Origin of the sequence: Nonomuraea deserti, assembly GCF_004348685.1 — a bacterium.
Lineage (GTDB): Bacteria > Actinomycetota > Actinomycetes > Streptosporangiales > Streptosporangiaceae > Nonomuraea > Nonomuraea deserti.
This window is the reverse complement of record NZ_SMKO01000006.1, coordinates 57,146-112,768: the sequence shown is the minus strand read 5'-3', so window position 1 is coordinate 112,768 and position 55,623 is coordinate 57,146. Positions and strand designations below refer to the sequence as shown.

The following is a 55,623-nucleotide window of genomic DNA, read 5'->3' as shown; positions in this document are numbered from 1 at the left end:
GCTCCATGCTCATCGTCTCCGCGAGCGCGCCGTCGTGGGCCAGCACCCGCTCGGCCAGCTCGCGCGGAACGTCGTGCAGGTAGAGCTCGTAGTCGTCGTCGATGTCTGACGAGGCTCGGCCGCTGCGCTCCCACCAGTCGTCCGGCGCCTCGCCGGGGCTCGGGATCATGGCGGTCACCAGCACGAGCGCCGCGGCTCCCGCACGCGCGCAGACGAGCGGGCCCACGAAGCCGCCCCACGAATGAGCCACCACCACGAGGGGCCGGCGCTCGCCGACCGCCTCGACGACGGCATCCGCGTAGTCCCAGAGCCCCGCCCGCGGATCGGACACGGGCAGGTTCACCGCGATCGTGTCATGCCCGCGGCCGCGGAGCTCGGCTTCGAGCAGGTGCCAGTCGAAGGCGCTGCCGCCGCCGCCATGGATGAGCGCGAAGGTTGTCATGACAGTGGTGACCGGCGGCGGCGCGGAAACTCATCGTCCGGGCCCGCCCTGTCACCGTTCGGCGAAGGTCTATAACGGTGTGTATTTTCCCCGGATGTCCTGGTGAGCCGCCAGGAACTCCTCGGAGCCTTCGATCGGCGGTCGGTGGCTCAGTCGAGGACCGCGATGGCTTCGATCTCGACCAGATGGTCGGGTACGTCCAGCGCCGCGACCCCCAGCAGGGTGGCCGGTGGGACCGGGGTGACCCCCAGCTTCGCGGCCGCCCGCGAGATGCCCTCCAGGAGCGAGGGCATCTTGCCGGAAGTCCAGTCGACGACGTGGACGGTCAGTTTCGCCACGTCGTCGAAGGAACCGCCGACCTCGGCCAGGGCGGTGGCGATGTTGAGGTAGCACTGCTCGACCTGCGCGGTCAGGTCGCCCGCGCCGACCGTGGTCCCCTCGGCGTCCCAGGCGACCTGCCCGGCGATGAAGACCAGCCGCGATCCCGACGCGACGGACACCTGCCGGTAGACCTCGATCTCGGGCAGTCCGCTGGGGTTCACCAGGGTGATGGCCATTTCGTACGCCCCCTTGTCCGGGTGCCCGTGGGCCCGCATCCGCCGGACCGGGACCCCCGTGCTCTCTTGCAGTTACCCGGGAACCATAGGAGAGTGTCGGCTGACGTGGAAGAACGCACTTTTCAGTGACTGGGGAACCTGATGGTGACCAAGCAGTTCAACGGCTCGTCCGGCGACGACGTGGACCTGAGGCGCGCCGACTCCCTGGCACGGGAGATCTTCTCGGATGTCGCCAACAAGTGGGCGTTGCTGATCATCGAGGCTCTCGGTGAGCGCACCCTGCGCTTCAGCGAGCTGCGGAACGAGGTCGAGGGCATCAGCCACAAGATGCTCACCCAGAATCTGCGCATGCTGGAGCGCAACGGCCTGGCCGAGCGAAAGGCGCACCCCACAGTGCCGCCGCGGGTCGAGTACACCCTCACCGAGCCGGGCCGAGCCCTGCGCGGAACGGTCGACCTGATCTGCGGCTGGACCCACCGGTACCTCGGTCACATCGAGGGCGCCCGCCGCCGCTTCGACACCTGACGGCGCGGCTCCTCCTTCGCGTGGGAGACGCGGGACGGCGGGGTCAGGGCTGGTCGTAGTGGCCTGCGGCGATGTCCTCCAGGAGGGTGGGGCCGGTGGGCCGCCAGCCGAGCAGGTCGCACGTGATCGTGCTCGTGGCGGGGATGTCGGCGGACAGGAACCGGCCGACGAACAGGATCTCGTCGGCGAGCCGCTCCGCCGGGACAGACGTCGCCGGCACGCCGAGGCGGTCGGCGAGTGCTTCGGCGATCCGCCGGACGGGCACGCCTTCCTCGGCGGCGGCGTGCAGGATCGTGCCCGCGGGGGCGTTCTCGAGCCCGAGCCGGACCAGGCGGGCGGCGTCGGACCGGTGGACGGCGGGCCAGCGGTTGCGTCCCTCGCCGGGGTAGGCGGAGGCTCCGCGTCGCCGGGCGGCCCGCGCGACGATGGAGATGAAGCCGTGGTCCTCCTCGCCGTGGACGGTTGGGGCGAAGCGGACGGGGACGACGCGTACGCCACGGTCGGCGTAGGTCAGGGCGAGGTTCTCGGCGCCGCCGCGCGGTGAGTCGGGACCGACCGCCGGATTCGGATCCCGCTCTGTCGCCGGACGGCCGAGGCCGGGCATGGCGAGGCCGCTCGCGAGCACGAACGGGCGATCGGACCCGGCGAGCGTGTCGCTGATGGCCCGCACCGAGGCCCGTTCGGCGCCGTTGGAGACCTCGGGGCGGGTCCAGTCGTGCTTGTTCGCGAGGTGGACCACGCCGTCGGCCGCGTCCGCGCCCTCGCGGATCTGGTCGAGGTCGTCGAGGTCGCCGCGGCGGACGTCCGCCCCGAGGTCCTTGACGACGGAGGCCGAGGCGTCGGAGCGGGCCAGGCCGGTCACGGCGTGACCGGCGGCGATGAGCTCGGCGACGACGGCGCGGCCGATGAACCCGGACGCGCCGGTGACGAAGACGTGCATGGTGTGCTCGCTTTCCAGTGATGTCAGACGCTGACATCGCTGAGCCTAGCGCTGATGTCAGCCTCTGTCATCACCTTCGTTGCGGCTACGATCCGGACATGGCACGTTGGGCACCTGGGGCGTCAGAGCGTCTGCAACGGGCGGCGATGGAGCTGTTCGCCGAAGACGGCTTCGAGGCGACGACCGTGGCCGGGATCGCCGTGCGGGCCGGGGTGACCGAGCGCACGTTCTTCCGTCATTTCGCGGACAAGCGCGAGGTGCTGTTCGCCGGGGAGAGCGTGCTGGAGAAGGTCTTCGTCGACGCGATCGCCGGCGCCCCGGCGGGGGCGCCGCCCGCCGGCCCGCTCGTCGCGGCGCTCGATGCCGGGGGCCGGGCCCTGCAGGACGAGCGGGGCCGGGACTACGCCCGCACCAGGAACGAGATCATCATGGCGAACGAGCAGCTGCGCGAGCGCGAGCTGCTCAAGCTGGCGAAGCTCTCCCACGCCGTGACCGCCGCGCTCGTCGCGCGCGGCGTCGCCGACGTGACCGCCTGCCTGGCCGGTGAGCTGGTCGTTCTGGTGTTCAAGACGGGCTTCACCCGGTGGATCGCCCCCGGCGAGACCCGCGATCTGGTCGAGCTGCAGCGCGAAGGGTTCGCCGCGATCGGCGACCTGGCCCGTGCCGAAACCTGAGCGCGCGCAGGCCGCCCATCCTTCGTCGTCGGCGATGCCGCGGCATTCGAGCGTGCCGGTCCCGGCCGGTCCTCACCTGGCGGTGCCGCCGGAGGGAGGGCGGCGCGTGGGTTCCGGCGGCTGCTATGGTGTAGGGCACTTGTGACCGGACGAGGAGACCAGACGTGGCAGGTGACGACGACATCTCCGGGTGATACCGGAGAGTGACGGGCCCCGGCAGGCGCTATGACCGCCGCCGATGTGGCCCCGGTCGTCGTTCCCGAATCCCTGTCCCCTTCTGCCGGGCGGCTTCGGCGCGCCCCGCGTTCTCCTACGAGGTCCTCTCGCATGTCCGACGCGTTCATCATCGTCTCCGACCTGTCCTTCTCCTGGCCCGACGACACCCCGGTCTTCACCGGCCTGTCCTTCACCGTGGCCGCCGGCCGTACGGGCCTGGTCGCCCCGAACGGCGCGGGCAAGAGCACGCTGCTCAAGCTGATCGCCGGCGAACACCGGCCCCAAGGCGGCGGCGTGTCCGTCGAGGGCGTGCTCGGTTACCTGCCGCAGACGCTGACCATCTCGGGGCCCCGCTCAGGGCCCGAGCCGGGCGATCCGACCGTGGCCGAGGTGCTTGGCATCGCCCCTGTCATCGCCGCGCTGGACGCCATCGAGTCGGGCGACGCGAGCGAGGAGCACTTCGCCACCATCGGCAACGACTGGGACATCGAGGAGCGCACCCGGGCCCAGCTCGACCGGCTCGGCCTCGGCGGCCTCGCGTTCGACCGGTCCCTGCGCACCTTGAGCGGCGGCCAGGTGGTGTCGCTCGGCCTGGCCGCGCAGTTCCTCAAGCGGCCGGACGTCCTGCTGCTGGACGAGCCCACGAACAACCTCGACCTCGATGCGCGGCGCAGGCTCTACGACGTGCTGGGGGAGTGGAACGGCTGTCTGCTCGTGGTCAGCCACGACCGGGCCCTGCTCGACCGCATGGACCGCATCGCCGAGCTGGACCGGGGCGAGGTGCGCTTCCACGGCGGGAACTTCACGGCGTACGAGGAGGCGGTGCGCACGCAGCAGGAGGCCGCCGAGCGGAGCGTGCGAAGCGCCGAGCAGGAGCTGAAGCGCGAGAAGCGGGAGCTGCAGCAGGCCCGCGAGCGGGCCGACCGCCGGGCGGGCAACGCCGCCCGCAACCTCAAGAACGCCGGCCTGCCGAGGATCTTCGCCGGGAACATGAAGCGCGGCGCCCAGGAGTCGGCCGGGCGGGCAGGCCAGACACACCTCGCCCGCGTCAGCGACGCGAGGGCCCGGCTCGAAGAGGCGGGCCGTGCCGTCCGTGACGACCAGCGGATCGCGCTGCAGCTACCCGGGACCAACGTGCCCGCGGGGCGCACGGTCTTCCTCGGCGAACGCCTGCAGGCGCGCGGCTTGTTCACCGAGCCCGGCGTCGACCTGGAGATCCGCGGGCCCGAGCGCATCGCGCTGATCGGCCCCAACGGCGCGGGCAAGTCCACCTTGCTCCGCATGATCAGCGGTGAGCTGGAGCCGGACGACGGCACCATCCGGCGGGCCGACGGCCGGGTCGCCTACCTGTCGCAGCGACTCGACCTGCTCGACGTCGAGCGCACCGTGGCCGAGAACCTGTCCGCGTTCGCCTCCGGCATGCAGGAGGCGGAACGGATGAACCTGCTCGCCCGTTTCCTGTTCCGGGGCTCGCGCGCCCACCTGCCGGTCGGGGTGCTCTCGGGCGGCGAACGCCTGCGCGCCACGCTGGCCTGCGTGTTGTGCGCGGATGCCGCTCCCCAGCTCCTGCTGCTGGACGAGCCCACGAACAACCTCGATCTGGTCAGCGTCGGCCAGTTGGAGAGCGCGCTCGGCGCGTACGAAGGGGCCTTCGTGGTGGTCAGCCACGACGAGCGGTTCCTCGCGGAGATCAAGGTGGGCCGCTGGCTGGAGCTGTCCGGCGGGCGGCTGGTGGAGCGCGGCGGGCCCGCCGGCGGGTGATTCGTTCGTGCGGGGGGCGCCCCCCATGCGTTGAGCAGGACTTCTGGACTTGCTGGTCCATTTTCCGCTCACTACCTTGTCATCGTCCCGGGATGCGGTGCCGGATGGCGTGCCGCATGGCGACGAGAGACGAGGGTTTCCCATGCATGCCATGCGTATCAGCGAGTACGGCGGTCCCGAGGTCATGATCCGGACCGAGTTGCCCGATCCCGCGCCCCGGCCGGGAGAGGTGCTCGTCCGGCTCGGCGTCGCCGGGGTGAACTACATGGACGTCGGCGTCCGGACAGGGCCCGCTCCCGGCTGGACCATTCCCGCGATCGTGGGGGTCGAGGGCATGGGGTACGTCACCGCCCTCGGCGACGGCGTGGAGGGCTTCACCGCCGGTGACCGGGTCGCCTGGTACTACCACCGGGGCAGCTACGCGGAGCAACTCGCCATCCCGGCGGAGTCGCTGGTGCGCGTCCCGGAGAACGTGGATGACGAGACGGCGGCGGCGGTGATGATGCAGGGTCTCACCGCGAACCATCTCACCACCGAGACCCACCGGATCAGGCCGGGTGACACGGCGGTGGTGCACGCCGCCGCCGGGGGAGTGGGGCTCCTCCTGACCCAGCTGATCAGAGCGAGGGGCGGCATCGTCATCGGCCTGGTCTCGCGGGAGGAGAAGGTGCCGGTCGCGAAGGAGGCCGGGGCCGACCACGTCATCGTCTCCAGCGGCGGCGGCTTCGAGGAACGGGTGCGGGACCTGACCGGTGGCGAGGGCGCGCACGTGGTGTACGACGGCGGCGGAGCGCCGACGTTCCGATCGTCGTTGTCGGCCCTGCGCCGGCACGGTGTGCACGCCTTCTACGGCCCGTTCATGGGCGTCCCCTCGCTCACTCCGACGGAACTGCCCAACAGCGTCCTGCTGTCCCATCCGCTCGTCCGCGATCACGTGCCCACCCGGACGGCGCTGCTCACGCGTACGGCCGAGGTGTTCGACTTCGTCGGCGAAGGACTGCTCAGGCCGATCATCGGAGGGCGTCACGCCCTCGCGGACGCGGCGCGGGCCCACGCGGACCTCGAATCCCGTCGCACGGTCGGGAAGCTGCTGCTCCTGCCATGAACCGATGACCTCGCCGTGCGCCGGAGGGTCAATCGGCCAGGGGGGCCGCCGCCCGCAACCGGGTGAGCCACCAGTCGAGCGCGGTACGCAGATGGAGGGACTCCCCGGTGGACAACATGATCGACACACCGCCCTGGATGGCGGCGAGCAGCGCGGCGGCGCTGTCGTCGACGTCGACGGACGGGGGGAGCAGGCCGTTGCGCTGCAACGCCCCGATCCCGCCGGCCAGGCTCTGCTGCCAGCGTCTCAGCAACTCGCCGACGATCGCCCGTGAGCCCGGCGTGTTACGTCCGACCTGCAGGAACAGCGTATACAGCGGGCACTGGTCGCCCTGTGACTCGTAGCGCTCCACGAGGGCGTCCCGCCAGCGGTACCAGGCGTCCCAGGTGTCGAGACCGGCCAGGTGCGGCTGCTGGTCCTTCAGCACCTGATCCGCCTCGTACTGCGCCACCGCGAGCAACAGGGCGTCCTTGCCTTCGGGGAAGTAGTGGAAGAGCTGGCTCTTGCTCGTGCCGGTCCGCGACCGTACGTCGTCCAGGGTGACGTCGGTGACGCCCTTCTCCCGGACGACCTCGGCGGCGCCCTCGATGATGCGCGCCCGGGTGGCCTGCCCCTTCGGCGTCAGCACACGTTGCATGGCATCGCTCCCCGCCCGCTGGATCCGGCTCCACTGTAGTGCGCCGGCTGCCCGGTCAGGGCGGGTCCGTCCCATGCTGGTCAGAGCGTCCGGCGCCGGTGGGGGAGGTTCAATGGTGGAGGTTCATCCATCGACGGGGTTGGACGCGGTGGGAACCTCCATGGTGCGGGCGGTGTGCCGGCTGGTTGTCTGTGGCCATGCGAGTCATCGTGCCCGCCGCTGACGGGCGAGCGGTCAAGGTCAGCGCCGGTCAGCGCGTACGCGTCACCGACCTCGAAGGCGGTCAGGTGGGTGACCTGTTCGCGTTCGCCGCCGATGACGTGACGGAGCATCTCAGCGCGTCTCACACGCGGGCCGTCACCAGCCGCCTGTTCCCGGCGGTGGGCGAGCAGTTCGTGACCGATCGGCGCAGGCCGATCCTCACCCTGGTGGACGACACCTCCCCGGGCTGGCACGACATGCTCATCGCGGCCTGCGACCCGGCGCGGTACCGGGCCCTGGGTGTGTCCGGATTCCATGCCTCGTGCGCGGACAACCTGCGCCAGAGCCTGGCCTCGCTGGGCCTGGCGAGTTCGTGCACTCCGCAGCCGGTCAACCTGTTCATGAGGATCCCGGTGTCGGGCGACGGCCGGCTGAGCTGGTTGAGCGCGATCAGCCGCCCGGGTGACGCGATCACGTTCGAGGCGGCCGTGGACTGCGTCTTCGTCGTCTCGGCCTGCCCTCAGGACCTGGTGGAGATCAACGGCCACGGGCCGACGCCGTTGGCGATCGATCTCCTCAGCGGCCACGAACACGAGCCAAGGAGCGAGTGAAAATGAAGGATGTCCAGCACCCTGCCCTGCTTCCCGAGACGATCGGCGAGCTGAGCCTCGCCAACCGGCTGGCGGTCGCGCCCATGACCAGGGTGTCGGCCGCCGCCGACGGCACGCCGACGGAGGAGATGGCCGACTACTACGCGGCGTTCGCCCGCGGCGGGTTCGCCCTCATCGTGACCGAGGGGACCTACACCGACACCCTGCACAGCCAGGGATACCTCAACCAGCCCGGCATGGTCAGCGACGACCACGAGGCCGGCTGGCGGGAGATCACGGGAAGGGTGCGCGCCGCCGGCGCGGCCTCCGTGCTCCAGCTGATGCACGCGGGCGCGCTGTCGCAGGGCAACCGTTACCGTGACGACACGGTGGCGCCGTCGGCGGTGCCGCCGCGCGGCGAGAAGATGCCCGAATACGGCGGTCACGGGCCCTGGGCCACGCCCCGCGCGATGGGCCAGGACGACATCGACCTGGCGGTGCAGGGATTCGTGGCCTCAGCCGTCCGCGCGGAGCGGGCCGGCTTCGACGGTGTCGAGGTGCACGGCGCCAACGGCTACCTGATCGACCAGTTCCTGACCGACTACACCAACACACGTGACGACCGGTACGGTGGCAGCGTCTCCCGCCGGGTACGACTGGCAGCGGAGATCGTCTCCGCCATCCGGGCGGAAGTCGGCCCGCGCTTCTGCGTGGGCATCCGGTTGTCCCAGGGCAAGGTCAACGATCACACCCACCGATGGGCGGGCGGAACCAGGGACGCGGAGATCATCTTCGCGGCGCTCGCCGAGGCGGGCGCGAGCTACCTGCACATCGCCAGCGAAGGACGCGACTGGGTGGAGACGGCGACCCTGGACGGTGGAATGACGATCACGGGCCTGGCCAGGAAGGTGACCGGGCTGCCGGTGCTGGCGAACGGCGGCATGCACGACACCGACCAGGCGGCCACGGTGCTGGCGGACGGCCACGCCGACGTGCTGGCCCTGGGCCGGGGCGCGCTCGCCAACCCCGACTTCCCGCGGCGCCTGGCCCAGGGGCTGCCCACGGCGGACTTCGACCACCTCATGCTCCAGCCGATGGCGACGCTGAACAACGCCCGGCTGTGGCGACCGGCGGCCGGGGCGACCGCTTGAGCACCCCCTCGGAGTCCGGCGGCCGGGGCGACCGCTTGAGCGCGGCCTCGGGCGGGGCTCACGGTGGGCCCCGCGGCGGCGAGGAAGGCGGCTGGCGTGACGGATCCGCCGCGGTCGTCACGCTGACCTTCGACGTGGACGCCGAAACGCCCGTGCTGGCGCAGGGCCGCCGCTACGCCGGCCACGCGAGCACGATGTCCCATCAGGCGTACGGGCCCGATGTCGGCCTGCCGCGCATCCTGGATCTCCTCGACGACCTGGCCGTGCCGGCCACGTTCTTCGTGCCCGGCTGGGTGGCCGAGCACCGCCCGTGGCTGGCGCCGTCGATCGCGGGGCGGGGCCATGAGGTGGCACACCACTCCTACAGCCATCGCCCGTCCACGTCGATGACGGCCGAGGAGGAGCGCGCCGACTTCGAGCGGGCGCTGGCCGTCTTCGACCGCCAGGGCATCGAGATCCGAGGGCATCGAGCCGCCCTGTGGGAGGCGTCCTGGCAGACCGGCGACCTGGTCGCGGAGCACGGGCTGCGCTACGACTCCTCCCTCATGGGGGACGACAGGCCGTACAAGGTGGAGACGCCGGCGGGCGAGATCGTCGAGCTGCCCGTCCACTGGTCGCTCGACGACTGGGAGCAGTACGCGTTCCTGCCGGCTCCACACGTCGGCTCGGTCATCGAGTCCCCGGCGAAGGTGCTGGAGCTGTGGCAGGCCGAGCTGGACGGGATGCGGCACTATGGCGGCCTGTTCAACCTGTGCGTGCATCCGTTCCTGTCGGGGCGGCCCGGGCGGGCCCTGGCGCTGCGGCGGTTCCTGGAGTACGCGCGGAGCTGCGCCGACGTGTCGTTCGCCCGCTGCCGCGACGTCGCCGAGTCGGCCGCCGCGGACGCCGGGCTGGCCGTGCGCCGGCCCCGGCCGCCCGAGGTCTCCCCGGACGTCTACCCGGACTGAGCTCAGTCCGTCGCGTCGATGGTCAGCGCCAGGAACAGGTCGACCCGGTCCTCGGTGCGTCCCACGTCCCTGCCGGTGAGCTCGGTGATCTTGGCCAGGCGGTTGCGGAGGGTGTTCACGTGGACGTGCAGTGCCGTGGCCGTCGCCGCCCACTGCCCGTCGTGGTCGAGGAACGTCCGCAGCGTCAGCTCCAGGTCGCCGCCCCGCCGCGCGTCGTGATCCTTCAGCGGCCCGAGGAGCCCGGCGGAGAACTGGCGGGACGTCTCCGCGTCGAGCAGCCCGAGGAGCAGCCGGTGCGTGCCGAGTTCAGCGAAGGCCCGCACGCGGGGTCCGGTGCGGGTGCGCAGGAGCACGCGGCAGGCCTCCCTGGACTGCAGGAGCGCGGGCCGCAGCTCGGTCGCGTGCGAGGCGATGCCGCCCAGCCCCGCGACCGTGCGCAGGCCGGGGAAGCGCCGCTCGACGCCACGCACCAGACGCTGCGCGAACGGCGGCAGCCCGTGTTCCGGATGGCGCCACGGCAGTACGGCGACGACGTCCTGCGTGCCGCCGGCGACCACCACCGGCACCCCTTCGGCGGCGAAGAACTCGCCGATCACCTCGGCGAGCCCGTGCATCGTCGCGGTTTCGTGCTGCGCGAACGCCACGGCGCACACGGCCAGCGGGCCACCCGGGTCCACGCCGAAGGCGCGCAGCCTGCCGGGGACCTCGGCCGCCCGGCTGCCGCCTGACAGGATCATCTCCAGGAGCTCGCTGGCGAAGCGCATCTCGATCGCCTGGACGGCCTGCTGCTTGGCGACCTCCAGGCTCAGGAACCTGGCCGCCTGTTCGAGCCCCTCCCGCTCGGCCGAGGTGAGGCGGCGCAGGGGGCGCAGGCAGATGAGGGCGGCGTCGATGTCGCCGACGGCGCCCACAGGGAAGAGCGCCGCACGCCCCGCGTCGCCCAGGTCCACCTCCAGGGCCGGCGGATGCTTGGTCAGCCCCGTGGCGACGGCGTGCAGCTGGTCCGCGTCAAGGTCGGCGCCGACCGCCCCGAGCGAACGGGCCATCCTGTCGACCACCGCGAGGGGCAGGTCGTAGTCACGCCGCAGAACGTCGAGCACGCCGGAGGCGCCGGCTCCCCGGGAGATGGCCGTGGCCAGCGCGTCGCCCCGGCGTACCATGCCGACCAGCGCCTGCTTGCGCTCGTCGGCCAGTATGTCGGCGACGGCCTGGGAGACCGCCGTGAACGGCACCTCGATGGAGATCTGCAGCAGCGGAAGTTCCTCTTCCCGGCAGGCCTCGACCAGGTCCGGCGGCGTGGCGGGCAGCTCGGCACGCAGTCCGAAGACGATGCCGCTGCCCTTGGCCTCCTTGACGCTCCTGACGAACCGCGCGGAAGACACCTGGTCGAGCCACAGACCGTTCGTCAGGACGAGCTCCCGCTCCCGCACGTAGGGGGACGGGTCGGGCAGCTCGGTGTTGTGCACCCAGGCGACCGGCTCGTCCATCGCGCCCGGCGTGCCCGTGACCAGCACGGTGAGGTGGAGGGACGAACGATCCACCAAGGTACGAAGGGTGAACACGATGTGACTATATCCATGGGACCAGGGCATTCATGGAGTTCCCTCCACCGCCTGGGGTGGGTCACCCCGCTGCGGAGGCACGCTCCCGGCGTGCGAGCCGCGGTGATCGCAGCCGTGCCGCGGCCACGGCGAGCAGCGCGACGGCCGCCAGGGCGAAGACGGTGTTCCCCGCCAGGTCGACCGCCGGTTCCACGGGTATGGCGGGAGGTTGTGGAAAGCCGTGCCAGGCGTAGGTGAGCACGCCGCCGGCCGCCAGCGCGAACGTCTGGACGGGCCCCCACCCGGGCCGCCGGGACCAGCGGGTCACCAGAGCGCAGACCGCGGCGTACACGGTGAGGTTGGCGGCCACGACGGGCCACGCGCCGAGCGTGTCGAGAGCCATGGCCGCCAGCCAGAACACCGCCCCGGCAGCCAGGGAGAAACCGAGCACCGGCCACGGCCCGGGAGCCCGCCCAGGAGCCCGGCTGACCCGGCCGCGGCGGCGCAGCGCGAGGAGGACCAGCAGCCCGGCCAGGACGACGACCCCCGCGGCCTGGGCGATGGAGGGCTGGTACGCGGCCGGGTCGAACAGGGCGGTGGCCACCGCCCCGAACACGAACAGGAGCCCGGCGGTCACCAGCCCGGGAAGGCGGAGCCACGGCTCCGTCGCCCTGGCCGGTACGAGGGCCTCCATGATCGCGATGGGGACGCAGATGCTGCCCACGGCGTGCACGCCGCCCAGCACGAAGCTCGCCCACCAGGCGCTCGCCTCCACGCCGGGGATCCACGCGTACGAGGTGAGGTCCATCCCGGCGTAGCCGGGGTTGAAGAGGGAACGGGTGACCAGGCCCTCCTCCACGAGACCGTAGGCGACGGCGAGCAGGACGATGCCCGGCCAGCCGGCGCCCCGGCGCCTGGCCAGCTCACGGACGAGCAGCGCCCCGCCCCCGTAGAGCGGGGCCAGCGTGATCAGCGCGACCAGCATGGTGACGGGCAGGTTGCCCAGCAGGAACTCGCCGATCAGCGGCGACAGCAAGAAGAGCCCGAGCGCGGGCGCGATACGTCTTCCCATGCCCCCAGCCTCGCCAGGCCAGGGGTGTGGCCGGTAGTGACGTTCGTCAGAGCCGGCCCGTGGACTCGGCGGCTGGTGACGTTCGTCAGAGCCGGCCCGTGGACTCGGCGGCTGGTGACGTTCGTCAGAGCCAGCCCTTGGACTCGGCGGCGCGCGCCGCCTCGGCCCGGTTGCGGGCGCCGAGCTTGCCGATGGCCGACGACAGGTAGTTGCGCACGGTGCCGTCGGACAGGTAGAGGCGGCGGGCGATGTCGGCGACGGTGCCGCCCTCGTTGGCGGCGCGCAGCACGTCGCGTTCGCGGCTGGTGAGCGGGTTCGTGCCGGCGGAGAGGCTGGCGGCGGAGAGCTTGCGGTCGAACACCCTCTCGCCGGCGTGCACCCGCCGGACGGCGTCGGCCAGTTCCCCGGCCCTGGCGTCCTTGACCACGTAGCCGGCGACGCCGGCGTCCATGGCCCGCCGCAGGTATCCGGGGCGGCCGAAGGTGGTCAGGATGATCACGCGTACGCCGGTGAGCTCGGCCGCCGCGGTGAGACCGTCGCGGCCCGGCATCTCGATGTCGAGCAGCACGACGTCCGGATGCAGCCGGGCGACGGCGCCCGCGACCTCGTCGCCCCGGCCGACCTGGCCGACGACCTCGATGTCGGGCTCCAGGCCGAGCAGCGCCGCCAGCGCCTCGCGTACGAGGTGCTGATCGTCGGCCAGCAGGATGCGGATCATGTCACGTCCGCCACGGGCACGCGGGCGGTCAGCAGGAAGCCGCCGCCCTCGGCTGCCGCGCCGTGCAAAGTGCCGCCCGCCACGTGGATGCGCTCGGCGAGGCCGCGCAGCCCGTTGCCGCCGGCGCCCGCGGCTCCGGCGGGTCCGCGGCCGTCGTCGAGCACCTCCGCGTACGCCTGCCCGCCCTCGACGCCGAGGCGGATGCGGCAACGGCGGGCGCCGCTGTGCCGGACGACGTTCGTCGTGGCCTCCCGGACCACCCAGGCCAGAACGGGCTCGACCTCGGTCGGGAGCGGGTCCGCCGCCACCTCCAGCCGGACGCCCGCGGTGTCGAGCGCGCGGCGTGCGCCGTCGAGCTCCCCGGGCAGCGACAGCTCCCGGTAACCCGCGATCGCCTCGCGCACTTCCGACAACGCCTGCCGGGAGAGCTCTTCGACTTCCTGCATCTCGGCTCTGGCCCGTTCCGGGTCGGCGATGGCGAGCCTGCCCGCGAGCTGGCTCTTCACCGTCATCACGGCCAGGCTGTGCCCGAGCAGGTCGTGCATGTCGCGGGCGAAGCGCAGGCGTTCGTTGTCCACGGCCAGCCGCTCGACCTCGACGTTCGCCTCGCTCAGCGCCCTGTTCGCGGCGTTCAGCTGGAGGAATGCGCGCATGGCGGCGGCGAACACGACGGTCTGCAGCGGCATCCACCAGAACTCGGCCAGCGACCTGCCGAGCAGAGGAAGGGCGAGCATGGTGGCCCCGACGACCGCCCCGGCCACCACCGGCAGGGCCCGTGCGGGCAGTGCCGTGGCCGCCGCGGTGATGAGGAAGTACGACGTAGCGAACACCCACATCTCGCCGAGAAGGGGCACCATCGCGGCCGCGACCAGGTAGAGCAGGACCAGGGCGTAGGGGGTGGCGTTGCGGTGCGGGCTCTCCAGCGCGGTCCACACGACCCGCAGGTAGAGGACCACGAAGCAGGCCACCCCTGCGCACATCAGCCCGGTCATGACGCCCGAAGGGGCGGACGCCAGGAACGCGGGCACCGGCCACACCAGGACGACGAGATAGACGGAGGTCCACAGGCGGGCCTTCATGCGGTCCACCCTAGCCAGCCGCCTTTCCCGCCGAACCCTGACGAATGTCACATGTCAGCGCGACGGCGTGGCGTCCGGTGCTCGGGACCGGGTGGCCGGCCCGGAGCGGCCTCCTGACCTCACGTCAGTGCCTGCCGAACGACTGCCAGGTGCCCGCGAGGCCCTGCTGCCCGACCCCGGGTGCGGTCCAGTCGCAGGCGCCGCCGGGGAAGATCCCGCAGCCGGTCGAGCTGGGTCTCCGTCAGAGGCGTCCCGTACTCGGCGGGGTCGATCGGCCGCAGCCGGCACTTGACGATGTCGCCCGCCATCGAGCTGCCCGCGACGAGCCGCGGCGAGGTCCACACCGGGTACAGCGTGTTGCAGGGAGTCGTGCCGTTGCCCGCGACCTGGCGTTCCGTGATCTTCCGGGGTTCGGGGTCACGGCTCCAGCAGGCGTCCGTGAGCTCGCCCGGTTTTGTTCCGCACCACCCTGTCGGTGGGGCGGCCGGGCCGGCGGTCGGCGGCGATCGCGGTGAGCCACCGGTCCATCTGCGTCAGCGCGTCCAGGATGACGGGGCTGTCCAGCGAGAACCCGCCGTACCGGTTGTCCTCGACGAGCATGACCTGGTTGCCGTACGTGCCGTTCACCTTCAGCAGCCGCTCCCGGGTCGAGAACGACTGGAAGCGCATGTGGATGTCCCCACCCGGCGCATCGTCGGTGTAGGCGCGGTAATCGATCATCGGCATGCACGCCAGGCCGGCGCCCGCCTTGAGCAGCCGCCCGCTCCGGGACGCCGCGCGCGTCGCGGACAGGTCGGCCCGCGTCCGCTCCGGCACATGGTTCGCGTCGGCGTCGAAGCCGCCGATCCTCTCGTTGAGGTCGAGGAACTGCTCGACCGTGATCGCCTTGTCCCGAAGGGCGCCCAGCCCGTACTGGATGCCGGTGTTGTCCAGTGGCCGCCGGGCGAACCCGGTCTGCGGATCGCGGCCGTAGACGTTCACGGTGTGGTCGTACACGTCGCACCGGGCGCCGGTCGGGTTGGTCTCCGGGTGGTAGCGCAGCGACGCGGGAAGCCGGTCGGGGCAGAAGATCCGCGGGTCGATCCAGCCGCCGCCCCGGGTGAGGTTCGCGATGCTCTCCCACCGCCCGAAGCCGGAGACCGCCTGCTGCTGCTCGCGGCTGAAGGCGTCGGGCGCGACCTCGCGGGAGTAGTGGTCGAGCAGGCGCGCGTCGGTGATCGTGTTGATCGTGCCGAAGCCGACCTCGGGGAAGCTGCACCCCGAGACGATGCCGTCGAGCAACGTCATAAACGATCTACACGCCAGAGACCACCCGGCCGCGTGCCGACGGGGCGGCCGGTTCAGTGCCGTGGGTCGATGTGGATCTTCGGGCCGGGGCCGGCGCCGGGGGGACGGCGGCCGGCGAGGACTTCGGCGGTCCCGGCGAGGCCCACCGTGGCGGCCACGAGCGGGCGGGCGTCCACCGAGCCGCGGGCAAAGGCGGCGATGGCCCCCTCCAGCCCGGCTGAACCGCCCAGGATGCCGACGGCGGTGACGTCCTTGAGCACCAGCTCGCGGGTGTCGATCGTGGACGGGGCGCCGGCCAGCCCGATGTAGACCACCCGCCGCGCGGGTTCGACGAGCTGCGCCGCGAGGCCGGGCGATCCGGCCGCGTTGGAGGCGTCGACGACGGCGTCCCAGCGCAGTGACGGGAGCGACGGGCGGGTCCAGACGTGGTCGAAGCCGAGCTGCCGGGCCGGCCGCAGGGCGTCCTGGTCGCGGCCCATCAGGTGCACGTCGATGCCCTCCGCGCGCGCGAACAACGCCACGAGCAGGCCGATCGTGCCCGTGCCCAGGACCAGCAGCCGCTCGCCGGGGCCGAGCACGGCGGCGCGGAGGGCCCGGAGCGCGTTGCCTCCTGGCTCGACGAGCGCGCCGAGCGCGGGATCCACGGTGTCCGGCAGGTGATGCAGGGCCGTGACGGGGACCGCGAGCTGTTCGGCCAGCGCGCCCGGGCGGCCCCGGCTGATGCCGATCTCGGCCGAGTCGGCGCAGACGTGGTGGCGGCCGTCGCGGCAGCGCTCGCAGCGCCCGCAACCGAGCATGGTGTCGCCCGTGACCCGACGGCCGAGCCAGTCGCCGTCCACGCCCTGCCCGGCCGCGCTGACGCGCCCGCACCATTCGTGGCCGGGACGTAACGGGTACCAGGAACGGCCGGTGCGCAGGTAGCTCATCCCGCCGGTGAACAGCTCGACGTCCGTCCCGCACACGCCGACCCGCTCGACGTCGACGATCACTTCCCCGGGTGCCGCGGCCGGCGGCTCGACCTCGCGAACCCCGGCCTTGCCCGGGCCGGTCAGGACCAGCGCGCGCACTGGCCCGGCCTCGCATCCCGCCGGCGCCGGCCGCCGTTCCGCGTACGCACCATGTCCTCCAACCCGCTTCCGCCGGGCCGGCCCGGCCGGCGCCGCGGGCTCCCGATCGGAGCCTGGGGGTTTTCGCCCGTCCGTCGACCCGGCCACGTCCCGGAGATTAGACCATCGTTGCAAAGGGTGGAAAGTTAGCCTTCATAGGAGGCTCCCCCAGCGGTGACGCGCGGAGGGAGCGCCTCTCGACCCAGCCGGCAACCGGAAGGAGTGGCCGTCCTCATGGCGACGAGCCGCAGCGGTCAGTGGTACGGCGGCGCCGATCGCAATGCCTACATCCATCGGGCCTGGATGCGACGCGGGCTGCCGTCCCACGCCTTCGACGGCCGGCCGCACATTGCGATCGCCAACACCGCCTCGGACCTCACCCCCTGCAACATGCACCTGGACGAGGTCGCCGAGCACGTCAAACGCGGTGTGTGGGAGGCGGGCGGCGTCCCCCTGAACCTGCCGGTGGTCTCGCTGGGGGAGACCCAGGTCCGCCCCACGGCCATGCTGTGGCGCAACATGGCCGCGATGGCGATCGAGGAGATGCTGCGGGCCAACCCGATCGACGCCGTGGTGCTGCTCGGCGGCTGCGACAAGACCATCCCGGCGCTGCTGATGGCCGCCGCGTCCGCGGACCTGCCCGCCGTCGTCGTGCCCGGCGGGCCGATGCTGACCGGCCACTTCCGCGGCGTGCCGCTGGGCTGCGGCACCGACGTGTGGAAGCTCAGCGAGGAGGTACGGGCGGGCACGCTGGGCGCGGCCGAGTTCCAGCGGTCGGAGTCCTCCATGATCCGCAGCAAGGGCCACTGCAACACGATGGGCACGGCCTCCACCATGGGGCTGCTCGCCGAAGTTCTCGGCATGACCCTGCCCGGCCTGGCCGGCACCCCCGCCCCCGACAGCCGCCTGCTCGAAGGCGCCCACGAGACGGGCCGCCTCATCGTCGAGATGACCGCCGCAGAACGCCGTCCCTCGACCGTCATGACGCGCGGCTCGTTCCTCAACGCCATCGTCGCCCTGGCCGCGCTCGGCGGCTCGACCAACGCCGTCGTGCACCTGCTGGCCATCGCCGGACGCCTCGGCGTCGAGCTCACCCAGGACGACTTCGACCGCACAGGGGCGGGTGTGCCGCTCCTCGTCGATCTGCAACCGGCGGGCCGCCACCTGATGGACGACCTGCACCGCGCCGGCGGCCTGCACGCCGTCCTGGCCGAGGTCCGCGACCTGCTCGATCCGCAGGCGAGCACGGTCACCGGCCGCCCGCTGGTCGACCACCTCGACGACGCCCGCATCCACGACCACGACGTGATCCGCCCCCGCCACCGGCCGCTCCAGGCGGAGGCCGGGATCGCCGTCCTGTACGGCAACCTCGCCCCCGACGGCGCCGTGGTCAAACCCGCCGCCGCCTCCCCGGAACTGCTGCGCCATCGCGGCCCGGCGGTCGTGTTCGACTCCGTCGAGGACCTGCACGCCCGTCTCGACGACCCCGACCTTGACGTGACCGCGGACTCGGTGCTGGTCTTACGAGGCTGCGGCCCCAAGGGTTACCCCGGCATGCCGGAGGTGTCGAACATGCCGCTCCCTGCCAAGCTGCTCGCCAAGGGAGTGCGCGACATGGTGCGCATCTGCGACGGCCGGATGAGCGGCACCGCGTACGGCACCGTCGTGCTGCACGTCGCGCCGGAGGCCGCCGCCGGTGGGCCGCTGGCCCGGGTCCGCACCGGGGACATGATCGTCCTCGACGTCCCGAGCCGGCGGCTCGACGTCGACGTCCCCGACGCCGAGCTGGCCGCGCGCGAGCCCGCCCCCGCCGCCGTCAGCGCCTTCGCCCGCCCGTCGCGCGGCTGGCAGCGCCTCTACGTCGAGACCGTTCAGCAGGCCAACACCGGCGCCGACCTGGACTTCCTCGTCGGTTCCAGCGGCGATCGCGTTGCACGCGAATCGCACTGAGAACAGCCCGCCGGTCGGCCGCGCACCCGATGCCCGGGCTTTCACGCCGCCTCAGGAGCGAGCGCCTGGTGCCAGCGGGCGGTGTCGGTGTACTGGTGCAGCCAGGAGATGCGGCCGTCGGTGACCTGCCACAGATGGACGAACTCGGCTTCATGAGCGCGGCCGGTGGCGCGGGCGGTGCCCCGGTAGTGCCCGGTGACGACGATGATCCCCTCGGTGGTCTCGTGCCAGGTCTCGTCGTAGGGCGCGGTGTCGTAGTCGGCGAAGACCGCGCCCCAGACGTGAGCGAGAGCCTCCTTCGGCCCGTGGAACGCGCCCCCGGCGCCACAGGGCATGCCCGGCGCGGTCCGGGCCCGGAAGTCCGGATGGAGCAGTGTCAAGATCGCGGCGCCGTCGGCGGCCTGGGCGGCGGCATAGAACCGCTGGACCACAGCGGAAGTCGTGGACATGCCATCCCTTTTCTAGTCAACATATTCTAGAATCTGTCAACTAATATCAGGAGGCGCGTCCCATGGGAAGACGGGCCAAGTTCAGCCAGGATCAGATCCTGGATGCGGCCTTGGCCATCGTGGCCGGGAGCGGACCGGGCGCCGCCACGATGGCGGCCATCGCCGCTCGACTCGACGGTCCGACCGGCTCGCTCTACCACCGTTTCGGCTCCCGGGATCTGCTGATCGCCACCTTGTGGCTGCGTACCGTCCGACGATTCCAGGACGGGTTCGTCTCTGCCCTGGCGGCCGGAGACGCCGAGGCGGCCGCGCTGCACGTCCCACGCTGGTGCCGTGCGCATCCCGCCGAGGCGGCGCTGCTCCTCCTGCACCGTCGCGAGGACCTGGCCGCGCGATGGCCTGCCGAGCTCGGTCACGCCCTGGACCGGTGCGACGCCCGGGTGGCGGCCGCGCTGAACGATTTCGCCGCGCGCTCCGGCGTCGACCGTGAACGGCTGGTCTTCGCCGTGGTCGACGTCCCCTATGGCGCGGTCCGGCGCCACCTGCTGGGCCGGCGATCGCCGCCGTCGTCCGTCGACGAGCTCATCGTGTCCGCCTGCCGCGCCGTGCTCGCGTAGGGCCATGGGAGCCAGGACCGGGGCGGCAGACCCGCTTCACGCGCAGGGGCGTCGCCTTGATGACCGGTCGTCGGTCGGCCGATGTACGACCACAAGCTCCCGGTGCATGTCTACGCACCGGCGATCGTCTACGACATGGACCAGGTCCGTACGGCGCAGCACCAGGTCGCGCGCGACCGGCTGGCAGCCTTCGCCGGGAGCCGTCCCCAGGTGAAGATCATTGAGGACGTCCCCTCCACGCATCCCGTGGACGCGCTCACCGACGCGTCCGAACGAGCGGACCTGCTGGTGGTGGGCTCGCACGGACGCGGCACCCTGGGCTCGATGCTGCTCGGCTCGGTCAGCCGGGGCGTCCTGCACCACGCCCGATGCCCGGTGGCGGTGGTCCGTGCCTGACATCCGGCCGCCGGCCGGTGGGCGCGGCGCCCACCCTGTGGCCCGCGATGGGCGACGTGCCGTCCAGGTGCGAAACTGAGCGGTATGTCGGAGAGCGAGCATCATCCGCTGCTGCCCCAGATGCGGCTCGATGAGCTGCTGGCCGAGCTGCAGACGAGGCTGAACGCCGTGCCGGCCACGCGCGATCGGGTACATGCCCTGCTCGAGGCAGTCGTGTCCGTGGGCAGCGACCTGGACCTGGAGACCGTGCTGCGGCGGATCGTGGAGACGGCGACCACGTTGGTCGACGCCGGCTACGGGGCGTTGGGAGTGGTCGGGGAGAAGCGCACGCTCATCCAGTTCATCCCGGTGGGACTGAGCGAGGAGGAGATCGCGAGGATCGAGCACCGGCCGCACGGTCTCGGCCTGCTCGGCTTGCTGATCAGGGACGCGCGGCCGCTGCGGCTGCGCCGCATCTCCGACCACCCGGAGTCGTACGGCTTCCCGCCGGGCCATCCGCCGATGGGCACGAGGCGAGCGTCGCCCTGTGCACCGGGTCCCGCTGCGGGCGGCCGGGCAAGGACCAACGGCCCTGACGGTCCGGGACCTCGGCCTCCTGCGCAGGGTGCCGGCACCGCGCGAGGCTGGAGGAAAGCGGAGGAGGTGCGTGATGGCCAGGCACATCGTGGTCGGCGTGGACGGGTCCGTACCGGCGAGGGCGGCCGTGGAATGGGCCGCCGCCGACGCCCAGAGCAGAGGGCTGGGCCTGCGGATCGTGCACGTGTGCGAGCAATGGCGTTACGGGGACGAGGGGACGAGGCACTGTGCCGGGACGCTGGCCGCGGCCGCCGACCGGGCACGGGGCCTGACGCGAGAGGTCGAGGTGACCACGGAACTGCTGCCCGGCAACGTGATCGACGCCTTGATCGGTGAGTCGGCGTCCGCGGACAGCGTGGTGCTGGGCAGCAGGGGGCTCGGGGGGTTCGCGGGGCTCGTGCTCGGCTCGGTCGGCCTGGGGGTCGCCGGGCACGCCACCGGACCGGTCGTGATCGTCCGCGGGCCGTCCGTCGTGAGGTACGGGCGGGTGGTCGTCGGGGACGACGGCTCCGACGGCTCCGAGGCCGCCCTGAAGTACGCCGTCGACCAGGCCCGCGTCCGCGGCCTGCCGTTGCACGTGGTGTTCGCCTGGCAGATGCCGATCGCCCCGCCGTTGGCGGCCGGATACGGCATGCTCATCGAGAGCGCGCGCGAGCAGGATATCCGCAGGGCGGCCGAGCGCGTGGCGCCCTGGCAGGAGAAGAACCCGGATGTCCGGATCGTCGGCGAGCAGGTCGTCGGCCATCCGGCCGACGTCCTGATCCGGTCGGGCGGGACGGCGGACCTGGTGGTGGTGGGCTCGCGCGGCCTGGGCGGCTTCGCCTCCGCGGTGCTCGGCTCGGTCAGCCACGCGGTGCTGCACCACGTGACCTGCCCGGTCGCCGTGGTACGCCCCCGGAACGCGCGGTCCCTGCCGGCAGCCCGGCGAGCCTGACAGGGAGTTACGAAAGGCTGCTTAGTGTCGATCCCAGGCGCCTCCACCATGCCGGAGGTCTTCGTCATGGACCCGACCCAGCTGCCCGGTTGTACGCGCGGTCGGCACGGCCAGAGGTGTAAGACGACATGAGCGCGACGATCACGGCTCTCGGCGGCGCGTTGGCATCGATCGACCAGGAATATCTGTTCGAGGCGCGGCAGATGCAGGCGCTGTCGCTCGCCGTGCACATCCCGCTGGTGTGCTTCGGGATCGCCTTTCCCGCGATGGTCCTGTTCTGCGAGTGGCGTTACCTGCGGACGGGGGACATGCTCTTCCGCACGCTCGCCAGGCGCTGGTCGAAGGTGATGCTGGCGCTGTTCGCCATCGGCGTCGTGACCGGGACGATCCTCAGCTTCGAGCTGGGGCTGCTGTGGCCGGGTTTCATGGCCGATTTCGGCGACGTGTTCGGGCTGGGGTTCACGCTGGAGGGCTTCTCGTTCTTCACCGAGGCGATCTTCATCGCGATCTACGTGTACGGGTGGGACCGGTTGCGGCCACTCCCGCACTTCCTGGCGGGCATCCCCGTGGCGATCGCGGGGGTCTTGGGGTCACTGTTCGTGATCTCCGTCAACGGCTGGATGAACCACCCGGCCGGGTTCAGGATGCAGGACGGCCGCGCCGTCGATGCGCACCCGTGGTCGGCGTTGTTCGCCAACGGCTTTTTCTGGCACGAGTTCGTCCACATGTATTTCGCCGGCTTCATCGTCGCGGGCTTTCTCGTCGCCGCCCCGTACGCGTGGGGCTTCCTGCGCGGCCGCCGGGACCGATACCGCCGCACGGCCCTGACGGTCGCGCTGTCGGCCGCGGCGGTCGCCGCGCCGCTGCAGGTGATCATCGGTGACTGGGCCGCGCGCGAGGTCGCGCAGCACCAGCCGGTGAAGCTGGCCGCGCTGGAAGGGCTGGGGCAGACCACCCGCGGCGCGCCCGAGCACCTGCTGGGCTGGTACGACGGCCAGGAGGTCGTCTACGGCTTCGCGATCCCGCGCCTGCTGTCGCTGCTGGCCTTCCACGACCCGGACGCGACGGTTCAGGGCCTCAACACGGTGCCGGTCGAGGACCAGCCGCCGGTCAACGTCGTACGCCTGGCCTTCCAGAGCATGGTCGGCATCGGGACGCTGCTCGCGCTGCTCAGCAGCATCTACCTCTATGTCCGGTTGCGTCACAAACGGCTGCCCCGCTCGCCCTGGTTCTTCCGCGCGGTCGTCCTGGCCGGCCCGCTGTCGGTCGTCGCGCTCATCTGCGGGTGGATCACCACCGAGGTCGGGCGCCAGCCCTGGATCGTGTACGGGATCATGCGAACCAGCCAGGCTGTCACCGGCGCGTCCGGGGTACCCATCGGCTACGGCACCCTGATCGTGGTCTACCTGGGACTCGCCGGGGGCATCGCATGGCTGCTGCACCGCTTCAGCCGCGTGCCGATCGAGGGCCACGATGACTGAGATCCCCATGGTGTTCATCCTCGCCGGTCTGGCCGCCTACACCGTGCTGGCCGGCGCGGACTTCGGCGCGGGGCTCTGGACGCTGCTGGCCGGCCGGGGAGAAGCCGGTCACCAGGCGATCCGGCACCACGCGCGCCACGCGATGGGACCCGTGTGGGAGGCCAACCACGTCTGGCTGATCTTCGTGCTGGTCGTGTGCTGGACGGCATATCCCGTGGCCTTCGGCTCGATCACGTCCACGCTGGCGGTGCCGCTGTTCGCCGCCGCGGTCGGGATCATCCTCCGGGGCGCCTCCTACGCGCTGCGCGGTCAGCTGGAGGGCGCCGCCGGCGAGCGGCCGATCGAGTACCTGTTCGCCCTCTCCTCGATCCTGACGCCGTTCGCGCTGGGCACGGTCGCGGGCGCGATCGCCTCCGGGCGCGTCCCGGTGGGCAACGCCGCGGGGAACCTCGTCACCAGCTGGCTGAACCCCACCTCGCTGCTCATCGGCGGGTTCGCGGTCGCCGCCGGCGGATATCTCGCCGCCGTCTACCTCGCCGCCGACGCGCGCCGGTTCGGTTCCAGACGCCTGGAGCGCGACTTCCGCGCCCGCGCCCTCGCGTCGGGCGGATGCGCGGGCGCGTTCGCGCTGGCCGGCCTCATCGTCGTCAGCTACGACGCCCCGCCGCTGTTCGCCGGCCTGACCAGAGACGGCGGCGCCGTGATGGTCGCCGTCTCCGGCGTGGCCGGGATCGCGACCCTGCTGCTCGTCTGGCGCGAGCGCTTCGGCCCCGCCCGCGCCTCGGCAGCGGTCGCCGTCGCGGCGATCGTCGCGGGCTGGGCCATGGCCCAGAGGCCGCGCTTCCTGCCCGGCCTCACGGTCGAGCAGGCCGCCGCCGGCCGATCGACGCTGCTCGCCGTCGTCGTCGCCGTCGCCGGCGGCGCGATCGTGCTGGTTCCCTCGCTCGTCCTGCTGTTCCGGCTCTTCCTCCGGGGCGATCTGGACCCCGGCGCCCTCACCGACACGGGGCCTCCCTCACCGCCTTCCGCCGCCCGCCGCGCCGGACGCCGCCGGCTCATGGCCTTCGCCGGCTCCACACTGGTCATCGGCGGGGGCGTGACCGTCCTCGCCGATCCGGGCTGGTTCCTCGGCCTCGGCGTCATCTGCCTGGTCGCCTGCGCGATCGCGACCTTCGCCCTCGTGACGGCGGAGCCGGACCAGCAGACCTGACGGCCGTAGCGGGTCCCGCGACCGCGCGGTGGCGCGCGTACGGTCAGGTCGCCGGCTACGGGGAGCTCGGCGTGACGTCGTAGGGCACGGGCCGGTTCTCGCGCGCCCACAGCTCCTCCGCGTCGCTGCTCGTGGGGGCGGGCGCAGCCCGTCGATCATCCACAGGTCCCGTGGCGTCTCGTCGACGTGGAACTCGCAGTGCAGCCCGCGGTCGAGCGTGTGCCGGGCGAGCAGCCGGCCCAGCGCCTCGCCCATGCGCGCGCGCAGGCCGGGATCCTCGGCGTGGCGGGCGATGTGCTCGATCACGACCCGTACGGTGTCATCCGCCGGCCGCCCTCCGATGAGGAACGACGCCCGCGGGACCTCGTGGAAGAGCGTGACGACGTAGAACCTCGGCAGCCCGACCCGGGCGTAGAACTCCGTGGCGTCCTCGGCGAACGTGCGTTTCTGCTGCTCGGAATAGGCGCCGGTGGGGTGGTAGACGTGCCAGAGCGGCATGGTTCTCTCCTTAGACCGGTGTCAACGCCCGATGGCCACGGTGAGCCCTTCGACCGGGCCGGACAGTGCCGCCTTCATCCGCCGCGTGTCGCACCATGTCGGTGTCGGCGGAGCCGAGATGTACGCCGACGACCTGCGTGCCCTGCGGTGCCAGCTCGACGCGCAGCGAGTTGGTGATCGACCACAGCGCGGCCTTGGAGGCGCCGTAGGCCGCCGCGCCGGCGCCCCACGACAGGATGGAGTGCATGTCGATCAGCGCGCCGCCGCCGTTCGCCGCCAGGATCGGGGCGAAGCCGCGCGCCACCCGCAGGGCGCTGAACACGTTGGTGTCGAACGTCGCGACCACGTCGGCCATGTCCGCCTCCAGCAGCGGCGACGGGAACAGCGCGCCCGCGTTGTTGATGACGATGCTCACGTCCCGGGCCTGCGCGGCGAGAGCCGGGACCGCCTCGGGGTCGGTGACGTCGAGGGGGACGGGCAGGATGCGCGGGTCGTCGCTGGGGGCGGGCTTGCGCGCGGTCACGTAGACCTTCGCCGCGCCGCGCTTCAGCAGCGAACTACCTGTCCGCCCCGCATCGCGACCACCCCGGCTTCGGCTGTCCCTGCCCGACGCTGGCGGTGGACGCCGCGCACGCGGAGCCGGGCGACCCGCTGCGCCGGGCGTTCGCCGGCGGCCTGCGCGACCTCATCGACGCGCTGCGGCGGCTCGACGGGGCGGAGCGGGAGGACGTGCTCGTCGAGCTGTCCACCATCGTCGGCGCGATGATGTTGTCGCGGGCCTGCGCAGACGACGAGCTGTCGGACGAGATCCTCACCGCGGTCCGTGACCGCCTCCTGGACGGTCCCGGCTGAGCGCCTCCGCCTGTGAGCGACCGGGGCAGGCGGGCGCCGCTGTCCCCGCGGCCCTGCTCCTGCGCCGTCCGACGTTCGGACGGTCACATGCGCGTATCAGGTGTGTTATCACCCTTGCCCCCGTACAGCCGGGCCCCGAAGGTCTAATCATCGGGGAAGGAGAGAGAAAATGCGGGGGCCGCTGGTCGTCAAGCGGGCGCTCGGCGAGCCGCTGCTCCTCCTGGCCGCGTTCGGCTCGATCCTGCTGACCACCACCACGCTGGTGGCGCTGACGATGTACGCCTCCTCCGTCGCCGGCGCGGGCGTGCGCAGGGCGGTGGAGACGGCCTCGTACCGCCAGACGACCACCACGATCAGCGCCCAGGTCAACGCCAGGACCTTCCCGCGGTACGACCGGACGGTGCGCGACGAGCTCGCCGCGGCCTACGGAGCCCCACCGGCCGTCACCACCAGCCTGCGCTCCGACTCGTACGTCATGCCGGGCCAGGACGGCGAGGAGACGCCCGGGCTGCTGCGGTTCGGCAGCCACGACGGGCTCGACCGGCACGCCCGGCTGGCCGCGGGCAGGTGGCCGCGGACCGGCGGGCAGGCCGTCGAGGCGGCGATCTCGGAGCCGGCGGCCGCGGCCACCGGGTTCGAGCCCGGCGGGGAGTTCGTCACGAAGGCGCGGCTCGACGGGCGCCCGGTCCAGGTCCGCGTCGTCGGCGTCTTCCGGCTCGACGACCCCGTGGGTGAGCGCTGGGCCGGTGAGGAGCTGCTGAGCAGGGGAGTGGAGCGCGGCGAGTACACCACGTACGGGCCCCTGATGGTGACGCAGGAGACGTTCGTCGCGCGCTTCGCCACCGGCGTGCGAGCCATATGGGCGGCCGAGCCGGATCTCGGCGCGCTGACGCCCGAGCGGCTGCGCCCGCTGGCCGAGGCCGTCGGCCGGGTGGGCGAGCGGCTGTCGGCGGCCGGTTGCGCGAACTGCCTGACCGCCGGCGACCTGCCCCATCTCCTCACCCAGCTCGACACCGCGTCCCTGGTGGCCCGCTCCACGGTGCTGATCCCGGTGCTGCAGCTGCTGCTGCTGGCCGCGTACGCGCTGATGCTGACCGCGCGGCTGCTGGCCGACCACCGGCGCATGGAGGTGGCGCTGCTGCGCTCGCGCGGCGCGGGCGCGGCGCGGCTGGCGGTGCTGGCGGGCGGCGAGGCGCTGCTGGTGGCGGTCCCGTGCGCGATCGTGGCGCCGCTGCTCGGGCCGCCGCTGCTCGCACTGATCGGCCTGCTGCCCTGGATCAGCGCCTCGGGAGTGCGGCTGGCGCCGCAGGCGGACGCGGGCACGTTCCTCGTGTCGTTCGGGGTGGCGCTGGCCGCGGCCGTGCTGCTGGCGCTGCCGGCCGTGGCGGGCGCGCGGCGCACGTACGTGGAGGAGCAGTCGGCGCGCGGGCGCGGCGGCCGGCGCGGGCTGATCCAAGGGGCGGGCGCGGACCTGGCGCTGCTGGTGGTGGCCGCGCTGGCGATCTGGCAGCTCCAGCGCTACGGCGCGCCGGTCACCGCGACGGCGGCGGGCGGGCTCGGCATCGACCCGCTGATCATCTCCGGCCCGGCCCTGGCCCTGCTCGCGGGCGGCCTGCTGGGGCTGCGGCTGGTGCCGCGCGCGTCGCGGCTGGCCGAGCGGCTGACCGCGCGCCGGCCCACCCTCGCGCCCGCGCTGGGCACCTGGCAGGTCAGCAGGCGGCCGCTCAAGTACGCCGGCCCCGCCCTGCTGCTGACCCTGGCGATCGCGATCGGCGTCGTCTCCATGGCCACCACCTCCACCTGGCAGGCCTCCCAGCTCGACCAGGCCGATCACCGGGCGGCGGCCGACCTGCGCCTGTCGGGGCCGTCCGAGGGGCCCGAGCTGGGGGCGCTCGGCCGCGGCACGGCGTTCACGGCGCTGCCCGGCGTCACCGCAGCCTCCCCCGCCTTCCGGGCGGCGACCGGGGCGGGCGGCGAGAGCGCGCTGCTTCTCGCCCTGGACGCGGGCAGGCTCGGCGAGCTGTTCCGCCTTCGCCCCGACCTGTCGGCGCGGACGGTGGCGCAGCTGTCCGCAGCCCTCGCGGGAGATCGGGCGGGCCGGCTGGAGCTGCCCGGACGGCCGCGCGAGCTCACCGTGCGGGTCGAGTCACGCGCCGCCGTGCCGGCCCGGCTGGTGCTGTCCGACGCGCTGGGCGTGTGGCTCGACCTGCCGCTCGGCGAGCTGCGGGAGGGCGGCAACCGGATCGCGCTCGACCTGGCCCCGCTGGCCGGACGCGCCGGCACGATCACCTACCCGCTGTCGGTACGCGGCCTCGTCGCGGGCGAGCAGGCCGGCCTGAGGCTGACCGGGCTGGGCGCGGACGGCCGGGACGTGCCGGTGGCCGGGGCCGTCGCTCACCCGCGGGGCGTGATCGCCTTCGGGCCGCCGCGGGAGCCCGGGCCGCTGCCCGTGGTGCTCACGTCCGGCCTGGCCGCCACGCTCAAGCTGGACGTCGGGCAGGGCGGTACGGTCCGCCTCGCCGGCCGGGTCGTGCGGGTCGAGGTCGTGGGCATCGTGGCGAGCATGCCCACGAGCGCCCCGGACCAGCAGGCCGTGCTCGCCGACTGGGAGACGCTGCAGGCGTACGAGCTGGCCGCGGCGCAGCCGTCCCGGCCCGCCACCGAATGGTGGCTCGCCGCCGCCGACACCGCTCCCGCGCGGGAGATCCTCCGCCGCAACCCCCAATGGGACGTGACCGCGGTCGACCGCCGGGAACTGGCGGCCGAACTGCGCGACGATCCGCTGGCCGGCGCCCTGCAGGGCGCGCTGACCCTGGGGTTCGCCGCGGCGCTGGGGTTCGCGGTGCTCGGGTTCCTGGTGAACGCCGTGGTCGCGGCGCGGGAGCGGCGGGCCGAGTTCGCCGTGCTGCGGGCGCTGGGCACCGGCTCCCGCCAGGTTCTCGGGATGCTGGCCACGGAGCAGGCGTTCGTCATCGGGCTGTCGCTCGCCGCCGGCACCGCGCTCGCCGTGGTCGTCGGGAACCTGGTGGTCCCGCGCGTCGTCCTGACCGGGCAGGCGTCGGCGGTCACGCCCGGCGTGCTGTTCCACATCCCGTGGGCGGCCGTCGCCGCGATGCTGGCCCTGGTGACGGCGGTGCTGGTCGCGATCGTCGCCGGGCTGGCCCGGCGCATGTGGCGGGGACAGACCTTGGAGGAGCGGTGAGAATCCCCCTGGGCGTCCGGGCGCACGCGGGCACGTCGGCGCTGCTCGTCGTGCTGACGGCGGTCGCCTGCCTGCTCGTCGCCGGGCTGCCCAGGACGATGCAGGCGTCGTTCGACGAGGCGCTGCGCCGGTCGCTGGCCGCGACCGTGGCGGTGCGGACCGACCTGACCGTCACCGCGGCCCCGGCCCTGCCCGCCGGGGAACTGCATTCACGCGCGGAGTTCGAGGCCGGCGGCACCCGCTGGCGCCGGCTCCTCCCGGCGGCGCTGCGGCCCCTGATCGGGCCCGGCGGCCACATCAGCGCCAAGACCTCCCGTACGCCCGTCAACGAGACGAGCGGGACCCGCACCTTCGTCAACCTCGGCTGGCTGTCCGACGCCGGCCGGCGCGTGGAATGGGTGCGGGGCCGCGCGCCCGGCAAGCCGTCCACCATGCGGTACCGGGGCGCGACGATCCCGGTCATCGAGGTGGGCGTCGTGGAGGAGGCCGTGGACCGGATGGGCCTGCGCGTCGGCCAGACCAGGATGCTCGGCGAGAGCGCCCACACCGCCGCGAGGATCGTCGGCGTCTTCAGGGCCAGGGACCCGGCCGACCGATCCTGGAGCCACGACGCCGATGTCCTGCACGTCACCAGGGTCGTGCCGGCGGACGGGCCGGAGGAGTTCCACACCACGACGCTGATGTCGGACGACGGGCTGAGCGCGCTCACCAACAAGGCCCGTACCCTGGCCTACCGCTGGGTCCTTCCCCTCGACGGGCGGGCCGCGAGCGCCCTCGACGTGCCGGGCGTCGAAGCCGCGGTCGCGGAGTTCCGGCGGCAGGTGGACGTCCAGGGCACGGGCACCGTCAGCTACCGCCTGGTCACCGGGCTGCCCCAGCTGATCGCCGGCTTCCTGACCGCGCTGTCCGCCGCGCGGACCGTCATGTACCTGGTGCTCGGGGGCCTGTTCGCGGTCGCGCTCGGCGTGATCGCGCTGGGCGTGCGGCTGCTGACCGACCGGATGGAGCGCACGCTGGCCCTGGCGCGGGCGCGCGGCGCCTCGCTGCGGCAGTTGGCGGCGGCCGGGGCCGCGCTGACCGCGCTCACGGTGGGGCCCGCGGCCCTGGCCGGGTACGCCCTGTCGTTCCTCCTGCCGGGGCCCGTGCCGCCGATCGTGCACCTCGGACCGGCGGTCGTGGTCGTCACCGCCGTGGCCTTCGCCGTGGCACGCCTGGTGCTCGCGCATCGCACGCCGTTGGGGGAGCGCCGTGCCGATCTGGTCACCGCCCGGCCGTCCGCGCGGCGGGTGACGGCGGAGGCGCTGGTCGTCGTCCTCGCGCTGGCGGGGGCGTACCTGCTGCGGGCCCGAGGGCCGTCCGGCACCGCGCAGCAGGATCCGTTCCTGCTGGTGATCCCGGTCGCGCTGGCGCTCGCGGCCGCGCTGATCACCTTGCGGTGCTACCCGTACCCGCTGGGGCTGCTCGTCCGGCTGGCCGCGCGGGGGCGGGCGGCCGTGCCGTTCCTGGGGCTGACCAGGGCGGCCAGAGGGCGGTCCACGGGCGCGCTGCCGGTGCTGATCCTGCTGCCCGCACTGAGCCTGTCGGTGTTCGCCGCGGTGGTCCACGACGGGATCACCACCACGCAGCGGCTGGCGTCCTGGCAGAAGGTGGGCGCGCCGATCAAGCTGACGTCTGTCGCGGACATCTCGCCCGACGCCATCGAGCGGGTACGCCGGGCCCCCGGGGTCGAGCAGGTGGCGCTCGCGCTGACGGGCCGGGTGCAGATCGGGGCCACCGGGGAGCGGCCGTACGCCGTCGCCGTGGACCTCGCGCAGTGGCGGCGGGTCAACGAGGGCGCGCCCATCAGCCTGCCCGCGCTGTCCGGGGACACGTCGGCGCTGCTCTCGCCCGCCCTGGGCGGCCGGGACACCTTCGAGATCATGTGGCTGTCGCCGGTGCGGCTGACCGCCCGGGGCGTGATCGACGCGGTGCCCGGTTTCTACTCCAGCGGGCAGTTCCTCCTCGTGCCGCGGGAGGTGCTGCCCTGGCCCGCGGCCAACACCCTGCTGATCAAGGGCGACGCCTCGCCCGCCGAGCTGGCGCGGCTGGTCCCCTCGGCCACCGTGGAGACGCAGGAGGCGGCGCTGGCGGCCATCCAGGCCGACCCGCTCACCGGGACGGTACGCACGACGATGGTCGTGGTGACGGTGGCGCTGGGGGCGTACGCGCTGGTCGCGATCGTCCTGTCGCTGGTCGCCGGGGCGGCCGGGCGGGCCAGGGCGGTGTCGCTCCTGCGCACGCTCGGGCTGTCCGGCAAGCAGGCCCGGCGGCTGACCCTGCTGGAGCTGCTGCCCGTCGTCCTCGTCACGGCGCCGGTGGGCCTGGCTCTGGGCCTGGGCCTGCCGGCCGCGCTCGGGCCGGGCGTGGACGTGTCCGCGTTCGCCGGCGGCCTGCCCGTCGCCGATCACACGCCGGGCCTGCTCACGCCCGTGGCGCTGGTGGCCGGCCTGGGCCTGTGCGCCGTGCTCGGGGCGTACGCGCACATCGCCATGAGCCGCCGCCACTTCGACGCCGCCCTCCGCGTGGGCGACCCCTGACCAGGACAGCCCGACCCGGATGGGGTCGGGACGGATCAGGTCGGGGCGGATCGGGTCGGCGCGGGTCAGGTCGGCGCGGGGAGCGGCCGGGCCTTCGCCCGCGCGATGCGCGCCTTGACGTCGCGGAAGTGCAGCCGCATCGCCTCCCGGGCGGCCTCGGCGTCCCGGGCGCGCAGCGCCGCCACGATCCGGCGGTGGTTGACGATGATCTCCGCGGTCCGCTCCTCCGGCGGGCCGAGTGTCGGCTCGACCTCGTGGTAGACGTCCCAGAACAGGCCGATCAGCTGCAGCACCAGCTCGTTGCCGCACGATTCGTAGAGCAGCGCGTGGAACGCCCGATCGGCTTCGCGGTCCCGATCCATGCCGTTGACCAGGGCGTCCAGCGCGGCGAGGCGGGCGGCGCTGGTGCTCCGGGCCACCTGGCCGATCAGCCCGGTCTCGAGCAGCTCGCGCACCTCGACCAGATCGTGCAGGGCGCGGATCCCGCCGCCCTGGCCCGAACGCACCTGGAAGGCGAGCGACGGCGTCAGCACGTCGAGCGACGCGTGCCCGACGAACGTCCCATGTCCGTGCCGGATCTCGACGATGCCCAGCGCCCGCAGGGCCCGCACGGCCTCGCGGACGCTGTTGCGGCTCGCCCCGAGCAGGTCCATCAGTTGCACCTCGGTCGGCATCGGCGCTCCGGGGGCCAGCCCGCGCTCGTGGATCAGGGCGACGATGCGCTCCTGAAGGGACGCGCCGCCACGCGTAGGCATGCTGCCTCCAGGCTCGTCGAAGACCTTGTGCCGAACATCCCACCTCTCGGTCCCCGAGAGCCAGGCGGTGGAGGAGATTTTACGCCGACTACACGGACGGGCCACCGGACGACCCTCGCTTGTTCGCCTCTCATTCAATACGTAGGATGTCCTACGTGTACGGAACGGTCGGCGGGGCGCCGTGCAGGCCTTGACGCCTGGAGCGCTTGGCGGCACCTGGGCGACGGTCCTGCTGCCCATCCGGGACGACGAGTCGATCGACTGGGCGCGGCCTCGAGGCGGCGCTCGACGCGCTCGTCGCCGCGGGACTCGACGGCCTCTACACGCACGGCACCGCGGGCGAGTTCCACACCGTCGGCGAGCCATCCAGGTGACGCTGCCGGACTGGCTGCCGCTGTCGCGCGGCGAGGTGTTGCGCTTCCTGACCCGCGTCCCGGACGGCGGCACGGCGCCGCCGGCTCCTACTCCAACATCGCCGCGCTCAACCCGGCCGGCGCCATGGCATGGCAGCGCATGATGGCCGCGCGACCCGATGCCGCACTCGACCTGGAGCGCCGGATCGGCGAGTTCCTCGCCGCGCACGTCCAGCCGCTCCAGCGCAGCGGGTACGCCGGCGCCGCGCTGGACAAGTTCCTGGCCAACCTCGGCGACTGGGCCGACATCGGCACCCGGGTCCGGTGGCCGTACGGCTCGGTCGACGCCTCGCTCGCCGAACGGCTCAGGCCACTGGCCCGCGCCCGAATGCCCGAGCTCTTCCCCGGGGCGTAGCGTCTCCCGTCATCTCCATGGTCAGGCGTGGCGATGACGCCCGCGGGCCTCCGCGAGCGCCATCGCCGGGCGGTTCGTCTCTCTCAGCCGACGTGGTCGAACGGCAGCCGCAGCCCGAGCCGGCCGCCGATCGGCAGGTTCCGCTCCCGGATCAGGTCCAGCTCGGCGCCGGTGAGGGCGCGGCGGTAGACGCGTACCTCGTCCAGCGTCCCGCGGAAGCGGTCCGCACCGTCCAACCGCTGTCCGACGTGGATTCCGTCGAGCCCGAACTCCTTGCCGAGCGTCACCGAACCGGCCGGCACCGGCGCCGACGAGACCTGTACGCCGTCCACCAGGAGCCGGAGCTCGCCGCGCACCCGCTGGAGCGCCACGAAGTGCCACTGCCCGTCGTTGTACGCGCTCGGCGACTGCACGGTCACGTCGAACCGGTCGACGGCGAGGACCGCCCGGATGCGGTTGCCGGCCGGTTCGGCCCGCAGCCACAGCGCCGGCGGGTTGGTGCCCCGGTCCACCCGGTGGAACCAGAAGATCGCGTGCGCGCCGGCCGTCTCCGAGTAGCGGATCCAGGAGGTCAGCGTGAAGTCCTTCGCGCCGAGGTCGATGGAGTCGTCGAACGCCACCTCCACCCGGTCGTCCACCCGGTCCAGGGCCAGCCCGTCGCCGAAGCGCCCGTCGGTGGTCTGCGCGCCACCGCGGACATGGGCCTCGTTGCGGTGCGGCGACCTGTCCGGCGTCGTCGGGCCGGGCGCGGGGGGCCCGGGGATGCCGGGCGGAGTGCCGTCCGGCGTCTCCAGGTACGCCTCGTTGAACCGCGCGAACCGGATCTGCTCGTACGGCGACACGTCGCCGGCCTCGTACATCAGGGCCGCCTCGTCGCCGTCCAGCCGCACCATGTCCGAGTACGCCGACGGCCCCCAGTGGAAGACCTTGCCCTCGTCCCAGGTCTCGAAGTGCTCCCCCTCGTCGTAGGACGACCGGATCCCCATCGCCTCCCGGGCGCCCGGGTGCATCGGCGAGGAGAACAGGATGCGCTTCTCCCCGAACCGCAGCAGCGACGCCTGGACGTCGGTCGTCGCGAGGGCCGGCATGGTGCGGAACGGAGCGTCCCACGTCTCGCCGCCGTCGCTGCTGGTCGCGTACGCCCGGCTGCCCTCGTCGGTCCCGCGCTCGCGGGCGGAGGCGTAGATCCGCCCGTCGTCGAGCTCGACGACGGTGACCTCCTGGGCGATCATCGTGCCGTCGTCGTAGGACGTCTCGGCTCCGATGTTCCAGGTCACCCCGCTGTCGTCGCTGTAGAGCAGGTGCGTGCCGTACGCGTGCGCGCCGACCCGGTCCCAGCTCTCGTAACTCGCCCCGACGACCAGCCGGCCGGCGTGCGGGCCGTGCTCGAGCTGGATGCCGTGCATCGGGCCGGTGGCGTACCAGAAGTTCCACTCCGGACGCTTGCCCTCGGTCATCTCCCTGGCGGCCGACCAGGTCGCGCCGTGGTCGTCGCTGACCTGCACCCAGGGATCGCGGTCACAGCCGTTGGGGCACGGCTCCCCGCCGTTGTGCGTGCTCACCAGGACGACCCGCCCCGTACGCTCGTCGACGATCGGCACCGGGTTGCCGTGGGTCGTGCCGTTCCCCTCCGAGACCACCTGCAAAGGTCCCCAGGTCCGCCCGCCGTCGGCGGAACGGCGCAGCACGAGGTCGATGTCCTCGTCGTCGCCGCAGTCCTGCACCCGCCCCTCGGCGAAGGCCAGGAGCGTGCCGTCCGTGGCCCGCACCACGGCGGGGATCCGGAAGCAGGCGTATCCGAAGTCGCCCTGCTTGTAGAGCACCTGCTCGTCCGCGAACGGCGCGGTCGCGCCGGTCTCGGGGGCCTCCGTCGGCGCCGCGGTCGCCGGCGCGCCCAGCACGCCGACGAGTAAGCCCGCGAGCACCATGACGGCGCCCGCCCGGCGGCGCCGGGATCGCCCGGCACGGCTCTCCGGGGGATGACCATCGTGCATGTCTTCGCCCTTCCTGGCAGCAGAAGTTTGAGAGGACATCCTACGTCCCACGTTGGATGTTAAGGAAGACTGAATGGGGGATGATCGCCAGAGGGCGGAGGTGTTGCCGGTTCGTGACGGCGTGACCGGCGCCGGAGCCGGAGCCGGTGCGGACGTTGCGCGTCCCGCGTTCCCGCCGCTCCGGCCCTCCTACCGGCCCGCCGCACCGGAGCGCCCGGCACGGAAGGAACCGTGGACCGCGCAAGGACCGGCCCGGGGTGACGGTTGGTCGCGTCACCCCGGGCCGACACCGTTGATCACGTCAAGGCGGAGGCCCCGACCACGCCGCCCCGGTGGTGGCGAGCAGCCGGGGACCGGTGTTCACAGGGGCCGGCGGGCGAGCGCCGGCCTGGTACGGGTGATCAGCGCCGCCGCGGTCGCCAGCGCGGGCAGCCCCACCGCCACGGCGATCACGAAGCGGTGCGGCCGGTGTCCTTCGACCAGCTCGTGGAAGGCGCCGACTGCCTCGTGATCCAGGCGCCGCTCACCCCGGAGACACACCACACCTTCGACCGTACGACGCTCCGCAGGATGAAGCCGACCGCCATCCTCATCAACACCGGTCGCGGCCCGATCCTGGAGGACGCGGCGCTCCACCAGGCGCTCACCGAGGGATGGATCGCCGGCGCGGCACTGGACGACCTGGAGGAGGAGCCCGCGAAACAGCGCGACTGGCGCCCGCGCAACCCCCTTCAGGCTGCCCAACGTGATCGTCGCCCCCCACGGAGGGCCGGAGCGGCGGGAACGCGGGACGCGCAACGTCCGCACCGGCTCCGGCCCTCCGTGAGGAGCCCGGGTAGGGGATCGTGCCGCCCGGTGCCCATCCGCATGAGCGCGGCCTTGCCGATCCGCCCCGAGGCCTGCGGGTTCTGCGGGTCGTGGGAATCGTGCGGGTCTGCGGGTCGTGCGAATCGTGCGAATCGTGCGGGTGGCCCGCCGCGTGCCTTCCGGAGGTGCGCGGCGGGCCCCATTCTGTGTGTGGCGGTCAGCAGGTGTCGGCTCCGTCGAAGGTGCGAGGGCCTCGAGCGACCTGGGAGTAGATGGTGTGTCCCGGGTCGACGGTGTGGCAGGCGCCGTCGGTGCCGCGCGCCCATTTGATCTTCAGTCGTAGTCGGTGATCGCAGTCGTTGCGGGCGTAGCCCTTCTTGGTGATGGAGCCCGTGGTCTGCCAGACGGCCACGCACGAGGGGGCGTTGCCCGCCGGCGCGGCGGCGGTGGCTGGAGGTGCTGAGAGGAAGGCGCCGGTGAGGGTGAGGGCGGTGAGGGCCGCTCTGGTGATGTGTCGCACGAGGTGGTGCTCCTTATCTCGGTTCGCCGTGGACGGCGGGCGGTGTTCCCCCGCATGAGCGAGCCTTTCTGTTGCTGCCTCGGCCAGGCGTTCGACTGGACAGGGGGCGAGACAGGCACAGAAGAGAAGATCTCAGATAGGTAACGGCATGGGCATGGTCCGGCAGCACAACGTCTGACCTGCTGGTTTGGGGGTGTCGTCGGTAACGTTCTGAAGGCGTCGCAGAGAATGTGGGCGCACTCGGTCAAAAGACCGAGCCGGTCGCCGACACGGGACCAGGTCACCGGAGACGAGTGGTCATCACTGGGGGAAACCTCGCCAAGTCCTTTCGCCGTGTGTGCGGGCTCCACGCGTCGATCTTGCGGAAGTGCGGCGCCATCGCTTTCCGGAGCTCACGCAGCGTCAACCCCGGCTCGGCGGCGGCGAGACCGGGCTCATAGGACTCTGCGCGGCATCGATCAGCCGCGTCATGGCAGGACCGGGGATCCCCAGGCGCGCGGTCGGACCGGCCTGAACCTCGATCGCGCCGCCCATCATGCCGCGACCGTCAAGGCTGTCGAAAAGCGGAAGGCGCGATCGCGTTTCCCATGCGGTCACGTCGGTCCGTTCCTCGCTGGTGGTTCGCTGGTCGGGACTAGCCGGTCGTGGTGGTGCCGTCGGGGTGGCGAGTGCCTGCGCGGCGGGGCGCGGCGATCTGCCGGGCGGCGTGGACCACGGCGGCACGGCGGTGGGCGGCTTCGGCGCTGTCCCGGACGTCGCTGCCGGACAACATCCTGGCGATCTGCGGGGCCGCGGACCAGTAGCTCGACAGGGCGATGACCAGGAAGATCAGGTGGGCGGGGTCGAGGGTGTCGTCGATCAGCGCGGCCTGTTGTGCCGCTGCCACGGCCTTGGCCTTGCCGGCGTAGAGCTCGGTGCGCACGATCTCGTCCGAGACGCTGCCGGTGTCCGACAGCCCTTCCCACAACACCAGCCGCGCCAGGTCGGGATGAGCCCGCTGGTAGTCGAACGTGCGGCCGGCGAACTCGCCGACGTCCGCAGCGCAGGTGATGACCAGCGGTACGGCGGCGGCGATCTTGTCCAGCTCGCTGCGGATCACCGCTGAGAACAGCTTGGACTTGTCGCCGTAGTAGTTGTAGACGCGTTCACGGTTGATCTGAGCACGCTTCGCGATCCGGTCGACGGTCGTCCCGTCGGGGCCGTGCTCGGCGAACTCGGAGAGCGCCGCCTCGTAGATGCGACGCTTCGTTCCCTCAACATCCCATGCCATGCGGCCCATCCTAGCCAACACCAACGTTGCAGTTGGATCCGGGTCGAGCTAGGGTTGACGCGGCATCAGCAACACGAGTGTTGGAGTTGTCCATGACTCAGACGACGCGACGCGGCAGGTTCCTGGTGACCGTCCTGCTGATCGGCATCCTCGTCGCGCGCACCTTCTCCGGGGCCCTGGCGCTACTGCGCCGGCGCATGGGCCTGGCCGCGACCGCCATCGCCGCCGCACCCACGCGCGCCAGATCACCCACGTACGCGGACCACGTAGGCGAGCCCGCACCACCCGCGCATACCGGATCACGCACGCACGCGGACCACCTGAGCGAGCCCGCGCCACCCACGCATACCGGATCACGCACGCACGCGGACCACCTGAGCGAGCCCGCGCCACCCACGCATACCGGATCACGCACGCACGCGGACCACCTAAGCGAGCCCGCGCCACCCACGCACGCCGGTTTCGTCCGCACGCGGAAAGACACCCCCACCGATCACCTCCAGCACCTGGGAGCACGACCATGACCAGCAAGACCGTACTGATCACCGGCGCGACCAGCGGCATCGGCGCCCACACCGCGCGGTTGCTGCTCGACCGCGGCCACCGCGTGGCCGTCACCGGCCGCAACGAGACCAGGCTCAAGGCCTTCCTCGAGGAGGCCGGCCACCCCGACCGGCTGCTCGGCCTCATCGCCGACGCGGCCGACTGGCCGGCCACCCGATCCGCCGTGACCCGCACCGTGGAGCACTTCGGCGCCCTGCACGCCGCGGTCGCCAACGCCGGATTCGTCTCCAGCGACTACCAGCGCACCGCAGGCGCGACCCTCAGCGACGGCGACCCGACGCTGTGGCCGCCCATGGTCCTCACCAACGTCCTCGGCCCCGCCCTGCTGGCCAAGGCCACCCTGCCCCACCTCGAGGCCACCGGCGGGCGGCTGGTGCTCATCGGCAGCGTCGCCGGGCTGAAGAACAGCCCCGCCAACCTCTACTCGGCCACCAAGTGGGCAGTCACCGGACTCGCCGAGAACCTGCGGATGTACGCCACAACCCGTGGCATCGGCGTCACCCTCGTCAACCCCGGCATGATCGACACCCCCTTCTGGCCAGGCGACAGCGCACCCTCCTTCGCCATGCCTCCCCAGCACGTCGCCGAGGCCATCTGCTTCGCCCTCGACCAACCGGCGGGCGTCGACCTCAACACCCTGACCATCCGGCCGATCGGACAGCCCATATGACCCACAGCGGACGGGTGATCCCATCCTCACGGGTCGGGAAGTGCCCCAGCGCCGATCATGTTCGGTCCCTGCGACCGGCCTTGCCGGCTGTTCTCCCAAGGAGAACCATGTCTGACGAGCCGGTTCCTCACGATGAAGAGGGGGAGGCGTTGCCGGGGTGGTCCCGGCGCACCTTCGAGGGCCTAACTCGGACGACGGTGAGCTGCATCCGGTGCAGCGGGCGTTCAACGAGCAGGACGCCTTCCGGTGCGGCTACTGCACCCCCGGGCAGATCATGCGGGCCGTCCGAAGGGAAGACGCTGCGCCGCCGGGGAATACCGCAGCCCTCGAATAGGTACGCGCGGTTCTCGTCGGCCGTCCCTCTCGGCGCGCGCAACCGGCATTGCAGTGGGGTGTCCTGGACCTCGTGCCCCAGGCTGCCGGTCGCGCCCGGGGAGGCTCACAGGAACCTCCAGAGGTTGGTGTTCGTGCCGTTGTCGTCGGCGAGCACGACCCGCGCGCCCTGGGAGGTGCCGGCGAGGCCGAGGACCCGGCCGCCGTTGGCGCACTGGATCCGGAAGGCGGCCGCCGACCCGTAGCGCAGCCGCCAGCGGTGGTCGGCGGTGCCGTTGTCGGCCCACTGCACGGCACGCGACCCCGAGGCGGTGCCCATGTTCTCCACGCCCAGCACCTTCTGGCTGTTGGAGTTACGCAGCCGCAGGTAGCCGCCGGTGTCGACGATCGCCGTCCACAGGTGGTCGGCGGTGCCGGTGTCGCCCCACTGGATGACGAGCGCGCCGTCGGCCGTGGACATGTCGCTGACGCCGAGCACCATCCCGGTGCCCACGTTCTGGATGCGCCGCGCGCCGTTGGGCAGGAACCGCCACTGGTTGTCCGCGCTTCCGTTGTCGGAGTCCTGGACGGCCTGGGCGCCGTTGGCGGTCGAGCCGTTCTGGATCCCGAGCAGCTTGGAGCTGTGGACGTTGCGGATCTTGACGGAGCCGTCGCCGGCGTCCGTGATTGTCCAGCGGTGGTCGGCGGTGCCGGTGTCGCCCCACTGGAGCACCCGGGCGTTGTCGGCGGTGGACATGTTCTCGACGCCGAGGACCTTGCCGCTGTGCGCGTTGCGGAGCCGCAGGGCACCGCCGTCGACGACCGGGATCCAGTCGTGGTCGGCGGTTCCGTTGTCGGTCCACTGCAGGGCCAGGCCGCCGTCGGCGGTGGACATGTCCTGGATGCCGAGGGCCAGCCCGCTGGCCGCGTTGAGCAGCCGGAAGGTGGCCTCGCCGGCGCCGCCCTGACCGCCGGTGTCCCAGTAGACGACGTAGTTGTGGTCGTGGGCGTCGTAGAACGGCCCCAGCCGCACCGCCGCCCCGTTGGCGGTGGCGGTGAAGGCCAGGGAGGAGGTGCCGGCCCGGGCGATCGAGGAGACGGTCAGGGCCGGGGCCGACGACAGGCCGGTGTTGCCGTAGTCGCCCGACAACACGACTGGGCCGTAGGTGACGGCCTGCACGTTCGGGTCGTCGTTGGCGGGCTCCATGATGACCCGCATGGGCAGCCGCACGGTGACGGTGTCGCCCGAATTCCACGATCGGGTGAGGTCGGCGTAGGTGCCCGGCGTGGTGGCGATGTTCTGCTGCACGCCGTTGACGCTGATGGTCGCGCCCTGGGTCCAGGCCGGGATGCGGATGCGCATCGTCCACGACCCGCTCACATCGCCCGTGACCCGCAGCGACGTGGTGTCGCCGGCCGGGTAGGAGGTGGTCTGGGCGACCGTGATGCCGCGCTGGCTCCATTCGAGTGTGGAGGGCGCGAACAGGTTCACGAACAGGGTGGTGCCGTTGTGGAAGTAGATCGAGTCCATCAGCTTGGTGTTGGTCTCGATCCCGGTGCCCTGGCAACACCAGAAGGAGTCGTAGTCCGTGCTCCAGGTGCCGCCGCCCCAGGCCGGGCCGACGCCCCGCCGCCCGCCCGGGTTGAGGGGAGTGAAGTAGGTGACGTGCCCGTGTGCGTCGGCCGGATCCTGCTGCCCGATCAGGTGGTTGAGCAGGGCGTTCTCGTAGTAGTCGAAGTAGTCGGCCCGGGTCGGTGACGGCAGCCACAACTCCCGGGTCAGCTTGAGCATGTTGTAGGTGTTGCAGGCCTCGCCGGTGTCCCTGGTCAGGTGGGCGGCGATCGCGTTGGGGGCGCGGAAGTGCTCGGCCTGGCTGTTGGAGCCGTTCGCGTACGTGTGCGTGCCGACGGTGATGGACCAGGCGTTGGCGGCGATGTCGCGGTAACGGGTGGTGCCGGTCGCCTTGTACTCTCGCGCCGCCCCGATCCACTTGGGCACCTGGGTGTTGGCGTGCAACCCGTTGAGGCGGTCCTGGTTGGCGGCCAGCGGGTCGAACACGGCGGCGTGGTCGAACCGCTGGGCCGTGGTCAGCCAGCGGGAGTCGCCGGTCATCTGGTACAGGTCCGTCAGCACGGCGTTCATGCCGCCGAACTCGGTGCCGAGCATGGCCTGCATCTGGCTTGAGCCGAGCCGCGACGTGCGGGTGTCCACCCATCCGGCCAGGGCGAGGAGCACGGTGCGGGCCTGCGTGTTGCCGATCAGCCGCCACACGTCCAGCAGGCCGGCGAGGGTCTTGTGGATGGCGTAGTAGGGCACGTTGCCGTTGGTCAGGGTGCGGTTCTCCACGGCGGTGATGTCCGCCTCGGGAAAGCCGGACAGGTAGCCGGCGCCGAATCCGGCGGCGCCGTTGTTGGCCTGGCATCTGGCCAGTTCGGCGACCATGTGGTCGGCCTTGTCCCGGCAGGCGGTGTCGCCGAGCACGGCGTAGGCCTGCGCCCACGCCGTCAGGAAATGGCCCTGCATGTGGGACCGGAACGGGAAGCCCGGCGCGTCCCAGCCCCCGTTGGCCGCCGCGCCGTTCGTGGACAGGCGGTGGTTGGCCCGGAAGACGTACAGCAGCCGGTCGACATCGACGAAGCGCAGGTAGTTCAGCGTGCGGTTCTGGTTGTCCAGCAGGCGGCCGGAGGTCAGCCGCACCTGGCCGAGGTCGAACGCGTAGGCCGACACGCCGATGTCGGCTCTGGCCCAGGGGAGTGCGGCCAGGGCGGGGGACGCGCCGGCCACCTGGCCGGCGGCCGTGAGCGCGACGGTCGCACCCGCGGCCTGAAGGAGCTGACGACGGCTCAAGGACATGCGGGACCCCTTGGCTTCCAGACGTTGTGTTATCGTTAACATTCCACCTTGCGGAGCTGTACCGGCTACTCGGTGAGTACGTTGCCGGGCAGTACATCCGACCGTTCACCCGGCGTCAAGGCGGGCCGGCCTTGCTGAGCTGGGCGTGGCCGGCGAAACACCTTCCCGCCTGGAGTTTCGCCGCCACGGAGCCCACGCCGCGCTGCCGGCGCAGGTGAAAATTTCACTGGATGACAACAGATGGATCGACTTCCGTGGACGTGCGGAGGCTCTGAGCGGGACGCACCGAGGGGTGCGGGAGCACCGGCCACCCCTCGGTAGGCCCGGTTCCCGGAGCCATTGACGCCCGGATCGGCTCCACCGCTCTGTCACGCTTCTCACCGGAGACCGCCGGGTGGTTCATTGACTGACGGCCCTCTTGTACAGCCGCGTGGCCAGAGGCACGAACACGACCAGGAGCAGTACCGACCACAGCAGCGACACCGGCACCGCATGCTGCAGCGGCCAGGCACTGGGCACGGGGATGGCCGGACTGGTGTTCCCGAACAGCTCGCGTGCGGCCTGGACAAGTGTGGAGACCGGGTTCCATTCGGCGATCGGCTTCAGCGGCCCGGGCAGTCGCGCGCTGTCGACGAAGGCGTTGGACAGGAAGACCAGCGGGAGCGACATGATGGTGGCGACGTTGTTGAAGACCTCGGGCGTGCGCAGGGCCAGCGCGACCGTGGCCGTCACCCAGGAGAAGGCGTACGCGAACAGCAGCAGCATCAGGAACCCGAGGGCGGCCTCGAAGAGCGAGCTGTGGATGCGCCACCCGGCGAGCAGCCCGACGAGCGCCATCGTGACGATGCTGGTCACGTTCATGATGACATCGCTGATGGTCTGGCCGGTGAGCACCGCCGAGGGCGACATCGGCAGTGTCCTGAACCGGTCGAAGATGCCCTTCTGCAGGTCCTGCGTCAAGGTGTAGCCGGTGATCTGCGCGCTCGAGGTGATCGTCATGACGAAGATGCCGGGGAGCAGGTATTCCGCGTACGACATGCCGGGCAGGCTGATCATGCTGCCGAAGACGTAGGTGAAGAGCAGCACGAACACGATGGGGAGGATGATCACACCGCCCAGCAGGTCGGGGGCTCTGCGGATCTTCAGGGCGTTGCGCTTGGCGATCGTCATGCCGTCGGCGGCGGCAAGCTGCAGGGCGTTCATCGCACGGTCTCCTTGGTCTTCTCATCGGCCTGGTGTCCCGTGAGGCTCAGGAACACGTCGTCCAGGGTCGGCCGGCGCAGGCCGGCATCGCGTACGGTGATCCGCTCGGCGGCGAGGTGGCCGAGCGCCTGGGTCAGTGCGGCCGCGCCGCCGGTCACCGGGATCGTCACCCGCAGGGCGGCGGAGTCGATCTGCATGTCCCCGAGGGCCAGCGGCGCCAGCGTCCTGGCGGCGCTCTCCAGGTTCGCCGCGTCCGTCACCGACAGCTGGATCCGGTCGCCGCCGACCTGGTCCTTCAGCTCGTCGGCGGTGCCGAGCGCGATCACGCGCCCGTGGTCGACCACCGCGATGCGATCGGCGAGCCGGTCGGCCTCCTCCAGGTACTGGGTGGTGAGCAGGACCGTCGTGCCCTCGGCGACGAGCTCGGCGATGACGTCCCACAGGGCGATCCTGGCCCGGGGGTCGAGACCGGTCGTGGGCTCGTCGAGGAACAACACGGGCGGGTTGGCGACCAGGGCGCCGGCCAGGTCGAGGCGGCGTCGCATGCCGCCGGAGTAGCCCTGCACGGGGCGCTCGGCCGCGTCCGTCAGGTCGAAGCGCTCCAGCAGCTCGCGGGCGCGCTGCCGGCTCTGCCTGGCGCCCAGGTGGTAGAGGCGGCCGACCATCTCCAGGTTCTCGGCGCCGGTGAGGTGGTCGTCGACGGCGGCGTACTGGCCGGAGGCGCCGATGCGGGCGCGCAGCCGGGGCGCGTCGCGGACGACGTCGAATCCGGCCACCGTGGCGTGCCCCGCGTCCGGCTTGAGCAGCGTGGTGAGGATTCGCACGGTGGTGGTCTTGCCGGCGCCGTTCGGGCCGAGCAGCCCGAACACCGTTCCCTCGGGAACGGTCAGGTCCATCCCGTCGAGGGCGGCCACGTCGCCGTACTTCTTGATCAGTCCTTCGGCCACGATCGCGTCGGGCATGGGGATCTCCTTTGTCAGGAACGGTGGATGACGATGTCGCCGTGGGTGGTGTGGGCCCGCACCTCGACGACCTGGTCCGTCTCGGCGGGGACGTCGCTGGGGTCGAGGGAGACGTCCACGGTGCCGTACCTGGAGCTCACGTCCAGCCAGGCGGCGGTGCCGTCCCGGATCCCGAGATCCAGGCCGCCGCCGGTGGTCTCCATGGTGATCGAGCCGGACACCACCTCGCCGATCTCCACGCTGGCGTACGCGGTCTTGACAGCGACGCCGGCCAGGGCGCGGTCCACGGTCATGTCGCCGTGGGCGCTGTTCAGCCGCAGCTCGCCCGTCACCTCGCGGAGGCGGACGTCGCCGTGGGAGGTCTTGACCGCGGCGGTGCCGTTGATCTCGCCGATGTGGATGCCGCCGTGGGTGGTGGTGACCTCCGCGTGCCCGGTCGCGCGGGTGACCGAGATGTCGCCGTAGGTGCTCTTCAGCCGTAGCCGGCCGGCTTGCTCGACCCGGATGTCCCCGTGGGAGGTGGCGATCGTCACCTCGCCGAGCGGTCCCCGGCACAGGACGGCCGCCGCCGTCCTCGCGTCGAGGCGGGAGCCGGCCGGCAGGTCGATCGTCAAGTCGACCGAGCCGGGGCCGTGCAGCAGCGAACGTGCCCAGCTCGCGGGCGACTCGACGAGTCTGTCGAGCGAGAGGCCCCAGCCGGAGGTCAAGCCGGCGTACTCCCTGTCGGTCCGTACGAGGAGCCGGCCGTCGGCGTACTCGGCCTCGGTGTGCTCGGCGGCTCGCACGTCGGCGTCGTTGAGCCGGTCGCTCGGGCGGACGTCGACGACGGTGTCGGCGCGGTCACTCGCGTTGATCCGGATGGTGGCGGTCGCCATGTCGATGACGGCGGCGATGGGTTCGGGGGTGTCGAACGTCGGCACGGCGGTCCCCTCGTCGTGAGTTGGCATGGTCATCAGCGCACCCAGCCGCTGTAGCGGTTGCCGGCCTGCTGAGCCGGGCGCCGGCCGGAGCGGCGACCGGCGTCACCGGGATGGAGAGCGGCGGAAACGGCCCGGACCAGCCAGGCGTTGACCGACAGCCCGTCCCGGGCGGCCGCCTCCTCGATGCGCGGTTTGAGGTGCTCGGGGACGCGGAGCGAGATCCGGGACGTACCGCCGTCATCGACGTCGGGGGGTGGCAACGGGGCGGACGGCCCCTCGGCCTGCCCGATCTCGCCTCCCTCCTCGATCGAACGGGCGCCCGGCGGTGGCGTCACGACGAAAGCGGGGTCGCGCCCGCGCAGGCGCACCTCGACAGAGCCTGGTGCGAGGTCCTGGGTGATCTCGTCCGCGGCGGCTGACAGAGCCTCCAACAGCGCGAGCCGGGTGGCCGACTCGAGCGTCGCGGCGAGACGTTCCGCCAGCGCGCGTGCTTCCTCGCCGCCCGCCCCGGCAGCGATGGCGAGCTCGCGGCGGAGGTGATCGACATACGGCGCAAGGTCCATGGCGTCATAATGACACCGTTATGACGCCATGGCAACGGTCAAGCGTGGCCACCATGGCGTCACGGAGACGCGACAAGCTTCTTGGACGGGTGAGGTGATCGTGCAACCCGCCCGCCGGCGTCAGGGCGTGCAGCAGGCCGCGGGCCGGGCCCGTGCGATCGCCGCGGCGGCGATCAGGGAGGTGGCGCAGGGCATGCACAGCCCGGCGGGCCTCATCGACGTGGCGTCGCGGAGTCGCTCCCGCTGGGACCGCTCGGCCGTACGACGCCGGAGCACCCGGGAGCCACCGGCGCCGGCGTCATGTGCGCAGGGGGACGGGGCGGTCGACGACCATCTCGTAGACCAGGTCCGTGGTGATGGAGCCGACCCGGGCGAGTTCGGAGGTGATCTGCTCGAGGTCGCTCATGCCGGTGGCGACGATCTCCATCACGTAGCAGGACTCTCCCGTGACGCGCAGGCAGCGCACGATCTGCGGTTGGCCGGCCAGAATGGCCGTGACCTTGTCGTACAGGGAACCGTGGACCTTCATCCGGACGATCGCGCGCAGGGTGTAGCCCAGGGCTTCGGGTTCGACGCGGGCGCGATAGTCCCCGATGACTCCCTGATCCTCCAACGCGCGCAGCCGGATCCGCGTGGCCGAGACGCTGAGCTGGATGATCTCGGCGAGCCTGGCCAGGGTCGCGCGACCGTCGGTCTGGATGGCGGCGATCAGGGCACGGTCCACGTCATCCAGCGGCCTGGCGTCCGGCGCGTTCGTCATTTGTGCAGGATCCCGCAAATTCTGCACCGATGCCACCCATAATCAATCGATTCGGCGTGTTAAGCCCCATTCGGGCTCCCTAGCGTTGACCCTATGACGACTTCGACACCTTTCTTCTTCATCGACGTCTTCGCTGAGCGTCCGCTGACCGGCAACCCGCTGGCGCTGGTGCCCGACGCGGACGACCTGACCGTGAACCAGATGCGCGACATCGCCCGCGAGTTCAACCAGTCCGAGACCACCTTCCTGCTCCGGCCCACCCGGCCGGGTGCCGCGTGGCGGCTGCGGTCGTTCACCCCGATCGGCGCCGAGGTCGACGGCGCCGGCCACAACGCGCTCGGCGCCTGGCTGTGGCTCGCCGATCAGGGGCTGACCGGAGACGAACCGTCACGGACGCTGACGCAGGAAATCGGCGGGGACGTGCTGCCGGTGGAGGTGGTCCGCCGGCCCGGGCAAGGCGTCCGCATTGTGATGGAGCAGTCCGCGCCCGTGTTCGGACCCGTGATCGAGGACGCACGTCGCCTCGTTGCCACGCTCGGACTCAGGCCCGAGGACCTTTCCCCCGATCGGCAGGCGCAGGTCGTCTCCACGGGAGTCGCCCACTTGCTCGTCCCGCTGGTCGACCGCGCGGCTGTCGACCGCACCGTCGTCGAGAGCAGGGCCTTGGCCGCGATCCTGGCCGAGGCGGGCGCCGAAGGCTGCTACGTCTACACCACCGCACCCGGGGAGCCCAAGGCGGACGCCTACAGCCGGTTCTTCAATCCCACCGTGGGCATCGTCGAGGATCCGGCCACCGGCACGGCCGCGGGCCCGCTCGCCGCCCTGCTCACTCGTACGCGACAGGTCGACGGAGGTCAGGTCGTCATCGAGCAGGGCCACGAGCTCGGGCGGCCCAGCCGCATCCAGCTCGAGGTCGACGGCGACCGGGTGCGGATCTCCGGGTCCGGGATCGTCACCGGTCGCGGAGAACTCAGGCTCGCGTGAACGGGAGGACCACCATGTCCGTCGATGACCTCACACCCACAGACCTGACGCATCTGCGCCGCTGCGTCGAGCTCGCCACCGAGGCCCTCGAGTCGGGCGACGACCCGTTCGGATCGGTTCTCGCCGGCGCCGACGGAGCCGTCCTGGCCGAGCAACGCAACCGCGAGGCCACCACCGATGACCCGACCGCCCACCCGGAGCTCGCCCTGTCCCGGTGGGCGGCGGCGAACCTCACGCCACGGCAACGATCGACTGCCACGGTGTACACGTCGGGCGAACACTGCCCGATGTGCTCGGCGGCGCACGCCTGGGTCGGGCTGGGCCGGATCGTCTACGTCCACTCCGCCGCACAACTCGCCGAGTGGCGCGCGGCGCTCGGGCGCCCCGCCTCACCCGTGCGGAGCCTGCCGATCGCTGAGATCGCACCCGGCATCCCGGTCATAGGACCGGTGCCCCCTCTCGACGAGGAGATGCGGGCCCTGCACACCCGCGCAGCCGGGCGCCCCGGCTGAGCCGACGGCGCCCGCCGGCATCGATCGGCTGCCCTCCGGCCGGTCACCACGTCGTCCGGGGCGAGAGCGTGGCCGGGGGCGTGTGTCACGACTCGTCGAGGCTGGACAGCCCGTTGACGGCGATCTGGATGCCGCGTCGTCCGGCGGTCAGGACGTCCTGATTGGAGGCGCCTTGTTGCTGGGCGACCAGGCCGGCGGTGGCCAGCGCTCCCATGAAGCTCCCGACCGCCGCCCCGGCCGACACGGGATCCAGCCCGGGATAGACCTCGCACAGAGCCCTGGCCACCCGGGGCTGCACCTCCATCATGATCGTCAGCCCGCGTGCGCGCAGCGCGGGCTCGGTGAACATCAGCTGCGCCCGCAGCGGTGACAGCGCGAAGTCCAGCTCATCGTCCTCGGCCATACTGCGCACCAGCGCGTCGAACATCCGGCCCAGCAGAGCTCCCAAGGGCTCGCCCGGTTGCCGCCCCGCGATCACGGCGAGCATGTCCTTTTCGCGATCCTCGACGTGCAGGAAGAGCACATCCTCCTTGCTCGCGAAGTACGCGAAGAAGGTGCGGGGGGCCACGTCGGCCGCCGCGGCGATCTCGGCGACGGTCGTCTGTTCGTAGCCCCGCTCGCTGAACAGCCGCACCGCGGCCTCCAGGAGCGCACGGCGGGTGCGGATCTTCTTGCGTTCGCGATGACCTTCCACGGCGCCACCCTATCGCAGTCTCTGCTTTTATGCACATGTTGCAAATTCGCAGTCTGTGCGCTTTCCTGTGGATTATGGAAATCCTCGACACGCTGCCGCTCGATCGGACGGACCCATTCGAGCCGCCCGCCGTACTGAAAGAGCTCCAAGGAGCGCTGCACCCGATGACCTACGCCGACGGACGGCCCGGCTGGCTGGTCACCGGCTACACCGAGGCACGCGCGGTGCTCGACGACCCGCGCTTCAGCAACAGCACGCAGGGCGGGGGCGGCGCGCCGCCGATCAAGGAGCTGATGCCGCCCGAAGGGCTGACGGACTGGGTGATCCCGCCGGGCTTCTTCATCGCGATGGACGATCCCGATCACTCCCGCTTCCGCAGGCTGCTGACCGGGCACTTCAGCATGCGCAAGATGCGGCGGTTGGAGCCCAGGATCCAGGAGATCATCGACGGTCAGCTCGAGGAGATGGCCCGCGGGGGAGCTCCCGCCGACCTGGTCCAGGCGTTCGCGCTGCCGGTCCCGTCGCTGGTGATCTGCGAGCTGCTCGGCGTGCCGTACGGCGATCGCGCGCATTTCCAGGACACCACCGCGCGGGCGGTGAACCTCGACAACTCCGCCGAGCAGCGGGGCGTCGCGCACGCCGAGTTGATGGCCTACCTGTCCGAGCTGGTCGCGCGCAAGCGGGCGGAACCCGGCGAAGACCTGATCAGCGAGCTGGCCGCCGGGGGCGAACTCGCCCACGACGAGCTCACCGGCGTGGCCGCGCTACTGCTGACCGCCGGGCATGAGACGACCGCGAACATGCTGAGCCTGGGCGCGTTCCTGCTGCTGTGCCGCCCGGAACAGGCGGAGCTGGTACGCACCGATCCCGGCGTCGCGCAGACCGCGGTCGAGGAGCTGATGCGGTACCTCAGCATCACCCACATCGGCCCGATCCGGGTCGCCAGGGCCGACGTGCCGCTCGCCGGGCGGACGATCAAGGCAGGGGAGACCGTGACGATCTCCATCCCGGCCGTCAACCGGGACGAGACCCGATTCCCCGACCCCGACCGCTTCGACGTCACCCGCCAGGCAGGAGCGCAGCTGGGCTTCAGCCACGGCATCCACCAGTGCCTGGGCCAGCAGCTGGCCCGGCTGGAGATGCGGCTGGCCTATCCGGCGCTGCTCCGCCGCTTCCCCGGACTGCGGCTGGCCGTACCCGCCGGGGAGGTCACGCTGCGGCCGCGGGCCACCATCTACGGCGTGGCCGCCCTCCCGGTCACCTGGTAGTGGCGCCGCCGGGCGCTGCGGCCTGCCGTTCGGCGGTCCACACAGCGCCCGCACCCGGGCCGTCCCTCCTGGCGCCGCTGGACGCGGAGTCCCCGACGGGCGACCTGCCGATGTACCAACGTCTTCACGATTCCCTCGTACGGAGCCGGCGCGCCGCTCCTCCGCGAGGTCGCGCCCGCCTTCGCCCGCCCAGCCATGATCCCGGACGTCGAAGCCGCCGGATCGCTGACCGCTCCGGTCGGAAACGCGGAGGAAACCCTGTCAGGACTACACATGGACCACGCGCTGAAGGCGATCAAGCCATCCATGCTTGCGCGTCTGGACAGGAGGACATTTCCATCGTGAATCGTACGAAAGCAGTCGGCCTGGCCGGTCTGGCATGCGCGATGCTGACGCTCGGCGTCACCGCACCCGCCGCCGCCGGCTCGGATCGCCCCCGGTTCGGTGACGTGCAGGAGGCGCTCACCGAACTGGCCGCCAGCTCCAAGGTCGTTGGTGCGATCGGCGCAGTCTACGTCGACGGCAAGCGGGTCGACCAGGGCACCGGCGGCACCCGCCTGCTGGACGACAAGGGCGGCAAGATCCCTCCCACCGCCCGCTACCGGATCGGCTCCCAGACCAAGCTGATGACCGGCACCGTGATCCTCCAGCTGGTCAAGGAGAAGAAGTTCGCCCTGGACACCAAGCTGAGCGAGCTGCTGCCCGTGGTCGTCGAACAGGACCTGGTCAAGCTGGCCGACCAGATCACCCTGCAGCAGATGCTCCAGCACACCTCCGGCATCCCCAACCTGCCGGCCGCGGACATCTTCGGCGACACCACCTACCGCACACCGCTGGAGATGGTGAAACAGACCAGCGACCTGGAACGGACAGGAGAGCCGGGCGCCCAGTTCAGCTACTCCAACACCAACTACTTCCTGCTCGGCCTGATCATCGAGAGGTACACCAAGCACACCGTGGCGGCGGAGTTCGAACGACGCCTGTTCGACAAGCTCGACATGGACAAGACCTACCTGCCTGTCAAACCGCCCGGCGGCATCAAGGGCCCGCACGGCCACGGCTACTACCCCGACAAGGACGGCAAGCTGCGCGACGTCGACCGCCAGAACATGAGCCACGGCTACGCCGCCGCCGGGGTCATCTCCACCTCCGACGACGTCAGCGCCTTCCACCGCGCCCTGGTCAAGAACCAGCTGCTGCCCGAGGAACTCACCCAGGTGCTGCTGGGCCGCCTGCTGCCCAAGGAGCAACCGGCCAAGACCGCGTCGAAGCCGGCCGCCAACGGCCGGATCTGCGACGGCAAGGGCGGCTACTTCGGCGTCACGGGCGGCGGCCCCGGAAACAAGTCCACCACCTACAACACCCCCGACGGCCGCGTGCAGTTCGCCCTGTCGGCCACCCTGGCCGCCTCCAACCTCGATCCCGACCTGGATCCCCTCATGGAGAAGGCCGCCGAAGCGATCCTCTGCCCCTCGAACTAGCACCCCGGGTTCGCCGCATCTTGATCGCTGAGACCGGCGGGTTCACCTCGCGCCCGGGCTTCGTCCCACCCTGGTCGCCGCCACGTCGCTCACCCGGGCCACGCAGCGGCCGGGGCGGCGTTCGCGCCGTCCCGGCCACCTGGCTGACCTCTGCCGGCGCTATTCGCCGGGATAGCGCACCCCGATCTCCTCGCGGACGGCGTCCATCGTGGCCATCACCGCGACCGACTGCTCGTGGGTCATCAGCGGACTCTCGACCTCGCCCTCAGCGATCAGCCGCTCCGCTTCCGCGGCCTGGTACTGCATGCCCCTGCCGCTCACCGGCTGGTCGAACCGTTCCAGCTCCTGCCCCGTCACGTCTTTGACGGTCACCACAGCGGGGAAGTACCAGACCGAGTCGATCTCGATCCGGCCCTCGGTCCCGAGCACCACGGCGGTGTTGGGGCCTCTGGTCTCCATGGAGGAGTACGACGTCGAGAGGGCATCGTTCCGGTGACGCAGGGCCGTCGCCACGCACACGTCGACGCCGGTGTCGCTCAGGGTGCCGCGCCCGGTGACCTCCACGGGATCCCCGAGGATGTCGTGGGCGAAGGACACCGGGTAGACGCCGACGTCCAGCAGGCAGCCGCCGGCGAGGCCGGGGTTGTTGAGCCGGTGCGCGGGGTCTGACGGGAGCCGCTGCGTGTGGTCCGCGTGCAGCGAACGGACGTCGCCCAGCAGGCCGCGTTCGATGACCGACCTCACGTACGCCATGTGGGGGAGGAAGCGCGTCCACATGGCCTCCATGACGAGGAGCCCCTTGCCGCGACCGAGCTCGAACACGGCGCGAGCCTCGGCGGCGTTGACGGTGAACGCCTTCTCGACCAGCACGTGCTTGCCGTTCTCGAGGGCGGCCGTGGCGTTGGCGGCGTGGAAGTTGTGCGGGGTCGCCACGTAGACGATGTCGACGTCGGGGTCGGCCACGAGCTCGTCGTACGAACCGTGGGCGCGCTCGACGCCCCACTTCTCGGCGAAGGCGCGAGCGTTGTCCGCCGACCGCGACCCGACCGCGGCGACGCGGTGGCCGTGCGCGACGAGGTCGCGGGTGAAGGCGTTGGCGATGCCCCCGGTCGCGAGGATGCCCCAGCCCACCTCGCCCTTGGACATGGGCGAAGGTTGTACGTCAGTCATGCGGTCTCTCTGTAGTCGAGGACGACCTGAAGGGCGTCCTGAGGGTTCTTGTCCAGCATGTCGAAGGCGTCCGATGCCCTCTTGGCGGGGAAGACGTGGGTGACGAGGTCGTCCAGGGCGAGCTTGCCGTCGTGCGCCAGGGACAGGACCGTACGTGACATGCGCAGGTCGTTCCAGCGGTGCTGGAGGTGCGCCGCCACGCCCGAGATCTGCGAGCAGATGATGGCGACCCGGTTGTGGTGGAACTCCTCGCCCAGTTTCAGGGGAGTCGCCGGTCCCTGGAAGAACCCGCTGGCGACCACGCGGGAGTTGTAGCCGACGGTGCGGACGGCTTCCTGCAGCGCCTGGTACGCGCCGCTCATCTCGATCACGACGTCCGCTCCCCGGTTGTCGGTGGCGGCACGAACCGCGGCGGCGACGTCGTCACTGGTCGGGTCCAGTGTCTCGTCGGCGCCGAGCCGTTCGGCGAGGGCGCGCCGCGCCGCGACCGGGTCGACGACCGTGACCCGAGCGCCGTTGAGGCGGGCCAGCTGGGCGACGATCTGGCCGGGCACGCCGGCTCCGAAGACGACCACCGACTCGCCGAGGTGGATGTCGGCGTCGAGGATGGCGTTGAAGGCGATCGCGCCGATCCGCCCGAAGACGCCCAGCATCGGCTCGACGCCGGGCAGGAGCCGCTCCCTGGCGTACCCGACCGGGCGCACGGCCTTCGACTGGTGACCCCACGATCCCCAGACCAGCTTGCCGACCAGGTCCTCGTCGCCCGCGGACCCGACTGCCGCCACCCGGCCGACCTCTTCGTAACCCCAGGCGTCGATCGGGTAGGTCTTGGTCGCGCCGCCCGGGACGAACAGCTTGCGTGCCGGGTCCCACTCACTCGCCAGGTAGGGGTTCGTGCCCCGGTAGGCCGTCAGCTCGGTGCCGGCGGAGATCCCGGAGTACGCCGTCTCCAGCAGGATTTCCCCGGGACCCGGTGAGGGGTCCTCGACCTCGACCACGTCGACCGTGCCTGGTGAGGAGAAACGTACAAGGTGTCCCACGGGCTTTCAGCTCCTCTGTCGTGTGGGTCGATCGGCGACCAGGCGGAAGACGAGCGCCTGTTCGGGGTACAGCATGGGTCCCTGCAGCCCGACGGCCTCCAGCGCCCTGCCGGAGATGACGGGACGGTCGAGCCACCAGGAGGGCTTCCCGCTGCGGGTGCGCACGAGGGCGCCGGCCGAGAGCGGCACGGGCTCGACGCGGTAGGCCAGGTCCGGATCCAGGGCCGGCAGCCTGATCCGGCCCTGCTGCGCGGCCGCTGACGTGTCGAGCGTCACGAAGGTGAAGAGCGCCCGCCTGCGGTCCTGGCTCACGACGCCATGGGCCCAGTAGGCGTCGTCGGGGTAGTCGCAGTGCACCGCGGTGCCGCTGTGCAGCAGCTCGCGTTCCTGCTTGTACAGCGCAACCCACTCGCCGAGCTCCTCCAGCTCCTCGGGAGACGCGCCGCGCAGGTCCCACTCGATGCCGAAGTGGCCGAACAGCGCGGTGGCCGCGCGGAAGGCCAGGGAGTGGGTGCGGTCGGTCGTGTGGGCGGTCGGGGCGCCGACGTGGCTGCCGATCATCTCGGCCGGCAGGAGGAGGCCGGTCCATCGCTGGATCCTCTGCCGTTCCAGCGGGTCGATGCAGTCGCTGGCCCACACCCGGTCGGTGCGCTGCAGCACCTCGAGGTCGACCCGGCCTCCGCCGGAGGAGCAGGATTCGATCTCGAGCCGGGGGTGGCGGCGCCGCAGCTCGTCCATCAGCGCGTACGCCGCCAGGGTCTGCGCGTGCACCTTCGCCTCGCCGGTACGGCGGTCGCCGGCCTCGACCAGGTCGCGGTTGTGGTCCCACTTGATGTAGTCGATCCGGTACTCCGCGATGAGCGCGCTGATCGACTCGAGGACGTGCTCGAAGGCCTCCGGAACGGCGAGGTTGAGCACGTGCTGGTGGCGGCCCGCGAGGGGCAGGCGCCCGTCGCCCGGTCCCAGGATCCACTCGGGATGCGCGCGGGCGAGCTCCGAGTCGTCGTTGACCATCTCCGGCTCGAACCAGAGCCCGAACTGCATGCCCACGCTACGGACGGCATCGACCAGGGGGTGCAGGCCCTGCGGCCAGACGCCGGGGTCGACCTGCCAGTCTCCGAGGCCCTTCCGGTCGTCACGGCGGCCCAGGAACCAGCCGTCGTCGAGGACGAAGCGTTCGGCCCCTACCTTGGCGCCGAGCGTGGCCAGCTCGATCAACGTGTCGAGATCGTGGTCGAAGTAGACCGCTTCCCAGGTGTTCAGGACCACGGGCCGCGGCGACGTCGGATGGGTGGCCCGCGCCCGGAGATGCCGGTGGAAGGCGGCCGCGACCGCGTCGAGCCCGTTGCCGTGGACGGCGTACAGCCAGGGTGTCGTGTAGGTGTCCCCAGGCTCGAGAGTCACCTCACCGGGAAGGAGGACCTCGCCGCCGCCGACGAGGCGCAGCCCGTTGAGGCCGAGCTCCGCGAACGTGACGTGGTTGCCGCTCCAGGCGGTGTGAACGGCCCACACCTCGCCGCGCCGGAAGCCGAAGTCGGTCGTCCCCGCCGCGAGCAGGAAGCCGGCGTCGGAACCCGTGCGGCCGCGGCGGCCCTCGCGTACGTGCGTGCCGGCGCGGAAGGGATGCCGCTGCGGGGTGCGCTCCCGCAGGTGGCGCCCGGTGAAGTCGAGGATCTCCTGCGCCTCGTCAGGGACCGGGAGCGCCAGCCGCATGGCGTTGACCGTGAAGGTCCCGCTCTCCGCGGTGTTGGTCAAGGTGGCTCGCAGGCGCGCGACTCCTTCGGCCGAAAGCTCGACGGTCGTCGTCAGGGCGAGCTGTACGGCCTCGTCGACCGCCCGGCTCACGAGCACCTGACCCTCGTCCGGCCGGCCGGACACCTCGTGCCCGGTGGCGACGAACCGCGTGCTGAAGGCGGTTCCGTCGCGATGCCCCTCCAGGCCAGGGGTGCCCATCCAGCCGGCCGACTGCTCGGGCAGCACGGCGGGGTACCGGTGTTGTCCGGGCAGTCCGTCCGCTCCGAACTGCGTGTCGCTCAAGGAGGCGAGGAACCCCTCGTGAGCGGGGTCGTCGTCCAGCCGCGCCCCCCAGTGCAGAACCCGCGGCACGCCCGAGCTGACGTCGACCACGAGCGACGTGGTCGCGGCGGTCAGCGTGTGAACACACCGGACGGATCCGGCTGTCGACAAACTCATGTGTGCTCCAGTTATAATTTCTCCGCGAAACTATAAGTGGACAGCATGCCACACGGATCGTCGGTGGAC

54 protein-coding genes and 2 pseudogenes (1 of these 56 running past the window's edge) are annotated in these 55,623 nt (G+C 71.9%); 25 read left to right on the top strand and 31 right to left on the bottom strand.

Going from position 1 to position 55,623, the window contains the following annotated elements; translation table 11 throughout:
* Both E1292_RS04420 and E1292_RS04415 read right to left on the bottom strand, forming a co-directional pair.
* Positions 1 to 442, bottom strand: the 5' portion of a protein-coding gene (locus E1292_RS04420; protein WP_132592233.1) for an alpha/beta fold hydrolase. 215 nt of this gene lie to the left of the window's left edge; 442 of the gene's 657 nt are visible here — the first part of the coding sequence; its start codon is at positions 440 to 442; its stop codon lies beyond the left edge, outside the window.
* A 149-nt stretch (positions 443 to 591) separates the two neighbouring features.
* Positions 592 to 999 (bottom strand): RidA family protein, encoded by a 408-nt coding sequence (locus E1292_RS04415; protein ID WP_132592231.1) that lies wholly within the window; start codon positions 997 to 999, stop codon positions 592 to 594.
* Positions 1,000 to 1,140: 141 nt separating this feature from the next.
* Here E1292_RS04415 and E1292_RS04410 point away from each other — a divergent pair, with 141 nt between their 5' ends.
* A complete protein-coding gene (locus E1292_RS04410) occupies positions 1,141 to 1,524 on the top strand; it encodes a winged helix-turn-helix transcriptional regulator (RefSeq protein WP_132592229.1) in 384 nt (127 codons plus the stop codon).
* A gap of 43 nt (positions 1,525 to 1,567) precedes the next feature.
* Here the strand turns inward: E1292_RS04410 and E1292_RS04405 are convergent, their stop codons facing one another.
* Positions 1,568 to 2,464 (bottom strand): SDR family oxidoreductase, encoded by an 897-nt coding sequence (locus E1292_RS04405; RefSeq protein ID WP_132592227.1) that lies wholly within the window; start codon positions 2,462 to 2,464, stop codon positions 1,568 to 1,570.
* 98 nt (positions 2,465 to 2,562) lie between these two features.
* Between E1292_RS04405 and E1292_RS04400 the strand changes: the two genes are divergently transcribed.
* From E1292_RS04400 to E1292_RS04390, 3 genes are all read left to right on the top strand, one after another.
* Positions 2,563 to 3,138 carry a TetR/AcrR family transcriptional regulator gene (locus tag E1292_RS04400; RefSeq protein WP_132592225.1) on the top strand — a complete coding sequence of 192 codons (576 nt, stop codon included), beginning with the start codon at positions 2,563 to 2,565 and terminating at the stop codon, positions 3,136 to 3,138.
* A 327-nt stretch (positions 3,139 to 3,465) separates the two neighbouring features.
* Positions 3,466 to 5,115: an ABC-F family ATP-binding cassette domain-containing protein gene (locus E1292_RS04395; protein ID WP_132592223.1), complete on the top strand. Its 1,650-nt coding sequence runs from the start codon at positions 3,466 to 3,468 to the stop codon at positions 5,113 to 5,115.
* Positions 5,116 to 5,266: 151 nt separating this feature from the next.
* Positions 5,267 to 6,220, top strand: coding sequence for a quinone oxidoreductase family protein (locus E1292_RS04390; protein ID WP_246089917.1), 954 nt, complete (start codon positions 5,267 to 5,269; stop codon positions 6,218 to 6,220).
* Positions 6,221 to 6,248: 28 nt separating this feature from the next.
* Here E1292_RS04390 and E1292_RS04385 read toward each other — a convergent pair whose 3' ends face one another.
* Positions 6,249 to 6,857: a TetR/AcrR family transcriptional regulator gene (locus E1292_RS04385; RefSeq protein WP_132592219.1), complete on the bottom strand. Its 609-nt coding sequence runs from the start codon at positions 6,855 to 6,857 to the stop codon at positions 6,249 to 6,251.
* A 197-nt stretch (positions 6,858 to 7,054) separates the two neighbouring features.
* On the opposite strand from E1292_RS04385, the gene E1292_RS04380 reads away from it, so the two are divergent.
* Genes E1292_RS04380 through E1292_RS04370 form a run of 3 tightly spaced genes read left to right on the top strand, consistent with a single transcriptional unit; the run spans position 7,055 to position 9,746 of the window.
* Positions 7,055 to 7,669 (top strand): DUF1989 domain-containing protein, encoded by a 615-nt coding sequence (locus E1292_RS04380; protein ID WP_132592217.1) that lies wholly within the window; start codon positions 7,055 to 7,057, stop codon positions 7,667 to 7,669.
* A gap of 2 nt (positions 7,670 to 7,671) precedes the next feature.
* A complete protein-coding gene (locus E1292_RS04375; protein WP_132592215.1) occupies positions 7,672 to 8,799 on the top strand; it encodes an oxidoreductase in 1,128 nt (375 codons plus the stop codon).
* On the top strand, positions 8,796 to 9,746 hold the full coding sequence (locus E1292_RS04370; protein WP_246089916.1) for a polysaccharide deacetylase family protein: 951 nt from the start codon (positions 8,796 to 8,798) through the stop codon (positions 9,744 to 9,746). The genes E1292_RS04375 and E1292_RS04370 overlap by 4 nt, the downstream gene beginning before the upstream one ends.
* Positions 9,747 to 9,748: 2 nt before the next feature.
* Here E1292_RS04370 and E1292_RS04365 read toward each other — a convergent pair whose 3' ends face one another.
* From E1292_RS04365 to E1292_RS04340, 7 genes are all read right to left on the bottom strand, one after another.
* A complete protein-coding gene (locus E1292_RS04365) occupies positions 9,749 to 11,308 on the bottom strand; it encodes a PucR family transcriptional regulator (protein ID WP_220446665.1) in 1,560 nt (519 codons plus the stop codon).
* Positions 11,309 to 11,369: 61 nt separating this feature from the next.
* Positions 11,370 to 12,359 carry an AF_0692 family protein gene (locus tag E1292_RS04360; protein ID WP_132592211.1) on the bottom strand — a complete coding sequence of 330 codons (990 nt, stop codon included), beginning with the start codon at positions 12,357 to 12,359 and terminating at the stop codon, positions 11,370 to 11,372.
* A 124-nt stretch (positions 12,360 to 12,483) separates the two neighbouring features.
* Positions 12,484 to 13,077, bottom strand: a complete 594-nt coding sequence (locus E1292_RS04355; RefSeq protein ID WP_132592209.1) for a response regulator transcription factor — start codon at positions 13,075 to 13,077, stop codon at positions 12,484 to 12,486.
* On the bottom strand, positions 13,074 to 14,156 hold the full coding sequence (locus E1292_RS04350) for a sensor histidine kinase (protein ID WP_132592207.1): 1,083 nt from the start codon (positions 14,154 to 14,156) through the stop codon (positions 13,074 to 13,076). Before E1292_RS04350 ends, E1292_RS04355 begins: the two co-directional genes overlap by 4 nt.
* A gap of 119 nt (positions 14,157 to 14,275) precedes the next feature.
* Positions 14,276 to 14,557, bottom strand: coding sequence for a DUF6351 family protein (locus E1292_RS54785; protein ID WP_281284003.1), 282 nt, complete (start codon positions 14,555 to 14,557; stop codon positions 14,276 to 14,278).
* Between the two features lie 16 nt (positions 14,558 to 14,573).
* On the bottom strand, positions 14,574 to 15,443 hold the full coding sequence (locus E1292_RS04345) for a DUF6351 family protein (protein WP_181958185.1): 870 nt from the start codon (positions 15,441 to 15,443) through the stop codon (positions 14,574 to 14,576).
* Between the two features lie 53 nt (positions 15,444 to 15,496).
* Positions 15,497 to 16,510, bottom strand: a complete 1,014-nt coding sequence (locus E1292_RS04340; RefSeq protein ID WP_132592205.1) for a zinc-dependent alcohol dehydrogenase — start codon at positions 16,508 to 16,510, stop codon at positions 15,497 to 15,499.
* 273 nt (positions 16,511 to 16,783) lie between these two features.
* Between E1292_RS04340 and E1292_RS04335 the strand changes: the two genes are divergently transcribed.
* A complete protein-coding gene (locus E1292_RS04335; RefSeq protein ID WP_132592203.1) occupies positions 16,784 to 18,499 on the top strand; it encodes an IlvD/Edd family dehydratase in 1,716 nt (571 codons plus the stop codon).
* A 41-nt stretch (positions 18,500 to 18,540) separates the two neighbouring features.
* Here the strand turns inward: E1292_RS04335 and E1292_RS04330 are convergent, their stop codons facing one another.
* Positions 18,541 to 18,948: a nuclear transport factor 2 family protein gene (locus E1292_RS04330; protein WP_132592201.1), complete on the bottom strand. Its 408-nt coding sequence runs from the start codon at positions 18,946 to 18,948 to the stop codon at positions 18,541 to 18,543.
* 62 nt (positions 18,949 to 19,010) lie between these two features.
* On the opposite strand from E1292_RS04330, the gene E1292_RS04325 reads away from it, so the two are divergent.
* The 6 genes and pseudogenes from E1292_RS04325 (at position 19,011) to E1292_RS04300 (ending at position 24,162) form a co-directional block, all read left to right on the top strand.
* Positions 19,011 to 19,565, top strand: a complete 555-nt coding sequence (locus E1292_RS04325) for a TetR/AcrR family transcriptional regulator (RefSeq protein ID WP_132592199.1) — start codon at positions 19,011 to 19,013, stop codon at positions 19,563 to 19,565.
* Positions 19,566 to 19,646: 81 nt separating this feature from the next.
* Positions 19,647 to 19,961 (top strand): universal stress protein, encoded by a 315-nt coding sequence (locus E1292_RS04320; RefSeq protein WP_132592197.1) that lies wholly within the window; start codon positions 19,647 to 19,649, stop codon positions 19,959 to 19,961.
* Between the two features lie 84 nt (positions 19,962 to 20,045).
* A pseudogene (locus E1292_RS53450) lies at positions 20,046 to 20,468 on the top strand (GAF domain-containing protein); the annotation flags it as partial.
* 142 nt (positions 20,469 to 20,610) lie between these two features.
* Complete coding sequence (locus tag E1292_RS04310; RefSeq protein WP_132592195.1) at positions 20,611 to 21,471, top strand: universal stress protein; 861 nt, start codon at positions 20,611 to 20,613, stop codon at positions 21,469 to 21,471.
* Positions 21,472 to 21,599: 128 nt separating this feature from the next.
* Positions 21,600 to 22,952, top strand: a complete 1,353-nt coding sequence (locus tag E1292_RS04305; protein WP_132592193.1) for a cytochrome ubiquinol oxidase subunit I — start codon at positions 21,600 to 21,602, stop codon at positions 22,950 to 22,952.
* Entirely contained in the window at positions 22,945 to 24,162 is a 1,218-nt protein-coding gene (locus E1292_RS04300) for a cytochrome d ubiquinol oxidase subunit II (protein WP_132592191.1), read from the top strand. The genes E1292_RS04305 and E1292_RS04300 overlap by 8 nt, the downstream gene beginning before the upstream one ends.
* Before the next feature lie 138 nt (positions 24,163 to 24,300).
* On the opposite strand, the pseudogene E1292_RS55660 reads toward E1292_RS04300, so the two are convergent.
* Together E1292_RS55660 and E1292_RS04290 are read right to left on the bottom strand one after the other, a co-directional pair.
* A pseudogene (locus E1292_RS55660) lies at positions 24,301 to 24,660 on the bottom strand (tautomerase family protein); the annotation flags it as partial.
* Positions 24,661 to 24,670: 10 nt separating this feature from the next.
* On the bottom strand, positions 24,671 to 25,183 hold the full coding sequence (locus E1292_RS04290) for an SDR family NAD(P)-dependent oxidoreductase (protein WP_220446664.1): 513 nt from the start codon (positions 25,181 to 25,183) through the stop codon (positions 24,671 to 24,673).
* 95 nt (positions 25,184 to 25,278) lie between these two features.
* Between E1292_RS04290 and E1292_RS04285 the strand changes: the two genes are divergently transcribed.
* The 3 genes from E1292_RS04285 (at position 25,279) to E1292_RS04275 (ending at position 31,290) form a co-directional block, all read left to right on the top strand.
* The gene (locus tag E1292_RS04285; RefSeq protein WP_132592187.1) at positions 25,279 to 25,512 is read left to right on the top strand and encodes a hypothetical protein; all 234 of its coding nucleotides are present in this window, start codon (positions 25,279 to 25,281) and stop codon (positions 25,510 to 25,512) included.
* Positions 25,513 to 25,681: 169 nt separating this feature from the next.
* Positions 25,682 to 28,714 (top strand): ABC transporter permease, encoded by a 3,033-nt coding sequence (locus tag E1292_RS04280; RefSeq protein ID WP_132592185.1) that lies wholly within the window; start codon positions 25,682 to 25,684, stop codon positions 28,712 to 28,714.
* Positions 28,711 to 31,290 (top strand): FtsX-like permease family protein, encoded by a 2,580-nt coding sequence (locus E1292_RS04275; protein ID WP_132592183.1) that lies wholly within the window; start codon positions 28,711 to 28,713, stop codon positions 31,288 to 31,290. Before E1292_RS04280 ends, E1292_RS04275 begins: the two co-directional genes overlap by 4 nt.
* A gap of 65 nt (positions 31,291 to 31,355) precedes the next feature.
* Here E1292_RS04275 and E1292_RS04270 read toward each other — a convergent pair whose 3' ends face one another.
* Positions 31,356 to 32,045: a FadR/GntR family transcriptional regulator gene (locus tag E1292_RS04270; RefSeq protein ID WP_132592181.1), complete on the bottom strand. Its 690-nt coding sequence runs from the start codon at positions 32,043 to 32,045 to the stop codon at positions 31,356 to 31,358.
* Positions 32,046 to 32,558: 513 nt separating this feature from the next.
* Here E1292_RS04270 and E1292_RS52535 point away from each other — a divergent pair.
* Positions 32,559 to 32,813 (top strand): hypothetical protein, encoded by a 255-nt coding sequence (locus E1292_RS52535; protein ID WP_220446663.1) that lies wholly within the window; start codon positions 32,559 to 32,561, stop codon positions 32,811 to 32,813.
* Between the two features lie 83 nt (positions 32,814 to 32,896).
* On the opposite strand, the gene E1292_RS04260 is transcribed toward E1292_RS52535, so the two are convergent.
* Both E1292_RS04260 and E1292_RS50875 read right to left on the bottom strand, forming a co-directional pair.
* Positions 32,897 to 34,807, bottom strand: a complete 1,911-nt coding sequence (locus E1292_RS04260; RefSeq protein ID WP_220446662.1) for a sialidase family protein — start codon at positions 34,805 to 34,807, stop codon at positions 32,897 to 32,899.
* A gap of 360 nt (positions 34,808 to 35,167) precedes the next feature.
* Positions 35,168 to 35,350: a hypothetical protein gene (locus E1292_RS50875; RefSeq protein WP_165974362.1), complete on the bottom strand. Its 183-nt coding sequence runs from the start codon at positions 35,348 to 35,350 to the stop codon at positions 35,168 to 35,170.
* Here E1292_RS50875 and E1292_RS55655 point away from each other — a divergent pair.
* The gene (locus E1292_RS55655; RefSeq protein WP_369334333.1) at positions 35,267 to 35,944 is read left to right on the top strand and encodes an NAD(P)-dependent oxidoreductase; all 678 of its coding nucleotides are present in this window, start codon (positions 35,267 to 35,269) and stop codon (positions 35,942 to 35,944) included. The genes E1292_RS50875 and E1292_RS55655 overlap by 84 nt on opposite strands.
* Here the strand turns inward: E1292_RS55655 and E1292_RS04250 are convergent.
* From E1292_RS04250 to E1292_RS50870, 4 genes are all read right to left on the bottom strand, one after another.
* The gene (locus E1292_RS04250; protein ID WP_132592179.1) at positions 35,832 to 36,134 is read right to left on the bottom strand and encodes an alpha-amylase inhibitor; all 303 of its coding nucleotides are present in this window, start codon (positions 36,132 to 36,134) and stop codon (positions 35,832 to 35,834) included. The two genes, E1292_RS55655 and E1292_RS04250, sit on opposite strands and share 113 nt — an antisense overlap.
* Positions 36,135 to 36,536: 402 nt before the next feature.
* Positions 36,537 to 36,731 (bottom strand): hypothetical protein, encoded by a 195-nt coding sequence (locus E1292_RS04245; RefSeq protein WP_132592177.1) that lies wholly within the window; start codon positions 36,729 to 36,731, stop codon positions 36,537 to 36,539.
* Positions 36,732 to 36,768: 37 nt separating this feature from the next.
* Positions 36,769 to 37,404, bottom strand: a complete 636-nt coding sequence (locus tag E1292_RS04240) for a TetR/AcrR family transcriptional regulator (protein ID WP_132592175.1) — start codon at positions 37,402 to 37,404, stop codon at positions 36,769 to 36,771.
* Between the two features lie 97 nt (positions 37,405 to 37,501).
* Positions 37,502 to 37,657 (bottom strand): hypothetical protein, encoded by a 156-nt coding sequence (locus E1292_RS50870; protein ID WP_165974375.1) that lies wholly within the window; start codon positions 37,655 to 37,657, stop codon positions 37,502 to 37,504.
* Positions 37,658 to 37,924: 267 nt separating this feature from the next.
* On the opposite strand from E1292_RS50870, the gene E1292_RS04235 reads away from it, so the two are divergent.
* Together E1292_RS04235 and E1292_RS53445 are read left to right on the top strand one after the other, a co-directional pair.
* Positions 37,925 to 38,638 carry an SDR family oxidoreductase gene (locus E1292_RS04235; RefSeq protein WP_132592173.1) on the top strand — a complete coding sequence of 238 codons (714 nt, stop codon included), beginning with the start codon at positions 37,925 to 37,927 and terminating at the stop codon, positions 38,636 to 38,638.
* Between the two features lie 157 nt (positions 38,639 to 38,795).
* Positions 38,796 to 38,972: a 2Fe-2S iron-sulfur cluster-binding protein gene (locus E1292_RS53445; RefSeq protein ID WP_439331877.1), complete on the top strand. Its 177-nt coding sequence runs from the start codon at positions 38,796 to 38,798 to the stop codon at positions 38,970 to 38,972.
* Between the two features lie 105 nt (positions 38,973 to 39,077).
* Here the strand turns inward: E1292_RS53445 and E1292_RS04225 are convergent, their stop codons facing one another.
* The 6 genes from E1292_RS04225 to E1292_RS04200 form a co-directional block, all read right to left on the bottom strand.
* Complete coding sequence (locus E1292_RS04225; protein ID WP_132592171.1) at positions 39,078 to 41,804, bottom strand: beta-L-arabinofuranosidase domain-containing protein; 2,727 nt, start codon at positions 41,802 to 41,804, stop codon at positions 39,078 to 39,080.
* 399 nt (positions 41,805 to 42,203) lie between these two features.
* Complete coding sequence (locus E1292_RS04220; protein WP_132592169.1) at positions 42,204 to 43,007, bottom strand: ABC transporter permease; 804 nt, start codon at positions 43,005 to 43,007, stop codon at positions 42,204 to 42,206.
* Positions 43,004 to 43,969, bottom strand: coding sequence for an ATP-binding cassette domain-containing protein (locus E1292_RS04215; protein ID WP_132592167.1), 966 nt, complete (start codon positions 43,967 to 43,969; stop codon positions 43,004 to 43,006). The genes E1292_RS04220 and E1292_RS04215 overlap by 4 nt, the downstream gene beginning before the upstream one ends.
* A gap of 14 nt (positions 43,970 to 43,983) precedes the next feature.
* The gene (locus E1292_RS04210; RefSeq protein WP_246089914.1) at positions 43,984 to 44,922 is read right to left on the bottom strand and encodes a DUF4097 family beta strand repeat-containing protein; all 939 of its coding nucleotides are present in this window, start codon (positions 44,920 to 44,922) and stop codon (positions 43,984 to 43,986) included.
* Positions 44,922 to 45,452: a toxin-antitoxin system HicB family antitoxin gene (locus E1292_RS04205; protein WP_132592165.1), complete on the bottom strand. Its 531-nt coding sequence runs from the start codon at positions 45,450 to 45,452 to the stop codon at positions 44,922 to 44,924. Before E1292_RS04205 ends, E1292_RS04210 begins: the two co-directional genes overlap by 1 nt.
* Positions 45,453 to 45,750: 298 nt before the next feature.
* On the bottom strand, positions 45,751 to 46,212 hold the full coding sequence (locus tag E1292_RS04200; RefSeq protein ID WP_132592163.1) for an Lrp/AsnC family transcriptional regulator: 462 nt from the start codon (positions 46,210 to 46,212) through the stop codon (positions 45,751 to 45,753).
* Between the two features lie 93 nt (positions 46,213 to 46,305).
* On the opposite strand from E1292_RS04200, the gene E1292_RS04195 reads away from it, so the two are divergent.
* On the top strand, positions 46,306 to 47,196 hold the full coding sequence (locus E1292_RS04195; protein ID WP_132592161.1) for a PhzF family phenazine biosynthesis protein: 891 nt from the start codon (positions 46,306 to 46,308) through the stop codon (positions 47,194 to 47,196).
* Positions 47,197 to 47,210: 14 nt separating this feature from the next.
* A complete protein-coding gene (locus E1292_RS04190) occupies positions 47,211 to 47,708 on the top strand; it encodes a nucleoside deaminase (protein WP_132592159.1) in 498 nt (165 codons plus the stop codon).
* Positions 47,709 to 47,793: 85 nt separating this feature from the next.
* Here the strand turns inward: E1292_RS04190 and E1292_RS04185 are convergent, their stop codons facing one another.
* Positions 47,794 to 48,402: a TetR/AcrR family transcriptional regulator gene (locus tag E1292_RS04185; protein WP_132592157.1), complete on the bottom strand. Its 609-nt coding sequence runs from the start codon at positions 48,400 to 48,402 to the stop codon at positions 47,794 to 47,796.
* A 74-nt stretch (positions 48,403 to 48,476) separates the two neighbouring features.
* Between E1292_RS04185 and E1292_RS04180 the strand changes: the two genes are divergently transcribed.
* Both E1292_RS04180 and E1292_RS04175 read left to right on the top strand, forming a co-directional pair.
* Entirely contained in the window at positions 48,477 to 49,670 is a 1,194-nt protein-coding gene (locus E1292_RS04180) for a cytochrome P450 (RefSeq protein WP_132592155.1), read from the top strand.
* A gap of 341 nt (positions 49,671 to 50,011) precedes the next feature.
* On the top strand, positions 50,012 to 51,151 hold the full coding sequence (locus tag E1292_RS04175; RefSeq protein ID WP_165974374.1) for a serine hydrolase domain-containing protein: 1,140 nt from the start codon (positions 50,012 to 50,014) through the stop codon (positions 51,149 to 51,151).
* Between the two features lie 159 nt (positions 51,152 to 51,310).
* Here the strand turns inward: E1292_RS04175 and E1292_RS04170 are convergent, their stop codons facing one another.
* From E1292_RS04170 to E1292_RS04160, 3 genes are read right to left on the bottom strand one after another with little or no spacing between them, the layout of a single operon-like run.
* A complete protein-coding gene (locus tag E1292_RS04170) occupies positions 51,311 to 52,321 on the bottom strand; it encodes a Gfo/Idh/MocA family protein (protein ID WP_132592151.1) in 1,011 nt (336 codons plus the stop codon).
* Positions 52,318 to 53,361: a zinc-dependent alcohol dehydrogenase gene (locus tag E1292_RS04165; RefSeq protein WP_132592149.1), complete on the bottom strand. Its 1,044-nt coding sequence runs from the start codon at positions 53,359 to 53,361 to the stop codon at positions 52,318 to 52,320. Before E1292_RS04165 ends, E1292_RS04170 begins: the two co-directional genes overlap by 4 nt.
* Positions 53,362 to 53,367: 6 nt before the next feature.
* Entirely contained in the window at positions 53,368 to 55,554 is a 2,187-nt protein-coding gene (locus E1292_RS04160) for an alpha-galactosidase (RefSeq protein WP_132592147.1), read from the bottom strand.
* Positions 55,555 to 55,623 lie beyond the last annotated feature (69 nt).

Coding starts and splice junctions, on each gene's coding strand:
- E1292_RS04415 (WP_132592231.1), bottom strand. CDS start 999: ATGGCCATCACCCTGGTGAACCCCAGCGGACTGCCCGAGATCGAGGTC.
- E1292_RS04410 (WP_132592229.1), top strand. CDS start 1,141: ATGGTGACCAAGCAGTTCAACGGCTCGTCCGGCGACGACGTGGACCTG.
- E1292_RS04405 (WP_132592227.1), bottom strand. CDS start 2,464: ATGCACGTCTTCGTCACCGGCGCGTCCGGGTTCATCGGCCGCGCCGTC.
- E1292_RS04400 (WP_132592225.1), top strand. CDS start 2,563: ATGGCACGTTGGGCACCTGGGGCGTCAGAGCGTCTGCAACGGGCGGCG.
- E1292_RS04395 (WP_132592223.1), top strand. CDS start 3,466: ATGTCCGACGCGTTCATCATCGTCTCCGACCTGTCCTTCTCCTGGCCC.
- E1292_RS04390 (WP_246089917.1), top strand. CDS start 5,267: ATGCGTATCAGCGAGTACGGCGGTCCCGAGGTCATGATCCGGACCGAG.
- E1292_RS04385 (WP_132592219.1), bottom strand. CDS start 6,857: ATGCAACGTGTGCTGACGCCGAAGGGGCAGGCCACCCGGGCGCGCATC.
- E1292_RS04380 (WP_132592217.1), top strand. CDS start 7,055: ATGCGAGTCATCGTGCCCGCCGCTGACGGGCGAGCGGTCAAGGTCAGC.
- E1292_RS04375 (WP_132592215.1), top strand. CDS start 7,672: ATGAAGGATGTCCAGCACCCTGCCCTGCTTCCCGAGACGATCGGCGAG.
- E1292_RS04360 (WP_132592211.1), bottom strand. CDS start 12,359: ATGGGAAGACGTATCGCGCCCGCGCTCGGGCTCTTCTTGCTGTCGCCG.
- E1292_RS04355 (WP_132592209.1), bottom strand. CDS start 13,077: ATGATCCGCATCCTGCTGGCCGACGATCAGCACCTCGTACGCGAGGCG.
- E1292_RS04350 (WP_132592207.1), bottom strand. CDS start 14,156: ATGAAGGCCCGCCTGTGGACCTCCGTCTATCTCGTCGTCCTGGTGTGG.
- E1292_RS04345 (WP_181958185.1), bottom strand. CDS start 15,443: ATGACGTTGCTCGACGGCATCGTCTCGGGGTGCAGCTTCCCCGAGGTC.
- E1292_RS04335 (WP_132592203.1), top strand. CDS start 16,784: ATGGCGACGAGCCGCAGCGGTCAGTGGTACGGCGGCGCCGATCGCAAT.
- E1292_RS04330 (WP_132592201.1), bottom strand. CDS start 18,948: ATGTCCACGACTTCCGCTGTGGTCCAGCGGTTCTATGCCGCCGCCCAG.
- E1292_RS04325 (WP_132592199.1), top strand. CDS start 19,011: ATGGGAAGACGGGCCAAGTTCAGCCAGGATCAGATCCTGGATGCGGCC.
- E1292_RS04320 (WP_132592197.1), top strand. CDS start 19,647: ATGTACGACCACAAGCTCCCGGTGCATGTCTACGCACCGGCGATCGTC.
- E1292_RS04310 (WP_132592195.1), top strand. CDS start 20,611: ATGGCCAGGCACATCGTGGTCGGCGTGGACGGGTCCGTACCGGCGAGG.
- E1292_RS04305 (WP_132592193.1), top strand. CDS start 21,600: ATGAGCGCGACGATCACGGCTCTCGGCGGCGCGTTGGCATCGATCGAC.
- E1292_RS04300 (WP_132592191.1), top strand. CDS start 22,945: ATGACTGAGATCCCCATGGTGTTCATCCTCGCCGGTCTGGCCGCCTAC.
- E1292_RS04280 (WP_132592185.1), top strand. CDS start 25,682: ATGCGGGGGCCGCTGGTCGTCAAGCGGGCGCTCGGCGAGCCGCTGCTC.
- E1292_RS04270 (WP_132592181.1), bottom strand. CDS start 32,045: ATGCCTACGCGTGGCGGCGCGTCCCTTCAGGAGCGCATCGTCGCCCTG.
- E1292_RS52535 (WP_220446663.1), top strand. CDS start 32,559: ATGATGGCCGCGCGACCCGATGCCGCACTCGACCTGGAGCGCCGGATC.
- E1292_RS04260 (WP_220446662.1), bottom strand. CDS start 34,807: ATGCACGATGGTCATCCCCCGGAGAGCCGTGCCGGGCGATCCCGGCGC.
- E1292_RS04240 (WP_132592175.1), bottom strand. CDS start 37,404: ATGGCATGGGATGTTGAGGGAACGAAGCGTCGCATCTACGAGGCGGCG.
- E1292_RS04235 (WP_132592173.1), top strand. CDS start 37,925: ATGACCAGCAAGACCGTACTGATCACCGGCGCGACCAGCGGCATCGGC.
- E1292_RS04225 (WP_132592171.1), bottom strand. CDS start 41,804: ATGTCCTTGAGCCGTCGTCAGCTCCTTCAGGCCGCGGGTGCGACCGTC.
- E1292_RS04220 (WP_132592169.1), bottom strand. CDS start 43,007: ATGAACGCCCTGCAGCTTGCCGCCGCCGACGGCATGACGATCGCCAAG.
- E1292_RS04215 (WP_132592167.1), bottom strand. CDS start 43,969: ATGCCCGACGCGATCGTGGCCGAAGGACTGATCAAGAAGTACGGCGAC.
- E1292_RS04210 (WP_246089914.1), bottom strand. CDS start 44,922: ATGACCATGCCAACTCACGACGAGGGGACCGCCGTGCCGACGTTCGAC.
- E1292_RS04205 (WP_132592165.1), bottom strand. CDS start 45,452: ATGGACCTTGCGCCGTATGTCGATCACCTCCGCCGCGAGCTCGCCATC.
- E1292_RS04200 (WP_132592163.1), bottom strand. CDS start 46,212: ATGACGAACGCGCCGGACGCCAGGCCGCTGGATGACGTGGACCGTGCC.
- E1292_RS04195 (WP_132592161.1), top strand. CDS start 46,306: ATGACGACTTCGACACCTTTCTTCTTCATCGACGTCTTCGCTGAGCGT.
- E1292_RS04190 (WP_132592159.1), top strand. CDS start 47,211: ATGTCCGTCGATGACCTCACACCCACAGACCTGACGCATCTGCGCCGC.
- E1292_RS04180 (WP_132592155.1), top strand. CDS start 48,477: ATGGAAATCCTCGACACGCTGCCGCTCGATCGGACGGACCCATTCGAG.
- E1292_RS04170 (WP_132592151.1), bottom strand. CDS start 52,321: ATGACTGACGTACAACCTTCGCCCATGTCCAAGGGCGAGGTGGGCTGG.
- E1292_RS04160 (WP_132592147.1), bottom strand. CDS start 55,554: ATGAGTTTGTCGACAGCCGGATCCGTCCGGTGTGTTCACACGCTGACC.